Raw genomic sequence first — 55,977 nt, 5'->3', positions numbered from 1 at the left:
CACAGTATACACCATATGAGAGTAAAGTTTGCACCATCGCAGGAATATCGTTAGGAATGATGACAATCAAACGAATCGTGGGATAGTTCTTTTTAAAATAGCGTACAAACGGAATGCCGCTGAATCTACCGTCGGGCATAGATAAGTTTGCCATCACGATATCGGGTCGAGTTTCATCTATGTGTTTTAGCAGGTCAGGTGCATTCTCAGCCTGGCCGCATATTTCAAATGGAAGAGACTGGAAAGACATATTCCTTATGATGCTTTGCAATCCGATGAGAAAAACCGGATGTGTATCAGCGATGACGATTTTTTTGATAGTCATAATTAATTGCGTTGCTAACTAACTCATAAGGTCTTATGACCATATTTTTGGACAAAAACCCTGTTAATGAATTTTACAATTTGTTAACTAAAGTATAGCATGCTGGCTTGTATTGTCGATCTTCTTTACTGAAGATATTAACCTTATTTATTTAGTGGTTAATGTAAGGGAGATAGAATAAAAACCATCCAGCGAGTGACAGGAAAGGTCCAAAAGCCAGTTTCTTATTCAGATAGCCCTTACGGAAATAAACCATAATACTCACTGCGATACCTGCCATGCTGGCGATGAGAACCAAAAGAGGAAGTTGTTGCCAGCCAAGCCATGCGCCGAGAGCCGCCAGAAGCTTGAAGTCACCGTACCCCAGCGCTTCTTTCCCGATGATGAATCGAAACAGATGAAAAGTAATCCACAAAGATAAATAACCTGCTATCGCGCCACATACAGCATCGGAAAGTGAAACAGCCCCAGGAAGTAGATGCCAGCAAAGACCAACCCAGAGCAACGTTAAAGTTAACGAGTCGGGGAGTAGTTGATATTGAATGTCAATCTGTGAAAGCGCCAGCAGGCATGCACTGAACACCAGCGACGCGATCAGCGTGCTGATATCGGGACATATCCAGGCGCTAAGAAGGGTGATGAGCATAAACACAACCTCACCGCAAAGATAGCGAGCTGAAATGCTTTGATGGCAATGTCGGCATTTTCCTTTAAGTGCCAGCCAACTTAAAAGAGGAATATTTTCAAACCACCGCAAAGGCTGCAAACATGTTGTGCAATACGAGGAGGGGAAGCAGAGGTTGAACTGCCGTTGTGTATTATGAATGGTCATTAAAGGAAGTCTGTAGACAATGACATTGATAAAACTTCCTGCTGACAACCCAACTAAAACGTACAGTAACCAGGAAAATACAGGTATGTTATGGATATAATTCACCGGGCCGTATCTCGATTTAAAATGCTACTATTACACCAACATGATGACAAGGTATGATGCTCCTGAGATTAGAGCGCCATTTCGAATAGTTTTGTTTTAGACAGGTAAATAAAAAGTTTACTGTCCGTATCCACATCAAGTTTATTCATGGCGCGTATCTTATGCGCGCTAATTGTTTTGATGCTCAGGTTCATTTTATCGGCTATTTGCGTCAGGCTTAATCCCCTGCAAAGTAATCTTAAAATTTCTGACTCTCTCAATGAGAGCGTGCATGGATTATTTTGCTGGTGTAGAAAAAGTGAGCGCATAATTACATTTTCTACATAGATCTCATTATTTTTAACAGATATTAGAACCTCTTTTAGTGTTCTTTCGCTGATATCCATGCTGATGTAGCCACTGATACCCATTTCAAGCAGCGTGCGAATCATTGGAGCATGCTTATAAGATGACATAACAACGATTTTCAAATCTGGAAATCTTTTCTTGAGCCATTTGACAAGATTTAAACCATCCAGAGAAGATACGGGATTATGGCTGTCTTCATTCATTTTCAATGAATAGCCAAGCAGCAAAGTATCTACCGGGCTATTTGTCAATTTGTTTATCAATTCGCAGGGGGAAGAGACGTCACCCACAATATTGAATGTAGACTTTGCGTCTGAGCCAGAGAATTTTCCGTCAGACATGTTGTTTATTAATGAAGCAAGACCACGTCGGAAAAGCTTTTGTTCATTTGCAATAAGAATATTCATAGCATTGGCCATTTGTACAGGGAAATTTCGGTATGCGAAAATAATAGTGTCTATTGTGAGTGAAAGAAAATTCTTTTTGGGCTCCTTAAAAAAAATTTTGGTTGTTGATTTTTAATGTTGAATGTTTCTTTTGTGTTATGTGATTTAAGGTATTCCTTGGTATACCATTTTCTGACTAGTCAGATTTATCTTGCCGATTTCCAGTGCTAGACTGTTTTTCAACCAGGATAATTCTCTTTTACTGACGAGGTTTCAGATGCGCTCGACTTTTAAAAAAATCCTTACTTTCATCTCAGTTGCGGAAACTGGAAGCTTCGAAACAGCGGCTCATGAACTACACATCACATCTTCTGCGGTCTCGTTTCGTATTAAATCGCTGGAGGACGAATTAAAGCTAAAACTCCTTATTCGCTGCCGTCCCTGTACATTGACCCACCAGGGGAAAATATTTTACAAATATGCTACTCAGCTCTATGAGTGTCAGCAACAATTCGAGCAAGAATTACTTTCAGATTAGCTATTTATTCAGTTCGACAATGATCAGGGTGAGGCGCAGCGGGATCCTCTTCAACGATAAATTTCCAGTCGGCGTAGCTTTTCGCTTTTTCAAATTCCTCATAGTGAGCAGGGAAGCGCTTTCTTTTTAGCGGTATGCCTTCACCTTTACTGTATACACCAATCCAGCGGTTCTCTTTATCATACAGCTTTCCCCATTCTTTCCCAGTAAATGGGTCGAGGTAGTGGCGACGCAGCAGATAGCTTGTTCGTCCTCCGCGTTTATCTTCTGAAAGCTGCTGAAAACTTACTGGAAAACAGGTATCGGATTGAGGGTTATCCCGATAATTAAGGATTGCCTTTCGGATTTGATCGCCGGTAAATAATAATTGCGCTTCTTTCTGCCTACGCCAGTTTGCTGCAATATGTTCTTCGCTACATAGCAGCATGATGGCGACGATGGCGAGCCAAATTATCAAGAGAAGATATGTAAATCCTGATTCTTTTGATTTACCAGCTAGCATAGGACTCACCCGACTGTGATTTTTTAGTAGAACCGCTGTGTATATCGGTAATTTGCCCGTCATCATCTGTTTTAACTTCCCATGTTGTCCTTTTTTGCGTAAACGGGTCTACCGGGAGCTGACGCAAATAGCCATCTGTGACCAGTTCATCGAGTTTCTCCGGGCTAACAAACCGATCGCGCCGATACTGGTCCAGTGTGAGGCGCAGTGTCTTGAGGTTGTGTTTTAATACTACCTCTTTGGCGCGTTCAGTTTGCTGAAAATAGCGCGGAGCAACCAGTGTGGTAAGTGTGGCAATAATAGCCAGTACCACCAGAAGTTCAATTAGCGTAAATCCTTTTTCACCATTGTGCATAGGGAACTCCATTCAGACCGGTGGCGCGACTTGACGAGGAAATATCATAAACATCGCTACCGGGGCTGTAATCACCTGGCGGGTTTTCATAGCTGCGAATACGCCAGGTCTGCTCTGCCGTTTTTTCATCGCAATCACAGAAGGGATCGCGCGGGATGGACCGTAAAAAGTAGATTATTTTTTCATTTGGCGATTTTTTATCCTGCACTCCTTTGACCAGCGCGGTGAGAGCTGGTGGATAGTGCGTATCATCCGGGGATACGTCGATTCGACCTTCCTTGCTGGCGTCATACCATGAGTCAATGGCTTCCCTGATTTGCCGCAATGCAAGTTCGAGCTTCTCTTCTTTTTGCCTCTGCACTTGTTTTTCAAGCACCGGTAGCGCGGCTGTAGCGAGAATAGCCATCAGGGTTAGCGTTACCATCATCTCTACCAGAGTGAAACCACGTTGTTGATACATTACTGTGTCTGCTCCGTACCATCAGGGGGAAGCATGGCGTGTTCTTCAGGTTCATGCGGAGGCGGTGTTAAAGCGGGGACTGCCGTGTCATTATCATCGCCCACATTAATATGACCTGCTGAATGCAAAATGGTGTTCTGCTCGCCTGGCAGATTTTCGGTTCCAATGGGAATGGTGCTGACATGGCTACCGGGTAGATCAATACTGCGCTCAATATGAGGTGTAATCAGCAGGATGACTTCGGTTCGTTTTACATCCTGCCCCGAACTGCCAAACAGGCGGCCAATCAACGGGATGTCGCTCAGCCAGGGAATGCCGTTGCTGTTATCCTTGTTTTCCTCATTGATCAGGCCCGCCAGCATCTGGGTTTCACCGTCCTGGCTACTGAGCACCGTCTTGGCAGTACGGTTGTTGGTGCCATAATATTTGAGGCCGTTCGAGCCGGTTTGCGCCAGCCCCAGGCTGCTCAGGGTAAAATTGACATCCATACCGATATCACCTTCGAGACTGATATCCGGCGTCACTTCAAGCTTCAGCCCAACATCCTGGTACTCTACTTTTTCGCTCGAAAAGTTGTCATTAAAGGTATTTGTGATCACCGGGATTTTCTCACCGATTTCGATTTGCGCTTTTTTGTTATTTTTTACCCGTATGCGCGGGTTAGCCAGAATTCTGGCATGAGAGCGAATTTTGCTGATATCGACTGATACCCCCTTCTTATCACCCAGGTTTACGAACAGATTGTTTTTGCTAAAGTCAGTCAGAGGGATATTATTCCCGTTCTCCTCACTGGTTGCGAATCCAACACCCACAGAACCTGGATAGTTAATCCCCAGATTTTCAACATCGCTGGTGTTGACCTCCAAAACCTCCACGTCCAGCGTTACTTCGGCCTCCGGGCGATCAAGGGTCATTAACAGCCGTTCTGCCGTGTCCAGCATATCCTGTGGCGCTCGAATGGTGAGCGTATTCGTGCGCTCATCTACATGGATATCTTTAAATTTGAGTAGGCTGCGTAAGGCAACATTGATCTCTTTTGCCTTTGCATAGCTCAAGAAAAAGGTTTTAACCGCAATCTCTCGATAGGTTTTATCCTTCGCCTGATTTGCGGGATAGATCAGCAACGTATTGCTGTTTAGCACCTTTTTGCGCAATTCATGCGAAACGAGCAGTAAATTGATTGCATCCTCCGCCGTGGTATCTCTGGCGATGATACTGGCGTTCATATCACGCGGAACGTCATTATCAAAAATGAAATTTACACCCGTCATATGTGAAATAGTGGTGAATATCTGCATCAGGTTATGTGAAGGAAAATTGAGAGAAATTGGTTTTTGTAACTCTTTATCTAACGAAATATCCGGTGACTGGCTGGCCGCAAGTTGTCGTAATAAGCGATCACGTAGGATTGTGGCCTGCGGCCAGTCAGGGCTCTCTTCCAGGACTTCCTGGATTTTTTTTAGTGCCAGCTCCGGGTTTTCTTCGGCAAGTTTGACGGCATCCTGATATAGAGCATCAACGGAATATCGGGAATGACTGTGGCGTAATCCCTGTTGCGCACGCATATTCCCCGGCTGATAGCGTAAAACCGTACGCCAGGCCTGTTCAGCCTGCTGAAAATCGTGTTCAGCGATCGCTTTATCGGCCTGCTTTAAATAGAGATTAACAAGACGGGTCCTAGTTACCTGTTCCTGCTTTTTCAGGGTAATGTCAGTAGGGGCCAGACGACGCTGTTGCTCAAGTGTCGCCAGGCTCGTGACGAGTTCTTGCTGCTCGCCGGAGGTAGCAGTCAGTCGCACCTCAGGCGTGGATGCACAACCGCTCAGTAAAAGGGTGCCGATAAGCATCGCTATTTTGGTTTTGTTCATGTTCATAATGTGGGTTTTGTTTCCAGTTCTGCCAGCGCAAGATGCTGATCGAGTTGCTGAGGAAGCCAGCGAAAAATAAGTTGACCTGCAGTCACTTCCTGCAACTGCCAGTCATGGTTCAAACGATCGCCAATCCAGATGTGCTCGGGAGCTTTACAGTGGTGGCAGACAATCCAGTTTTGATGGCCGTTGGTAAGAATGATGGTCCTTTGATTGTTACTCCACCACGCGCCTGCGACTCTGAAAGGCAGGGCGGGAGTTTTGCTTTGTTGAGCTGTCACGCGCTGTCCGGAAGGGGTTTTGGAGATGGCTTTTTTTTCTCCTTGCCAGGGAAAAAGATCGACAAAGGCTGCGGTGGTTTTATGGGCATTTATCGGTTTCTGGGTGTGACGGACAGACTGTGCTGGCATGGCAACGATGTCATTCTGTTCAGGCTGTTGAAGATCCGCTATCTGCGCCCAGACAAGGAGAATGACCGTCAACGCTAATAAGATTTTCAGGTAGCGTGGTAGTTTCATGACTTAGCACTCTTCAGCGTAATGCGCAGTAGTATGTTCAATGCTGTGCTATCGGGACGCTCACGAGATAGCGTGATTGCCTCAATGGTCACAGGGAGTAAAGCTTTTATTTCCTGCAAGGACTGATAAAGATGTGGATAATCGCCTGAAAGAGGAATATCCAGTATCAGCGTTTCATTATTAAACTCGCCGCGATCGGACGATGTTTGATAGTGACTTTCATTAACCTGCAAACTGTTTTTTTTCAGTATGGCAAAAAGTGTCTTAAGTTGCTGATACTCCGTAGTGCTAATCGCCTGCTGCGAGTGATTTGCCGTAGCCTTAACCCCAGGCAGAGGAATGCTCAAGGAACGCTGAATTTTGGTCAGACTAGATTCAAGGTCATTGACTCCTGGTCGTAAAGAAATGGCCCAGTAAATTGACAGGAATAAAACTATGGCGCTAAGAATAAAGGGCAGTACGCCAGTCTGCTCATAGCAGGAGATTATAGTCCAGCGTATTTTGCTAATGTTGATAGCAGGGGGGGATTTAAGCGCCATGACCATATTCCATCGTTAATGTTGCTTTAATTTTCCAGGGGGCAGGGAGCTGCATTTCTTTGCTGTGTGTTTCCAGCGATACCTTTGCACCTTGCTTTTCTAGACGTATAATAAAATTCAACAGGCTATCCAGCGTTTTTGTCGCCAGCTCAAGGTGAATTTTCTTTTCCTGAGTGTTTGAACTGAGTGATAGCAACGCAATATCTTTTGACCAGGCGTTTCCCGTCATTACGAATCCACCCATTTCTAAGGGAGAATTCTGTCGGGTGCGTTTTTTATTAAATTCCTGCTGTTTTTTTTGTATTTCATGTACAGCATTCAGATGCGCTTGCCATTTTTCCTTCGCATCGGAGAGCTGAGAGGTCAGCATGACCTTTTGTTCATACTTTTTCCAGACTCGGGGCGTGAGTATGCAAATAATGATGATGGCAACTGCGCTGAACCAAACAGAAAAAGGTGAGCGGGTACGAAAGTTATGCCGGTTCATAGAAAACCCACTTGTTCCCAGGGAAGCTCGGGTACGCCCGCAAGCTGACTGATAATTTTGATCTGCTCTGCTGCTTCAGCTTCAGGCATATGGAGCGATAAAACACTGTGCCAGCATTGCTGATAGCGGATGGCATAACTGCTGATATCTTTACCAATGCAAGCCAGAATAATATTCTCAGGTAATTTTTTATTTGCATTATTAAGCACATGCGTAAATGGAGTGCTACACCCCTGAAAACGTAATCGAGCATTAGAAGCAATATTTTTTAGCGTGACAAACAGGTCAGATGCCATTGCAGCAGCGAATGCATTTTCGCCATAGCGATGATCAAAGAACGTAATTTTTGTAGCATCGGCAGGCATATTATGCTGAGTTTCAATCAGCATCGCCGCATACTGACAATGTTCTGTCGGTGTGAGTAACCCTGCCTGCCAGGGGATAAGGGCATACTGAACGTAAGGAATATCGAGAATAAATTCGATGCTATTCTGCCAGGGAAGATTCACGGGGATTTTCCCGACTAAGTCCATAATCTGCTCATTCAGTGGAATATCAGGATGAACGGTTATTTGATAATGGCAATGGCTTTCCCTGTACAGGGAAAACTGATTTGCCTGTAACAGAAATTGCCAACGCTTAAGAAACGGAAATAACACGCTGAGCCTCCTGAATTGTCGTCAGACCCCGACTTACGGTATTAAGCACGATTTGCTGCATAGGAATAAAACCCTCATTTAACGCGCATTCTCGAAGTTGTCTTATTGAGGTTCTGGCCAGGAGGGCTTCTTTAAATGCGTCGCTGAAATGTAATACTTCAGCCAGAGCGAGGCGGCCATGATAACCGCTGTTCCGGCAGGCTTTACAGCCAGCCCCTTTTTGCCATTTACCATCAGCCAGTTGTTGTGCAGAAATATTCCAGTGAGCAATCTCTTCAGAAGAGGGCGTGTATGGGGTACTGCAATTTGGGCAAATCTGGCGTACCAGTCGCTGTGCTACCACGCCGTTTAACGCGGTTATTAGGCTGACAGGCTCCACTTGCATATAAAGAAAGCGTTCAATAACACTGAACGCATTATTAGCATGAACAGATGACAGTACAACGTGTCCGGTTAACGCCGCCTGGACTGCAATACCTGCTGTTTCACTATCACGTATTTCCCCAACAAGAATAATATCGGGATCGTGACGAAGAATGGCACGCAACCCTTTCGCAAAGGTAAGCCCTTTTTTTTCATTTACCGGGATTTGTAATACACCCTCTAATTGATACTCTACGGGATCTTCAATTGTGATAATTTTCTGCTCACCGGTATTGAGTTCACTCAGAGCTGAATAAAGGGTGGTTGATTTACCGCTGCCCGTAGGGCCGGTTACAAGCACCATTCCATGCGGGCTTTGCATCAGTTTTTGCATAGCGTGGAGTGTCGGTTTATCAAAACCTAAGGTTTCCAGCTGCAATTTTTTATCGTGACTTTTATCGAGCACCCTCAGGACTGCATCTTCCCCATGAATACTGGGCATAATTGAAACGCGGAAATCTACCGCACGCTGTTGGATTATGGCCTTGAACCTCCCATCTTGTGGAACACGACGTTCTGAGATATCCATATTGCCTAATACCTTAAGACGGGAAATAACCTGTTCAGCGTTCTGGTCGCCTTTACTCTGCGTAATTGCGTGCAAAACCCCGTCGATACGATATTTTATTATCAACCCATCCGGAATGCTCTCAAGATGAATATCACTTGCCCGGCTTTGTAATGCGTCATATAATGTTGCGTTTACCAGTTTGATAATATGGCTTTTTTCCTGCGCAATATTTTGCGGCGTGATCTCAAGAACTGTTTCTTCCGCATTACCTTCCACGATTTGCGTTTCGACGTGATCCATAGCCCGCTGTTGCTGCTTAAGCTCCCGTAAACGTTCTTTTACCCACAGGGGGGAGCAGAGCGTCAAGCGCTGGATGTGGCGTTGTGCCCATTGCCTTACGGGTAATGAGAAAGGGTCGGTCAGTAAGACAAAATCGATATCCTGGTAACGAACGGGAAGCACCTGTTGCGCCAGTGAATCCTGCAATGAAATCCGGGAGAAATTTATTTCAACCTGTTCGAGTTGCTCCAGTGTTAAGGAATATAATCCCAGTTCAGCGGCAAGCGTTATTAATTTTTCTTGTGAAAAAGTACTGGCGAATCCTTCCTCCAGCCAGGGTAGACGTTTTTCAGCAGGTAAATTATGCCATGACGAAGGTAAATTTGACATCAGGATAAACCTCCAGCAATTTCAAAAATTGGCATGTAAAGAAGGAAAACGATAAGCCCAACCAGGCCTCCCACAATCAGCATTAATACAGGCTCGAAAACTTTGCTAAATGTCTCAATAGCGCGTTCTAGTATTTCGTCATAGAACGCAGCAATGCGTTCACACATTTCCGGTAATTCGCCGCTGTTTTCTCCTACAGATAACAAACGGCTGGCAACAGGTGTAGTGAGCTGGTAATGCGATAACGTCCAGGATAATGATTTACCGGCCTGTATTTCCTGCATCATTTTGTTCAGTCGAGGTTGATGTTCTGCAGGTAACAGACCGCTGGTCAGTGTTAATGCGTCAAGCACAGGCATTCCTCCCTGGAGCAATAGCCCTAGCGTTCTGTAAAATCTGACAAAAATACCCGTCCAGTATTGTTTTCTAAATTGTGGAATACAAAGAAGTTGACGTAATAACGCATTGCGTAACCTCTGACTACGGATGGCATAGATCAGCAGCATTGCTGTTGTAAACGTTACAATAAGCAGCGCCATGCCATGTTCTCTGGTCATATGTCCCCACCAGACAATGAATTGGGCGCTTCCGGTAAGATTTTTCATTCCGTCAAATACCATCGCGAAACGAGGAATAATAAACCCCAATAAGAAAAAGATAATTAGACATCCGGCACTGATAACAACACACGGATATAGCATGGTTGCTTTTATGCGTTTACGTAACGTTTCCATTCTTTTTTCGTACTGTAAAAAACGTTTCAGCGTGACTACCAAAAGACCTGTTTGCTCGGAAGATGCTACCGTATTAATTAACAGTGGTGGAAATATATCAGGTAAGGTTTTCAGGGCATCTGAAAACTGACATCCGCTATATAACGCATTGAGTAATTCTTTAAGTATTAATTTTTGATAATTATCATGATAGCTCTCATACAAGGCCTCAATCACTTCGACAATCACCAGTCCAGCATCGAGTAGTACCGCCAGTTCTTGAATGAATAACGATAAAGGAAATTTCTTATCAGATATCGAAATCCCAGGGGTAGACTTTACATTGATGACCAGAATACCGTTTTGGTTAGCAATGGCACGGGCATCAGCGACAGAGGAAGCCTTAATTTTTATTACCTTTCGCTTATTATTATGTAAGGTTGTAACATCAAAGAAAGTAGCCATAGAATTATGCATGCATCAGTTAATGTTGTTTTTCAGTTTCAGATAATTAGGGATTACACGTCGGATATATTTTTTCCGTAATTGTGCACGATTCTCCGACCCACCTGCGTTATAGGCACCAATGGCTTCCCAACTATAGCCATATTTCTGAATGAAACCTGAGAGAATCCAGGCGCCGGTCATTACACTTAGACAAGGAGAGCTTAATAATTTATCCTTGGTGATGTTGTATTTCTCTAGATGCTTCAAATGTTTGCTGTTAATTTGCATCAGGCCAATGTCGTAGCTTCCATCATTATTCTGATGTAAAGCTTTACTATCCAGGCTGGATTCGGTGATGGCAATTGCCTGCAGTAATTCAGGTTCTATTCTGTATCGTTGCCCGGCCTGTATCCAGCATGTTGCATGCGTTGAAAATGATATCAATACCGTTATGACAATAAGTAGTGATGTCTTCATGTTTAAAAACCATATACAACAGGATGGCCATTGTTTCCAGTGGCTGTAATTTCAACATCATTCATTGTCTCTTTAGAGCGTGCCGGATTGTGCCACTGATAAGGATTTCCCCATGGGTCATTGGGTATTGCTTTGCTCAGATAAGGTCCGCGCCAGTTTGAAGCTTGGGATGGCTTCTCCATTAATGCTTTCAGACCTTGCTGTTCGTCAGGATACTGGCCTACATCAAGGCGGTATTGACTGAGTGCATCTGAAAATCCTTTCATTTGACTTAAAGCTGTTTTTTCCTTTGCATTATCAACTTGTGAGAACAATTTTGGACCAACAAAACCCGCGAGTAGAGCAATAATCATCAATACCACAAGCAGCTCAAGCAGAGTAAATCCTTGTTGCTTTTTATTATGTGTGTTTTTCATATGTGTCCTAAAAATAAATTATTTAAATATAAATGCTTGAAATTGTATTGTCAGTGAAAAGTTAGCTCATGGTACCATTATTCCCACCCTGTTAAATAAGAATAATTGAGGGTTTAATAGAGAATGCTCTGGTTAAAGTTAGTGCCGTGATATTGCAGAAATGTTATTTAAGGTGAGCTTTTGAGACTTAGTGATTCTCAATTATAGAAAATTCTATCAATGATTCAGACTAAGATATTTAATGCGTTAGCAATTGTATCAATCTTTAATTGATGGTTTTATTGCTGGGAATTACATATCTGGCATAAAAATGGCCACTATGTATTTAGGCTTTAGATGAATGCATCTGAAGAAGACATCGAATCCACAGGGGGCGTAGAAAGGATGGCGTTAACACCTGAGGATATGAAATTACAATAAGGATTGGTAGTTAAATGAGAACTAATAAGGTTATTCTGTCATTACTGGCCTCAAGTATTTTGCTTTCGTTTAATGCTGCGGCTTATGATAAATATGATGCGACAAAAATTTATCAGGGTGGTTCACGCGTAACATATTCCGGCGCCGACTATGAAGCGCAATGGTATGTGAATCCGGGGGAAAAACCGAATCCAACTGCTGAACACACTTGGGATAACGTGTGGAAAAAAATTTCAGGGGATACGCCGGTTCCGGATCCAGACCCACAGCCTGACCCGGATCCACAGCCCGATCCCGATCCTACGCCGTCACAATATCCGCAGTATGTCGCGGGTACACAATACAAAGCAGGGGACGTCGTTTCTAATAAAGGGAAAGATTACGAGTGTAAAGTTGCTGGTTGGTGCGGTGGTCTTGCTGCGGCCTATGAACCCGGAGTTGGTTATGGGTGGGATGCCGCCTGGGCCATTTATGGCGCATCGCCTGAGCCGGGTCCGGAATTCAGTCGTAAAGATCTGGATGCCAAAGAAGACGCAATCATCAATGCAACCCAAATCCCACAAATCCGCCACGATCTGCGGACACTGGATAATACACTGGTTGAACAAATCAAGCCTGGTGCGAGCAGCAATCCTGCAAACGTTAAGCGTGTAGAAAAAATTATCGATGCGAAAAAATGGGATTTCTTCTTCCCACATCGCGATCCGGCTTATACCTATGAAAATTTCCTGAAAGCAGTGGGTAAATTCCCTGTTCTGTGTGGTGATTTTAGTGACGGGCGTGATGCCGACGCAGTTTGCCGTAAAACCCTGGCAACGATGTTTGCTCACTTTACGCAGGAAACAGGTGAACACGACCCGAATAGCGACGTTGCCCCGTGGCAGCAAGGTTTGCACTGGGTTCGTGAAATGGGCCTGTCTGAAAAAGACTACGATAAGTACACCGGAGCGACATGTGACGCAGGTACCTGGCAGGGTAAGGTATGGCCATGCGCAATGGATGCTGAAGGCCATAAGATGAGCTATTTTGGCCGTGGCGCGAAGCAGCTGAGTTACAACTTTAACTACGGTGCGTTTTCTCAGGCCATGTTTGGTGATGTGAATGTTCTGCTGAAGAAACCTGAGCTTGTCGCTGATACCTGGCTGAACCTGGCGAGCGCTATTTTCTTCTATGTCCAGCCGCAACCGCCAAAACCAAGTATGCAGTCCGTGATGGATGGTTCATGGCAACCAAACGCGCATGATAAAGCGGATGGCCTGCTACCTGGCTTTGGTGTGACCACACAAATTATCAACGGTGGTGTTGAATGTGGCGGCAGCGTAGAGGTGCAGCAGTCCGTAAACCGTATCTCTTATTATAAAGCGTTTGCCGAACAACTGGGGGTGCCGATTTCCAGCACGGAAGTCCTGGGTTGTAAAGGCATGAAGCAATTCTCCGATACTGGTAGTGCTGCGACGCCGCTGTTCTGGGTAAAAGATGACAGTTGGGTCGCTGAAAACCCGGGTGGTAAATCTTATGCCTGCAAATTAGCGAACTGGCAGAACAGCTCTAACACCGCCCTGAATAAAGGTGATTACGTAAAATGTGTGGAAGAAAACTTCCCGGATGTCGTAATTAAAGATTAATGTACTGAAAGGGGCAGTTATGCCCCTTTATTTTTGTATTTCATAATGGATACATGATGAATATACCACCGTCAAAACTTTCACTGATCGCTGTTACAGTACTCGGCTTATATACATTTAACCCGATCGTTGCCTGCGCAAGTCAGACAGGTATTTTTTCTGCAAAAAGTGCTCAATTATCAGATATAAATTCATTGACTGCCCCACGACAATTTACACTAGCACAACCAGGATCGCCTAATGGTGTTGTGAGTAAACAGCTTCGCTCATTTGAGCAGTCGCCATTACAGTCAACGGGGTATATGGTGAAAAAGGGGGAGGTACTGGTTATTGATCTTGAGTATCCTGCCGATGTAAAACCAACTGTTGAATTATTTGTGTCACAACCAGATGACCGTACTTATAAGTTCAGTCACGCATACCGAAAACCTCTAACTCGTGGTGAAAATATTATCACTTCTGAAAAAGGTGGTATTGTTTATTTTGCGTTATTTAGTAATCCTGTCAAAGGCGATATCAAGGTCAATCTAAAATCGGGAGGCGAGCCTTTCCCACGATACAGCTTGGGTGTTAACCGTGACCAGGACTGGACATCGATGCTAGATGCTTATCCGGATTCCCCTTATGTGGAGCTTCTGAGCAACAAAGTCATGTTGACGTTGCGTAAAGATAAGGCGATTCAGATTATTCCATCAACTGGGCCAGATACGATGCTTAAGGACTGGGATAATATTATTGGTTTAGCAGAAAAACAGTATGGGTTAACTGAAGAAAATACTACCAGCGTGAACCAGAAAATTGCCCATCGTTTTCATTGGGTGGATGGCATTTCCTTACCTGGCGTGGATAATCCAGATGGCTGTACAGGTTATATGAATGCCTGGACATGGAGATTGCAAACCTGCAGCGATGAGGCTATCGGGGATGTGGTTAACCATAAAACGCTGACAACCAACGCATGGGGAGCATGGCATGAGCTAGGGCATCAGTTCCAGATGAAGCCAATGACGTGGGATGGACTGACAGAGGTTACCGTTAACCTTACATCGCTTTATATGCAGCGCAGCTTTGGGCTTGCATCCCGACTGGAAACATCCGGTGAATGGGACAAAAAAATATTTCCCTATCTTAAACAGTCGAAAAAAGATTTTAATACACAAGGAGTATTTACCAAACTGGGTATGTTCTGGCAATTGGATTTGACATTTGGCAACGATTTTTACTCACGTCTTGGAAAACTTTATCGTGAACTACCCACAGCCCAACAGCCAACTACGTCAGTCCAGAAAATTCAGAAATTCATTCTGGAAACCAGTCGGGTGGCAGGATATGACTTAACGCCATTCTTTAAGCAGTGGGGACTGAACCCATCGACAGAAACGCTGAATACTATTAGCCAGTTGTCCCTATTCCCACTTTTAGATCCTATATGGGAAAACCGTGACAGTAATATATCTTATGATTATTCAAATCGTGAGGAAACGATGCCTGTAGCGGATGCAGGGAAAGATATTGAGGCGGTAGCCACAAATAACTGGGCATTTGCCTATAAGTTAGATGGCGGCCGCAGTAAGAATGCCGTGAACTACAGGTGGACCCTGGTTCAGGGAGGTGACAAATTCAAACTTCGAAAAGACAGCACCTCACGTAATGCGCAAGAAGTGAGCAGTGTTAGCGCAGAAGCTATCGTCCCTGTAAAAACTACGGGTGAGGCAATTTATCAACTTACCGTAACGAGCAATGGCATTGATACCGCAACGGATACGGTAAAAGTGACGGTAGTGCCCCCGAAAGTTGAGATCCTCGGAAATCATACAATTATGCAAGGAAATGAAAGCGCTTATCTGGCTCAAACCAATATCCCGAAAGCGGATGGTTTCCAATGGCAGGTTATGCATGCTGGAGAAAGAGTGACGCATGGCGTGAGTGTCGTTGGAAATAAATTTGTCCTGAACTCGGCTGAGATTACACCAGGGGAATATGATATTCATGTTACTGCGACGGGAAGTTCCGGAGACCGGCGTGCAGTAGCTGATTTTAGCGTTACAGTAAATGCCTCTGAGCCGGTCGAACCGCAATGGGAAGCGAATAAAATCTACTCATCTCCCTGCACTAAAGTTTCATGGCAGGGAAGTATTTGGATGAACGGTTGGTGGACGCAAGGCAATAAGCCAGGCGCTGACGGAGATTGGGGGGTATGGCGAAAAATGACAGCAAATAATAATCACTCACAGTGTAAATAAAGTTTTCCAGAAAACTCATCTTAATTTATCTTAACTAAAGAGAATGCTCTTTATCATTAATTTCAGCTTTCTTAGCGCCATGGATTGTATTTTTTAATATCATTCGAAGCGAATAAATGATTTGTATCGTCAAGGATTAAGTTAAATGAATTTTCGTTTAAGTAACAGTTTTATTACATTAGGGCTCTTGTTGAGCAGTGCTCTGAATTGTACATCTGCCTACAGCAGCGATATGGCAAGTTCTATGCCGGATATTAATAACAAAGATATCCTGGTAGGATTTTGGCACAACTGGCCCGGTGCCGCTCGTTCTGGTTATCAGCAAGGACAACCTGCTGATATGAATCTATCTGATATTCCATCAGGATATAATGTTATCGCCGTCGCATTTATGAAAGGTGAAGGTATTCCAACATTCAAACCTTATAACATGACCGATCAGGCTTTTCGGGCTCAGATCAGTATTCTAAACCAACAGGGTAGGCCTGTGTTACTTTCATTGGGGGGGGCCGAAGCTCATATTGAACTGCATAAAGGACAGGAGCAGGCCTTTGCTGATGAAATTATCAGATTGGTAGATACCTATGGGTTTGATGGTCTGGATCTTGATCTGGAGCAAGCTGCTATTGTTGCCGGAGATAACCAGACAGTTATTCCTGCCGCGCTAAAGATTGTTAAACAACACTTTCGTGATATAGGAATGAACTTTATTATCAGTATGGCACCTGAGTTTCCCTATCTGAGGACCGGTGGCAACTATATTAAATATATCACGGCACTAAAGGACGACTACGATTTTATCGCCCCACAATTTTATAACCAGGGTGGTGATGGTGTATGGGTCGATGGAGTAGGCTGGCTAACGCAGAATGATGATAATCGTAAAGCGGAGTTCTTGTATTATCTTACTGATTCTATCATCCATGGTACCCGTGGTTTTGAGCAAATTCCAGCCAATAAATTTGTTATTGGTCTACCCAGCAATATAGATGCTGCGGCAACCGGCTATGTGCAGAAGGTTGAAGATGTTCGAAGCACGTTTGAAAAATTAGCTGCGGACGGCACACCAATTAAGGGGCTTATGACATGGTCAGTCAACTGGGATGGTGGACGCAATTCCGCTGGTAATGCCTATAACTACGAGTTTGTTAATCGCTATGAGTCGTTGATCAATGGTGACATTCCAGTGGTTGACGATGTGACACCTCCTACGAAACCTGGAAAACCTTTTGCTCAGGCCGCTTCTGATAAAGTGAAACTGAACTGGAGCGCTTCTCGGGATGATGTTGGTGTGACGCAATATGAGATTTGGCGTAACGGTGACAAAATATCTACTTCATCTCAGGCTAGTTTCGTTGATACGAATGTTTTGCCTGAGACAACTTACACTTACTATGTCATTGCTCTTGATAAAGCGAATAACCGCTCTGATGTTAGTGAAGCGACTCAAATCACAACAGAAAAAGCAGAGCAAGCTGATAATGAGAAACCAACGGCTCCGCAAAACTTACAGGCCACTAAAGTCACAAGCTCCAGCGTGACGCTCAGTTGGTCTGCCTCAAAAGATAATGTTGGTGTAGAGCACTATAATATTATCCGTAATGGTATCAGTATTGGAACTATTACTACCACTGGTTTTACTGACAGTAAAGTCAATGGGGCATCAAATTACCATTATCAGATTACCGCAGTAGACGCTGCTGGAAATATTTCCGCATTGAGTCAGGATGTTTCAGTGGACACACCAGCCAGTTCATCGTCGGCAGATGAATGGGATAGCGCTAAAGTTTACAATGGCGGCGACCTGGTCAAATATAATGGTACTGAGTATCGGGCTAAGTGGTGGTCGCAGAACAATATACCTGGACAAAATGATGTCTGGGAACTGACCGATAAATCTAAAGTGATGGAGTGGAGTGCTAACACAGCATATAGTGGCGGCGAGAGTACTGTTTATCAAGGGAATACCTACCAGGCCAAGTGGTGGACTCGTGGGGATATCCCGGGTAAATCTGATGTCTGGGTTATGAAATAATAGTTAGGAACGGATAGCGTTAACAAAAAGCCTCTTGCGACAAGAGGCTTTTTAGATTTTATGAATCTCATGCATAAATGTTTTATGTATTTCTTGCAGTGATTAGTCTTAATTATAGATAAGATTTATCTGCTTTTCTGTAAATGATACGCAGTGTGAATGATTTGATGTATTATAGGGGGCATTGATTTGTGACGCTGTCTGGATAGTTATCCATTAAACGATAGCATTATATAATCACCTCTTTTGAGGTTGAGTTTACTGAGGGTAAAATATGCCTGGTAATGATGTTGAGAAGATGACACACCGAGACATGTTAGCAACAGTGGTTGATGATAACTATACCCCCGGTTCGGTCTATATCCCAGCAGTAGGTTGCATTAACAGGGTTTTGCAACATATGGGTGTTGGTCTTAGTCAGCGAGCTTTTAGAGGCATTTCTGACAATGTCAGACAAGTTCATGCCGGAACGAAGTCGGAGGCTACATCATCTTTACGTGAAAGTGCTTTGTTTGCATTGGATATCTTTGATGCGCTGAATGAGGGGCGTTTTAGCGATGCCATGGTGAGTATGTCGGGGAGTGCAATTAATGCTACGGGTAGTGTGCTTTATTTTGCCAATTATGACCGTGAGCGGCTCTCTGTACATGAGAAAATTCTTTTTGATTCGATGCATTTATAATCTGTAATAAGTGGTATTGAAAATGAAGTCTCATTTTGTGCAGTATCATGAATTGTAACGCTAATTGTTTTTTTAAGTTATTTTTTTTGCCCTCAGAAGCTCACCATATTTTCCCTACAAAAAATAAAATGGGGAGGATTACTGGTGTGACTGACTTATGCGTTCATGCGGCCTTATTGTCTGGGATGAAATTCGAATGGGATAGGTTCTCAATGGAAATGAGATTTATCTTGGCATAAATGATGGTTTTTATTTTTTTTAGTCTACCTCAGAGTCCCTGCAATTAAAATGCAATCAGGTTGTTTTTTTATTTCTATCTTATAACTCATTTGCAATATATTACACATAGGGACATTTCAATTTTGAAAAATGTTTTTCTGAAAACTACGCTTGCTGCGTTATTTGCAGGCGTTGCCAGCCATGCGATGGCGGCATGACTGAACGCTTTATTTCCTCCCTGACCATACAGAAAAAATAAAAAGACAGACCATGAGTGCAGACCGTGAGGTCTGCACTCATGGTCTTAAAACATGGCAGTGAGGCACCATCAGCTCCGGTTTATTCCGGCGCATTCATTTTTGCATATTCAAAGGGAGAAATGACGTTATTCTGACTGGCATCAAGGAAATCAGCCCACCACTGCAGCATTAGCCTTCGTTCTTCCAGATGCTCCGCTTTATGAATATAAGCCGCACGGACGCCATTACGTTCCTGATGACTCATCTGGCGTTCTACTGCATCCCTGGACCACAATCCTGACTCAATCAACGAACTGCAGGCCATTGCCCGGAAACCGTGACCACAGACATCGACCTTTGTATCGTAGCCCATCAGACGTAATGCGTTGTTCACCGTATTTTCACTCATGGGCTTCCATGGATTGTGGTCACCTGTAAATATCAGCTCATGGTCACCGCTGATGGTATGTACTTGTTTCAGAATATCCAGTGCCTGCCTGGAGAGAGGGACCAGATGTTCTGTACGCATTTTAGCGCCACGATGTGAGTACTTAACCCCTTCAATAGGTTTTCGCTCCGGAGGAATGGTCCACATGGCGTTTTCAAAGTCGATTTCATGCCATCTGGCAAAGCGGAGCTCACTGGAGCGGATGAAAATAAGCAGAGTAAGCCGGGTTGCCAGTCGGGTAAGAGGTTGTCCTTGATAGGTATTGAGACGTTCAAGTAGTTCCGGGATTCGGTTCAGTGCAAGTGCCGGGCGGTGCTGACGCTTCACTGTCGTTAATGCGCCAGCCATATCCACGGCAGGGTTATAGCTGATAATGCCTGACTGGGCAGCATAACGCATGATGGCGGTGATACGCTGCTGAAGGCGGGCGGCAATTTCATATATTTCTTTAGTTTCGGCGGCCTTAACGGGGACAAGTAAATCGGGAGTCCTGAGGGTGGTAATATCGCGTAAGCCGATAAAGGGGAAAACATGCGTCTCGAGGCTTTTCAGTATCTTCTCACTGTGTGATTCAGACCATTTTTTGTTGCTCATGTGCCACTGTCTTGCGATGGCTTCAAATGTCTGAGCTGTTTCAGGCACAGATTTTTTGATCCGTTTCTGTTCGCACGGGTCGGTTCCTTCTGCTATCAGCTTTCTCGCCGAATCACGCTTTTCCCTCGCTTCTGATAACGAGACTTCAGGATAGACACCCAGAGCGAGCGTTTTCTCTTTACCCAGAAACCGGTAGCGGAGCCGCCAGTAGCGGGAGCCGTTAGGATGAACGAGCAAAAACATGTTGCCGCTGTCGGCAAGTTTGTAAGATTTTTCATCCGGTTTAGCAGCACGGATTTTAGCGTCAGTGAGCGCCATTGTTGGGGTCTCCTGATAGTAAAAGGGGTATAAATTTTATCGAATCAGACTATACCCTCAGTTGTACCCTCGCAAGGGACTTGATGCGGGTTGAAGTTGATTGAGTTGGGTGGAGTTAAGGGATAGTAGAGGTGTTGATTTTTGTGGGTTCAGAATGCAAAAACGGACCTCCGTGGAGGTCCGTTGATATGAATTTGGTGCCCGGACTCGGAATCGAACCAAGGACACGGGGATTTTCAATCCCCTGCTCTACCGACTGAGCTATCCGGGCAACGGGGCGCATTAAACCCGATTCACTCTCCGTCGTCAACGAAAAATGTTGTTTTCGTTACAGACTGCACAATCTCTCACCAGTTCGTCGTAATCCTAAGCGAAAAAGTGGGTCCACAACGCGGAAAGCGGCATGGCGAGCAGCAGGGCGGGCAGCATATTCACGACCGCGAACATCTTGATTCCGCAGATGCGCAGTCCTGTTGCCAGCAGGAGCAGACCGCCAACGGCGGTAAAATCCGCCATCATCGCGGGCGTGGTCAGCGGAAGGATCAGGGTGGCGCAGGTGGCGAGCGCCAGCTGAATCAGCAGCATTGGCACACAAATCGCGGCCACCGCGATCCCGAGCGTGGTGGCAAAAATCGTAGCGGTGAAGAAATCGAGAAACGCCTTCGCGATTAAAATGCTGGGGTCACCGGTCATCCCTTCCTGCATCGAACCGAAAATCCCGGTCCCGCTGGCGCAAAAAAGAATAATGATGGCAACGTAGTTTTGAATAAACGTCTCGTGGGTACCGTGTTTGGTTTTGCCCGGACGGGCTATCAGGTTTTTCGCTTTGCTGACCGCGTTGTTAATCCCCTTTTCCAGATAACAAAACTCGCCAATCAGCGCCCCGAGCAGGGTGGCCAGTACCATAACCGGCAGGTTAGCGCATTTGATCACCAGCAGAATACCAATCCCGAGTGAGGCCAGGCCGAAAATGGAGGGCATAGAGACGCGAATACGCTCCGGTAATCGCTGACTTAACACTGCACCGAGTACGCCGCCCAGCAATACGGCACCCGCGTTGATAAATGGCCCGATAACCACGGAAAACTCCTGTTACTTAATCATTGGTATTGCATGATTATGACACGCCAGCGCTCATTTAGGCTTAGCTTTGGGTGGTGAAGTGCATACTGATTCCTTCTTGCACCTCAAAATAAAAGGTGACATTATTGCGCGAATTTTCTCCTCCCTGTCTCACCGTTCGGTGAGGGTAATAGCGCCTATGAAAACCATGAAAATCGCCGTCAGCCGTGAGCTGGTTTCCACTGTGTCCACGCATCGCGAAAAGGTGACGCTGGATAACACTGATTTCACCGATGTGGCGGCAGTCGTCATTACGCTCGCGGAGAGTCGCAGCGGCATTCTTGCGTTGCTGAAACGCACGGGCTTTCATTTACCGGTCTATCTATTCTCGCAAGAGCCGACGGACGTGCCCGAGGGCGCCACGGCTGTCATCTCGGGTAAAGCGCAGGAGTTCCTGGAACTGGAATCTGCCGCCAGTCGTTACGAAGAGAACCTGTTACCGCCGTTTTTCGACACCCTGAGCCAGTATGTTGCAATGGGCAACAGCACCTTTGCCTGTCCGGGCCACCAGCACGGGGCGTTTTTCAAAAAACACCCGGCGGGACGACAGTTCTATGACTTCTTTGGTGAGAACGTTTTTCGCGCCGATATGTGCAATGCCGACGTGAAGCTCGGCGATCTGCTGATCCACGAAGGTTCCGCCAAGCATGCGCAAAAGTTCGCTGCGAAAGTGTTCAATGCGGATAAAACCTACTTCGTGCTGAACGGTACGTCGGCGGCCAACAAGGTGGTGACCAACGCGCTGCTGACCCGTGGCGATCTGGTACTGTTTGATCGCAATAACCACAAGTCCAACCATCACGGGGCGCTGATTCAGGCGGGTGCGACGCCGGTGTATCTGGAAGCGGCGCGTAACCCGTTTGGATTTATCGGTGGCATTGACGAACACTGCTTTGACGACGCGTACCTGCGCAATCTGATCCGCGACGTGGCGCCGGAGAAGGCAGAAGAGACCCGCCCGTTCCGCCTGGCGGTGATCCAGCTGGGTACTTACGATGGCACGATCTACAACGCCCGTCAGGTGATCGACAAGATCGGCCATCTGTGCGACTACATTCTGTTTGACTCCGCCTGGGTGGGCTACGAGCAGTTCATTCCGATGATGGCGGAAACCTCCCCGCTGTTACTGGAGCTGAACGCGAACGATCCGGGCATTTTCGTGACCCAGTCGGTGCATAAACAGCAGGCCGGGTTCTCGCAAACCTCGCAGATCCATAAAAAGGATAACCACATCCGGGGCCAGGCGCGTTTCTGTCCACACAAGCGCCTGAACAACGCGTTTATGCTGCATGCCTCCACCAGCCCGTTTTATCCCCTGTTTGCGGCACTGGATGTGAACGCAAAAATTCACGAAGGGGAGAGCGGACGCAGGCTGTGGGCGGAGTGCGTCGAGCTGGGGATTGAAGCGCGTAAGGCGATCATTGCAAATTGCCATATGATCAAACCGTTTATTCCGCCAGTGGTGGCAGGCCGTCCGTGGCAGGATCATCCCACTCAGGCCATCGCCAGCGAACGTCGTTTCTTCAGCTTTGAGCCGGGCGCGAAATGGCACGGATTTGAGGGTTATGCCCGCGATCAGTATTTTGTCGATCCGTGCAAGCTGCTGCTGACCACGCCGGGTATCGATGCTGAAACCGGGGAATATACTGATTTCGGTATTCCGGCGACCATCCTTGCGCACTATCTGCGGGAAAATGGCATCGTGCCGGAGAAGTGCGATCTCAACTCGATCCTCTTCCTGCTGACGCCTGCCGAAAGCAGCGAGAAGCTGGCGCAGCTGGTGGCGATGCTTGGCCAGTTTGAACAGCATATTGAAGACGATACGCCGCTGGCGGACGTGTTGCCGACCATCTACCAGAAATACCCGGTGCGCTATAGGGATTACACACTCCGCCAGCTGTGTCAGGAGATGCACGATCTTTACGTCAGTTTTGATGTGAAAGATCTGCAGAAAGCGATGTTCCGCAAGGAGAGCCTGCCCGCGGTGGTAATGAATCCGCAGGATGCCAATCAGGCGTATATTCGCGGGAACGTGGAGCTGGTGCGCATCCGTGATGCAGAAGGCCGTATTGCCGCCGAAGGCGCGCTGCCATATCCGCCAGGCGTGCTCTGCGTGGTGCCGGGCGAAGTCTGGGGCGGGGCGGTGCAGCGCTACTTCCTGGCGCTGGAAGAGGGGATTAACCTGCTGCCGGGCTTCTCGCCGGAGCTGCAGGGCGTATACAGCGAAAAGGATGCCGACGGGATTAAGCGGCTTTATGGGTATGTATTGAGATAGTGCGGGCTGTTGCCCTCACCCTAACCCTCTCCCACAGGGAGAGGGAACTTTTCTTCAAACCGCACTACGTTTATACATCCTCCGCGGATGCCCAATCTTGCCGTACAGCATCTCCACCGTCAGAAAACCTGCCTCCACGCAGTGCTCCAGATAGCGCCGGGTGGTGGTTTTACTCAACCCCGTTTCGCTTACCACCTCATCCACCGTAAAACAGTGTGTCGCCTTGTCGTTAAACAGCGTCTGCACTCGCGCCAGCGTATTTTCCTCAATGCCTTTGCTGCCGTTGTCCTGACGGTAGTTTTTCGCCTGTAGCTGATAGAGGGAATCGACGTTCTGCTGGTCGACAATCTTCCAGACCCGCTGTTGCTCAGCAAACTGCACAAAACGCTCCAGCGACTGGCTGAGCCGCTTCCAGGAAACCGGCTTCAGGATGTAATCAAACGCCCCGTTACGAATGGCCTGGCTGCAGGTGTCCATATCGCTGGCGGCGGTGATGAAAATTACCGAACAGTTGGCGCGGGCGAGCATGGGGTTACTGATAAGGGTGATACCTTTCCCGTCCGGCAGGTAGTTATCCAGCAACATCAGCTGCGGCTGTTTGCTTTCAAGCTCAATCTGCGCTTGCGCCAGCGACGAGGCAATCCCCACCAGTCTCAGACGCGGATGTTTGCCGATCAGCTCTGCGTGCAGTTGCGCCAGTTCGTTCTCGTCTTCAACAATCAGTACGTCGATAAGTTCATGTTGCATAATCGGTATTTTCCTGTTCCTGTGCGGGATGCCGGGCGGTTCCCGTGGCGGGGATGAACAGTGAGAAAATCGCCCCCCGCGGCGTGTTATCGGCAACCTCGATTGCACCGCCTGCCTGTGTGACATAGCTTTCGATCAGATACAAACCAATGCCGTGATCGCCGCGCGTTTTGGTGGTGATGCCGCGCTCAAATATCCTGTCACGGATCTCCGGTTTAATGCCCACGCCCTGATCGGCCACTTCGATGATGAGTTCTTGTTCGCTCAGTTTTATCAGCACTTCCACGGGAGCGTGCGGAAGCGGTGAGCGCTGCGTCGCTTCAATGGCGTTATCCAGCAGGTTACCAATGATTGAAATCAGCGCCTCTTCAGGCAGCGCCTGGAACGGTCTGTCCAGCCGACAGGCCGGGTCGAAATTCAGCTCCACGCCTTTCTCTCGCGCCCGCGCGGCTTTCCCCAGCAGCAGGCCGCACAGGGTCGGGGAGCTGAAGCGCGAAGAGATAAAGTCCAGCAGCTCCTGGGCGTGTTCCGACTGCGCCTGAATGTAGCCAATCGCCTCCTCATAACGGCCCATATGCAGCAGACCGGAGAGGGTGGTCATCCGGTTTAGCTGCTCGTGACGCATGATGCGCAGGTTATCGACATAGCGTTTGACCTGGCTGAGCTGGGCGCTGAGCGAGTCGATCTCGTTGCGATCGCGGAAGGTGATCACCCAGCCCTGCAGCGAGTTCTCAAGCATGATGCGCACCCGGCTGGCGATCACCGTGAGATCGTTAAAGCGGCAAATCTCGTCATGGGTGTCTTTGGCGAGCATGGTTTGTGTTTCGAAGAACGGCACCGGATCGATCACCTCGTTTATCAACTGCCCGCGCAGTTCCCGGGCAGGCTGGCTCAGGCCCAGCAGTTTGCGCGCCGCCTGGTTGATCACTTCAATTCGCCGTTCATCGTCAATGGCGATCACCCCTTCATAAATGGACTCCATCATCGCCTTCTGCTGGCGCACCAGCAGACCGATCTCTCTCGGCTCCAGGGAGAAAATCTGCTTCTTGATACTGCGGGTAAAGAACCAGGAGAAGATAAAGAGGGCAAGCAGTAGCAGTACGGCGGCAATCAGGATGTTGACCACTTTACTGACGGTGATGGTATCAAGGTAGCTGGTGAGATAGCCCACCGAGACAATCCCCACCACCTGACCGGCATCGTTAAAAATGGGCGCTTTGCTGCGCAGCGAAATGCCCAGTCCTCCCTTGCGGATGGTGGTGGTGCTTTTGCCGTGCAGCACCTCTTCGTTGTCGCCTCCGACCAGCGTATGACCCACTCTGTCTGCAAAAACGGAATGAAACAGATGCAGCCCCTTGTTATCGCCAATCACAATAAAACTGGCGTCACTGTGGGTGGCTATTTTCTGCATAAAATCGTGAATGGCGTTGATATCTTTTTGTTCGACTTCTTTTCGCAATGACGGAATAAGCGCGATCTCTTCAGCCTGTATTTTTGCGCGTGCACTCATTTCCTGATAAAGCTGTCGGCCAACGTCGACATAATAATATCCTCCCAGTAGCGCAAAAAGCACTGAGAAAAAGACAACCAGCGAAACAAACAGCTTAATCTGAAACGATACTTTCATAACTATCACGCGTGGTATCAACGAAGATCGCCAATATATCATCTTTTTTCATGCGGATGCCCGCTTTGCAGAAAACTTGTGATCCCTTGCACAGCAAGGGCTGTAAAAGATTTATCTGAAAGGCTTTCGCGCTTAACTGCGCACAGTTAAATGTTATTTGTTTGTTCAATTTAGAAAAGAAACCATAAAAACCACGGCAATAAATAAGGGGCAAATCACATTAAATAAAAGAAACCATTAAAACCATAGCTGCCATTAAAACTTCGCTTTTAATATGCCATTCCTCACATAAAGTAAGCCTTTGTGACTCTAAGCTGAACGCACAAAATAACCAAGGGGCTTATTATGAGCACAACTGACGATTCTTTCTCTGTTACCCACGACCCGATTGATATTCAGCGGCCATCGCTCAAAGAGCGCTGGTGGCATATTATGGATACCTGGAAAATCGGGATTATTCCTCTGCCGCTGTTTGTCCTGGCGGGCGCGCTGATTGCCATTGATTGTCTGGGCGGAAAACTGCCAAGCGATATCGTGGTGATGGTGGCGACGCTGGCGTTCTTCGGCTTTGCCTGCGGTGAGTTTGGCAAACGCCTGCCGATTGTCGGTAAGCTCGGCGCGGCGGCAATTTGCGCCACCTTTATCCCTTCCGCGCTGGTCTATTACGGCCTGTTGCCGGATGTGGTAGTGGAATCCACCACTAAGTTTTACAAATCCACCAACATTCTTTATCTCTACATCTGCTGCATCATTGTCGGCAGCATCATGAGCATGAACCGCACGGTGCTGATTCAGGGCTTCCTGCGCATCTTCTTCCCGATGCTGTGCGGCGAGATCGTCGGCATGCTGGTGGGGATGGGCGTGGGTCTGGCACTGGGTCTTGAGCCGTTCCAGATCTTCTTCTTTATCATTCTGCCGATTATGGCGGGCGGCGTGGGCGAAGGGGCAATCCCGCTCTCCATCGGCTATGCCACCCTGCTGCACATGGATCAGGGCGTGGCGCTCGGTCGCGTGCTGCCGATGGTGATGCTCGGCGGTCTGACCGCCATCATCATCTCCGGCTGTCTGAACCAGCTGGGCAAGCGTTATCCGCACCTGACCGGTGAAGGTCAACTGATGCCGAACCGCGCGAATGCCGATGCCACCGTTTCTCAACCTGCGTTCTCCGGCAAAGCGGACGTCACCACCATCGCCTCCGGTGCGCTGCTGGCGGTGCTGCTCTACATGCTGGGCATGCTCGGCCATAAGCTGATTGGTCTGCCTGCGCCGGTTGGCATGCTGTTTATGGCGGTGCTGGTGAAGCTCTGCAACGGTGCCTCTCCGCGTCTGCTGGAAGGCTCTCAGGTGGTGTACAAATTCTTCCAGACCTCGGTGACCTATCCCATTCTCTTCGCGGTGGGTGTGGCGATCACCCCATGGCATGAACTGGTCGCGGCCTTCACGCTGACTAACCTGCTGGTGATTATCAGTACCGTCTCTTCGCTGGTGGCGACCGGCTTCTTCGTCGGCAAAAAGATTGGTATGCACCCGATTGATGTCGCCATCGTCTCCTGCTGCCAGAGCGGCCAGGGCGGCACCGGTGACGTGGCGATCCTGACCGCAGGCAACCGTATGAGCCTGATGCCCTTCGCCCAGATTGCTACCCGTATCGGCGGCGCGATTAACGTCTCTATCTCACTGCTGATTCTGGGCAACTTCCTCGTTTAAGTTTTCAGGAAAGAACAATGAAACTCGCAAGCTTTTTATACCAGGGAAAACGCAGCTACGGCATCGTCCAGGCCGAAGGTGTGATCGATTTAGGTCGCCGTCTCGGCGACCGCTACAGCGACCTCAAAGCGCTGCTGCAGGGTAACGGACTGGCGCAGGCCACCCGTTACCTGAACGATGCTGTGGACGTGCCGATGAGCGCCATCACCTTCTTACCGGTGATTGAGCAGCCGGAAAAAATCCTCTGTGTGGGCATGAACTACGCCGACAAGCGCAAGGAGTTTGACCAGCACAACCCGGCACCGACGCTGTTCGTGCGCTTCCCGGATTCTCAGACCGGCCACAACGAACCGGTGCTGAAGCCGCGCCACTCCAGCGAATTCGACTACGAAGGCGAGCTGGCGGTGATCATCGGCAAAGGCGGGGAAAACATCAGCCGCGACGAGGCGCTGCACCACGTGGCGGGCTACAGCTGCTACATGGACGGCTCCGCCCGCGACTGGCAGCACACCTGGTTCACTGCCGGTAAAAACTGGCGTCAGACCGGCGCGTTTGGCCCGTGGATGGCCACGGCCGATGAGATCCCGGACCCGCATCAGCTTGCGATCCGCACCTGGCTAAACGGCCGCATGGTGCAGGAAGACAACACCAGCAGCATGATCCACAAGGTTGCGGAGCTGATCGAGTACATCAGCACCTTTACCCGCTTAAGTCCGGGCGACGTGATCATCACCGGCTCCCCGGGCGGGGTGGGGAAAAAGCGTAATCCACCGCTGTTTATGAAAGAGGGCGATCGCATTGAAGTGGAGATCGAGCATATCGGTCATCTGAGCAACGTGATTGTGGAAGCGCCAGCTACCGGGCTTGCGGCGGCACACTGAGAAAGGCGGCATGAACAGTCAACCCATCGATTTTCGCCACACGCTGGTGGCGAAACACCCGGAACGCTTAAGCCAGATCCGTTACCTGCTGGCAGACAGCGGCCTGGGCCTGGACAACGACATCACGCTGTTTGTCGAAGCCTGGTCCGGCGCGCAGCTGGTGGGTTGCGCCGGGCTGGCCGCCAACGTTATCAAGTGTGTGGCCGTGAATGAGCAGCTTCGCGGCGAGAACCTTAGCGCGCGCTTGCTGGCGGAGGTGCAGAATGCGGCGCTGGAGCGCGGACATTTTCACCTCTTCCTCTGCACGCGCCCGTGCAATAAGGCGCGTTTTGCCCGCAGCGGCTTCTGGCCAATTGCCCAGAGCGGCAACAACGCCGTGCTGATGGAGAACACTCCGCAGGGGATCGAGCGTTACTGCCGTTCCCTGGGCAGGATGCGCAAGGGCGGGGAGAAGACTGGCGCGATAGTGATGAACGCCAACCCGTTCACCCTCGGCCACCGTCATCTGGTGGAGCAGGCGGCGATGCAGTGTGACGCCCTGCACCTGTTTGTGGTGCGTGAAGATGCTTCGTTCTTTCCGTTCAGCGCGCGCCTCGCAATGGTGCGTGCGGGCGTCGCGCATCTGCCAAATGTGACCGTGCACGAAGGCTCGCAGTACATCATCTCCCGCGCCACCTTCCCGGCCTACTTCCTGAAAGAGACCGGCAAAGTACAGCAGGCGTGGAGCGAAATCGACGTGCTGATCTTCCGCGACTTTATCGCGCCGGCGCTGGGCATTACCCATCGTTTTATCGGCTCCGAGCCGTTTTGCGATATCACCCGTCAGTACAACCAGACGCTGCACGCCTTGCTGAGCCCGCAGATTGAGGTGGTGGAAATGCCGCGCATCAAGGCCACCGGCAACGCCATTTCGGCGTCGGAAGTGCGCCGCTTGCTCAAGACTCAGCAGTTTTCCCGGATCCGGGAGATTGTCCCGGACTCCACCTTCGCGCATCTCGAAGCACACTACCGTGCGAGTGCCGAAGTCGCTTAACTACCAGGAATTTATCATGAAAATTGTAAGGGAGGCGCTGGCCGGAACGCAGGAGTCCAGCGACCTGATGGTGAAAATTGCTCCCGCTCACGGCGAGCTGGAGATAGTCATCCACAGTGAAGTGATTAAGCAGTTTGGCGAGCAAATTCGCCAGGTGGTCAACGAGACATTGCGCGCCATGAACGTGCACCAGGGACTGATCATTATTGAAGACAAAGGGGCGCTGGACTGTGTGATCCGCGCCCGCCTGCAAAGTGCGCTTCTGCGTGCCGCCGATGAACAGGCCATTAACTGGGGGGCGCTGAAATGAGCAAACTCCGCCGCAGTATGTTGTTCCTGCCCGGCGCTAACGCCGCCATGCTTTCAACCGCGTTTATCTACCGTCCAGACTCCATCATGTTTGACCTTGAAGATGCCGTTGCTCTGCGCGAGAAAGACACCGCGCGAATGCTGGTGTTCCACGCCCTGCAGCACCCGATGTATCAGGACATCGAAACCGTGGTGCGCATTAACCCGCTGAGCACGCCGTTTGGCTTGCTGGATCTGGAAGCCGCCGTGCGCGCCGGCGTGGACGTGATCCGCCTGCCGAAAACCGACACCCCGGACGACATCTACGAACTGGAAGGCCACCTTGAGCGTATCGAGCAGGAGTGCGGGCGCGAGGTTGGTTCTACCCGCGTGATGGCGGCGATTGAATCGGCCATTGGCGTCATCAACGCCGTGGCGATTGCCCGCAGCTCGCCGCGCCTGATTGGTATTGCACTGGCGGCCTTTGACTACGTGATGGACATGCAGACCGAGCGCGGCGACGGCACCGAGCTGTTCTACGCCCGCTGCGCCGTGCTGCACGCCGCCCGCGCGGCAGGCATCGACGCCTTCGACGTGGTGTGGTCAGACGTTAACGACGAGGCCGGATTCCTGCGCGAGGTCGATCTGATCCGCAAGATGGGCTTTAACGGCAAATCGCTGATCAACCCGCGCCAGATAGACCTGCTGCATAACGCCTATGCGCCAACCCAGGAAGAGGTGGATCACGCCCTGCGGGTGATTGAAGCGGCAGAAGAGGGCGAACGTAACGGCCTTGGCGTGGTGTCGCTCAACGGCAAGATGGTGGATGCACCGATTATTAACCACGCGCAGGTGGTGCTCGAACGCGCGGCGGCCTCCGGCGTGCGTCGGTAAGGATGACACAATGAACCAGACAGAACTTCTCCATGTGAATTTTCCCCATCTGCGGGCGTTAAAACCGTTTGATACCGCCCACAGCGCCACGCCGTGGCTGGCGGACAGCGACACGAAACACAACCGCAAACTCTGCGCTTCCATTGAAGAGGCGGTTAAGCGTTGCGGCCTGCAGGACGGCATGACCATCTCCTTCCACCATGCGTTTCGCGAAGGCGACCGGGTGATCAACACCGTCGTGGCGCTGCTGGCGCGGATGGGCTTCAAAAACCTGACCCTCGCCTCCAGCTCGCTGATGACCTGCAACGACGCGCTGATCGAACATATTGAGAGCGGCGTCATCACCCGGATTTACACCTCCGGCATGCGCGGCAGGCTGGCGGAGGCCATCTCCCACGGGCTGATGGACGAGCCGGTGCAAATTCACTCCCACGGCGGGCGCGTGAAGCTGCTGCAGGACGGTGAGCTGAACATTGACGTGGCGTTCCTCGGCGTGCCGTGCAGCGATGAGTTTGGTAACGCCAACGGCACGCACGGCAAATCGTGCTGCGGCTCGCTGGGCTATGCGATGGTGGACGCCCATTTTGCCCGCAAGGTGGTGCTGCTGACGGAAGAACTGGTGCCGTTCCCCAATATGCCCGCCAGCCTGGTGCAGGATCTGGTGGACTACATCGTGCAGGTGGAGAGCGTGGGCGATCCGGCGAAAATCAGCGTCGGCGCGGCGCGCGTCACCAGCAATCCGCGCGAGCTGATGATTGCCCGCTATGCGGCGGATGTGATTGAGCACTCCGGCTACTTCAAACCGGGCTTCTCGATGCAGACCGGATCCGGCGCGGCGGCCACGGCCTGCACCCGCTTTATGGAAGAGAAGATGGAGCGCAGCGGCGTGAAGGCACGCTTTGCGCTGGGTGGCATCACCGGCAGCCTGGTGGATCTGCACGAGAAGGGGCTGATCGAAAAGCTGCTCGATACCCAGTGCTTTGACGGCCAGGCGGCGGCCTCGCTGGCGCGCAACCCGAACCACGTGGAGATCTCCACTAACGTCTACGCCAACCCCGGCAGTAAGGCGGCAAGCTGCGATCAGCTCGACGTGGTGATCCTCAGCGCGCTGGAGATTGACGTCGATTTTAACGTTAACGTCATTACCGGCTCCGACGGCGTGATGCGTGGCGCGTCCGGCGGGCACTGCGACGTGGCCGCCGCGGCAAACCTGACCATCGTCGTTGCGCCGCTGCTGCGTAGCCGCATTCCGACGGTGGTGAAGCGCGTTACCACTCGCCTCACGCCGGGCGAAAGCATCGACGTGCTGGTCACCGATCACGGCATTGCGGTTAACCCGGCGCGCCCGGAGATCCGCGAACGCCTCATGGAAGCAGGGCTGAAGGTTGTTGATATCAACGCCCTCTATGAGCGGGCAATTTCGCTGACAGGCGTACCGAAACCGATTGAGTTCACCGACAAAATTGTCGGGGTGATCCGCTACCGCGACGGCAGCGTGATCGACACCGTTCGACAGGTAAAGGAGTGAATATGACCATTGCGACACCCGTGCGGGCGGGTGTCAGCCTGGACGCGCTGCTGGCGGCGAAAGAGCGCCGCGCAGCCCGTCAGACTGACTGGCTCACGCACTATCAACAACCGGTGATCTCCCTCACGCTGGTAACACCCGGGGAGATCAAAGACAGCCTGCGCTATCGCAATACTATGGGCGTGGCGTTACAGATGTGCGACCAGCTGCTGTGGGAAAACCGCTGGCAGGTGCTGGACCGTCAGGTGCTGTGGCTCCCGACCGGGCCCGAAGCGCTGTGGTGCGTGGCCCATCCCGCGGCAGAAATCAAAGCCCACTGTGCGGAGCTGGAGCAGACGCACCCGCTTGGCAGGCTGTGGGATCTGGATGTGATTTGCCCTGAAAACGGCCACGTTGGACGTCAGTCGCTGGGCTCACATCTCAGACGCTGCCTGATTTGCGATGAACCTGCCCACGCCTGTTCCCGTTCGCGCAATCACCCTCTGGAGCAGGTGGTGGCGCGCGTGGAGAAGATGATCGATGACTGGTTTGCTCGCGACTAAACCGCGCCCGCTTGACGTCCCCGCCCTTGCCGCAGAAGCGCTGTGGCAGGAGCTGGAACTGACACCCAAACCGGGGCTGGTGGACAGGCTCAACAACGGCTCCCATCGCGATATGGATCACGCGCTGTTTGTCCGCAGCATTATGGCGATTACGCCGTGGTTTTCGCGCTTTGCTGAGCTGGGTAACGCGCATGCCGAGAAACCCGCTGGCGAACAGTTACGGATCCTCCGCCCGATGGGGATGGCCTGTGAGCAGGCGATGTATGCCGCGACGAACGGGGTGAACACGCACAAAGGGGGCATTTTTGCCCTGGGGTTACTGTGCTTTGCCGCCGGGCGTGTGAAAAATATCTCCGCAGAAAGCCTCTGTTGTGAGGTGAGTAACATCTGCAACGGGCTGGTTTCGCGTGAGCTGGCCACACGCAGCGGGCAGGCGACGGCGGGGGAGCGGCAGTTCCGGCAGTACGGCTTAACCGGCGCGCGCGGCGAGGCGGAGAGCGGTTTTGCGACGGTGCGTAAGGCGCTGGCGCAGTGGAACGGACATTCGCTTCATGGCCTGCTGTTGCGTCTGATGGCAATCAATCAGGATAGCAATCTGGTGTCGCGCGGCGGCATTGAGGGGCTAGGCTATGTTCAGGGCTATGCGCGGGAACTGCTGGCTGACGGCTGGGATAATGAAGCGTTGCGTAGAATGGATAACGCATTGATTGAACGCAACCTGAGCCCGGGCGGCAGCGCGGATTTGCTGTCGGTGGGGTGGGTGCTGTCTGCATTAAAATAGCCCGGTAAGCGAAGCCGCCACCGGGCACAACAACTAATGCGCGATTGGCTGTGTACCGTGCGCTGCGCGAACATGCTTGTACTTGAACAGCACGATAAACGCGAAGAACAGCACCAGCGAGTATGCGGCGAAGATAAGCCACACTGGCTGCCAGTCGGTAATGCCGTTGGTGGTATACATCTCAACCACTTTACCGCTCACCACACCGCCCAGGATACAGCCGAAGCCGTTGGTCATCATCAGGAACATACCCTGTGCGCTGGCGCGGATTTCAGGTTTCACCTCTTTTTCCACAAACACCGAACCAGAGATGTTGAAGAAGTCGAAGGCGCAGCCGTAAACAATCATCGACAGAACCAGCAGCACGGTGCCGAACGGGCTTGGGTCGCCGTAGGCGAACAGACCGAAGCGCAACATCCACGCCGCAATACTGATCAGCATGACGTTCTTGATGCCGTAGCGGCTCAGGAAGAACGGGATGGTCAGGATGAACAGCGTCTCAGAGATCTGCGAGATGGACATCATTACCGAGGCATGTTCAACGATAAAGCTGCCTGAGAACAGCGGGTTATTATCGAAGCTGTGCAGGAAGGTATTGCCGAACATGTTGGTGATTTGCAGTTCCGCGCCCAGCAGCATGGAGAAGATAAAGAAGATCGCCATGCGTTTGTTTTTAAACAGCGCGAAAGCGTCCAGGCCGAGCATGGTGCTCCAGCTCTGGTTTTTTTGCTGGTTAGATACCGGAATATGCGGCAGCGTCATCGTGAACAGCGCCAGCACCACGGAGAGCGCCGCACCGATGTAGAGCTGCATATGGCTCAGTTCGAAGCCCGCGAAGCTCACGCCCCACATCGCCATAATAAAACCGATGGTGCCCCAGATACGGATTGGCGGGAAATCGGTCACGATATCCATATCCGCAGATTTCAGGCGGTAGTAGGAGATGGTGTTGATCAGGCCAAGCGTTGGCATATAGGCCAGCGAGTTAAGCAGGATCACCATAAACATCGCCCCCGGCGTGGTGACCTGGGCTGCCATAAACAGCGTCCCCGCGCCCACCAGGTGGCAAAGCATGTACAACCATTTCGCACTCAGCCATTTATCCGCCACGATCCCCAGCAGCGTTGGCATAAAGACCGCCGCGATACCCAGCGAGCTGTAGACGGCACCGATTGACGCACCATCGAACTTGAGCGTCACAAACATATAGGAGCCGAGTGTAGTCAGCCAGCTACCCCACAGGCAGAACTGCAGAAACGACAATATTTTAAGCTGCAGCTTAAGGTTCATGTTACTTTCCTCACAAGTGAGCGGGAGATATGTTGTTATAGGAACATTCAGTGTTGTTATTTGATGCAATTCTATCAGTTGGCAACGATATGTTTTGTTACCTCCCGCAAAAAAATGCAATCCACATTAATTTGCAGTTTGGATTGTGATGCAAATAACATTTTCGTATGGATGGGGTGAGATGGGGGCGGCCTGATGCCCTCACCCTGGCCCTCTCCCTGTGGGAGAGGGTGAGGGATGATTTTCTAGCGGCGACGATAGTTCTTCTGCGCCGTGTTCACTTTATACAGATAGCGACGGGATTCCGCAGACGGGTGGCGGGTGGTGAGCGTGGAATAAACATCTCCCGGTGCCATGCTGTTGATGATATTTGCGGCCTGCACTTTGTCATTGGAGAAGACGCGCAGCACGCTGCCGGCACCGCCGTTGTAGGCGGTAATGACCGCATAGCGACGCGACGTTGGGTTATCAATCCCGCCCAGATAGACATTGTTCAGCATCGCCAGATAGGCCGTGCCGGTATCAATGTTGCTCTGCGGATCGAACAGATAGCTGCGGCTCGGCGTGCCGGATTTCCCCTGTGCGCGGAACACGTCTTTACCGGCGCTGTGCTGGACAACCTGCATCAGCCCCAGCGCGTCTGAGCGGCTCACGGCGTACGGGTTAAAGGACGATTCGGTCTGCATGATCGCCAGGATCAGCGACTCATCCACGCCATATTTACGTGACGCCTGACGCACCATGCCCAGATACTTATGCGCACGCTTGTCGAGGTGGTTCGGCACCAGGTTAATTGTGACGCTATAAATCACTTTCAGGCCGTTGGTGCGGCTTTTCAGACGCGTTTGCAGCAGATAGTCGGCAAATTTCGTGGCGCGGCCTTCCCAGCGGATAGGCTGACCGGTCTGGTCCACGACCTGACCGTACAGGAACGGCTCTTTAGAAATGGTAATGTCGTCGGCGTCGGAGTAGAGATCGATAGAACCCGGATCGTCGCCCATCAGCAGGGTTTTGATAATGGCCTGCCGTAAATGCGCCGCAGGATCAGTCCCCGCGATGGTTTCAACCGTGATCGTACCGTCATCGAAGTTGATGTGGCTACGGGTCTGGTAGGCGTCGGTGTACTTAACGTAGTCCTTAGGTCCGGCGATAAGAACTTCGTTAAATCCCCATATGTTCTCGATGTTGTGGGCAAACTGCCCCATCAAAATATCAAAACCGTTGGTGTCCTTAATCCAGGCTTCGTTGTATTCATCGCCTTTTTTGGATGAACACGAGACAAGCAACGGCGCAACAAGGGCTAGCGCTAAAATTTTTTTCATCATTCCGGGAGTGCGTGTTGTGTTTGCTTTAACGGCGGGGTTTCCCCCGCGCGCTGTTATTTTTCCGGCGGCGTATAGCCTTCGATGTGCACGTCTTTACCTTCGAACAGGAAGTTCACCATCTCCTGCTCCAGCAGCTTGCGGTGTTCCGGGTTCATCATGCTGAGTTTTTTCTCGTTAATCAGCATGGTCTGCTTTTTCTGCCACTGTCCCCAGGCTTCTTTGGAGATCTCGTTATAAATGCGCTTACCCAGTTCGCCCGGGTAAAGCTGGAAGTCCTGGCCTTCAGCGTCGCGCTGCAGGAAAGTACAAAAAATGGTTCTGGCCATACTTATTCCTCTTTTTTAACCGATGCTAAACCATTGCACCGGCACGTAATTGTTGTAACAGGCGCTCCACGGGAGCCGCCAGTCCGACTGATGGCGGTTGCGCTAAGTTATACCAGAGAGCGGTGCCTTCATCCATGCACGAGGCGAGGGAGGACACGGGAAGCCACATCGGCACTATATCCAGATGGAAATGGCTGAAAGTGTGGCGAAACGCGGTCTGCTGCGTCAGGTTATCGGCAGCAATGCCGCGCTGTTTAAGCCAGGCCCGCAGCGTGGCTTCATCTTCAAACTGTGGGAAGCAGTATAGACCACCCCACAGGCCGCTCGGTGGGCGCTGCGCCAGGAAAACCTCGTCACCGTGCTGCATCAGCAGCATGTAACCCGTGCGCTCCGGCAGCGTCTGCTTCGGCTTTTTACCGGGATACTGCGCCCAGGAATGGTTTGCGTAGGCCACACACAGGTTATTAAGCGGGCAGAGCTCGCATTTTGGTTTCGAGCGCGTGCAGACCATCGCACCGAGATCCATCATCGCCTGGTTAAACCGCTCCACGCCCTTTGCCGGGGTTACCGCTTCGCTGATCTCCCACAGCCGCTTTTCGACCTCTTTTTTCCCCGGCCAGCCGTCAACCGCATAGCAACGTGCCAGCACGCGCTTCACGTTACCGTCAAGGATCGGGAAATGCTTGCCGAGGGACAGTGAGAGGATGGCACCCGCGGTGGATCGTCCGACACCGGGTAAATCCGCCACCTCGTCGAAGGTTTCCGGGAATTGGCCGTTGTGGCGGGTCGCAACCTGCTGTGCGGCTTTGTGCAGATTGCGCGCGCGGGCGTAGTAACCAAGCCCCGTCCACAGGTGCAGCACCTCGTCTAACGGCGCGTTGGCCAGATCGGTCACCGTGGGAAAGCGCGCCATAAAACGCTCAAAGTAAGGGATCACCGTGGCAACCTGCGTTTGTTGCAACATCACTTCGGAGAGCCATACTTTGTAAGGCGTTTTTTCAATTTGCCAGGGCAGGGTTTTACGCCCGTATTTGTCGTACCAGTCCAGCACCTGGGCTGAAAATTGAGAGGCTTGCATGGTCATCGATTCGTATAATCAGGGACGCCGATTGCAGCACAGCGTCAATCTGCTGTAAACCGGATCTTTCCCATGCTTGCATAGAAGCCTTAACTTTGGATAATGCCCGTTTCCCGAACATTCTCACAAGCAGACAACTCTTTTATGAAAAACGACGTCATTTCACCGGAATTTGATGAAAACGGTCGCCCGCTGCGCCGTATTCGCAGCTTTGTCCGCCGTCAGGGTCGCCTGACAAAAGGGCAGCAACACGCGCTGGACAACTACTGGCCGGTGATGGGCGTTGAGTTCAGCGAGCAGCCGCTCGACTTTGCCGACCTGTTCGGTCGCGATGCGCCAGTGACCCTGGAGATCGGCTTTGGTATGGGTACCTCACTGGTGACCATGGCGAAAGCCCGCCCGGAGCAGAACTTCCTCGGCATTGAAGTGCATTCCCCGGGCGTTGGCGCGTGTCTGGCCACGGCCCATGAAGAGGGGGTAGAGAACCTGCGCGTGATGTGTCATGACGCGGTCGAAGTGCTGCACAAAATGATTCCTGACAATTCTTTGAACATGGTTCAGCTCTTTTTCCCTGACCCGTGGCACAAAGCACGTCATAATAAGCGCCGTATCGTTCAGGCGCCGTTTGCTGAGCTGGTAAAAAGTAAGCTGAAACTGGGCGGTGTCTTCCATATGGCGACCGACTGGGAACCTTATGCGGAACATATGCTGGAAGTGATGTCGTCTCTGGACGGGTATAAAAACCAGTCAGAGAGCAACGACTATGTACCGCGTCCGGATTCGCGTCCGGTAACAAAATTTGAACAGCGTGGCCATCGTCTTGGTCACGGCGTATGGGACTTAATGTTCGAGAGGGTGAAATAATGGCAAAGAATCGTAGCCGTCGTCTGCGTAAAAAGATGCACATCGAAGAATTCCAGGAAGTGGGCTTCTCCGTTGCCTGGCGTTTCCCGGAAGGCACCAGCGTTGAGCAGATCGATCAGGACGTTGATGCGTTCATCAACGAGGTGATCGAGCCAAACAAGCTGGCCTTCGACGGTAGCGGCTATCTGGCGTGGGAAGGTCTTATCTGCACCCAGGAAGTGGGTAAATGCACCGAAGAACATCAGGCACTGGTACGCAAATGGCTTGAAGACCACAAACTGGAAGATGTCCGCGTCAGCGAACTTTTCGACGTTTGGTGGGACTAATAAAGAAGTCAGGGGCCAGCTAATGCTGGCCCATTTTGTCTGAGGGAGTGTTAAAGATGCGCAAAACGTTGCTGGCTGTTGCCTTAATGGCAACCGGATTCACCGCCCATGCGGAATATAAATGTAGCGTCACCCCGCGTGATGACGTGGTGTTAAGCCCGCAAACCGTGCAGGTTAAAGGCGAGAACGGCAATCTGGTCATCACGCCGCAGGGTGATGTCACGTTCAATGGCAAACAGTACAACCTGACTGCCGCGCAGCGTGAGCAGGCGAGAGACTATCAGGCCGATTTGCGTACCGCGCTGCCGTGGATTGACGAAGGCGCTCTGACGCGCGTTGAGAAAGGCCGCGTCGCACTGGACAAGATCATTACCAAAGAGGTGGGTGAGAGCAGCAACATGCGCACCCGCCTGACGAAGCTCGACAAGCAGCTGAAAGAGCAGATGAACCGGATTATCGAGCATCGTACCGACGGCCTGACGTTCCACTACAAAGCGATCGATCAGGTGCGTGCTGACGGCCAGCAGCTGGTGAATCAGGCCATGGGCGGTATCCTGCAGGACAGCATTAACGAGATGGGCGCCAAAGCGGTACTGAAAGGCGGCGGTAACCCGCTGCAGGGCGTGCTGGGTAGCCTGGGTGGCTTGCAGACCTCGATTCAGAACGAGTGGAAGAATCAGGAAGCCGATTTCCAGCAGTTCGGTAAAGACGTGTGTAAACGTGTGGTGTCGCTGGAAGATAGCCGTAAGGCGCTGGTGGGGACGCTGAAGTAATTAATTTCCCCCCTCACCCTAACCCTCTCCCCAAAGGGGCGAGGGGATGGTTTGCGCCCTCTCCCTTTCAGGGAGAGGGCCGGGATGAGGGTAGCATTTGCAGGGTTTCCCGTATTTTTTCTAATACCGCCTCTTCGTTGTTCCAGAGTTCGTTATTCCAGAATCGAATGACATGCCAGCCTTTCCCTCAGCCGGCAGAACAGGATGCAAAATTCTGAATCAGCCTTCAGATTCTTCGGCGAGGAACAACTCGAGAAGGGAGTTTAAGAACAGTTTGCCGTGCTCGGTGATCTGCCAGTATTCCTCACATTCCGTGAGATACCCCTGCGCCAGCGCCTCATCTATTTGTGGGCGAATCACGGCTTCCGGCAACCCGGTATAAAGGGCAAACTCTTTACGCGGTGCGGCTTCCAGCAGGCGGAAGCGGTTCATAAAGAACTCAAACGGCTTATCCACCGCCTCGACATCGTGCTGACGTTCAAGATAACGACCTTCCATATACCCGCGCGGATGGCGCGTCTTGGCCGTACGCAGAATTCGCCCGTCAGGGAAGGTGACTTTACCGTGCGCGCCGCAGCCAATGCCCAGATAATCACCAAAGCGCCAGTAGTTCAGGTTGTGCTGGCACTGGTAGCCCGGCTTCGCATAGGCCGACGTTTCGTACTGCTGATAGCCTGCGGCGGTCAACAACTGATGGCCCTGCTCAAAGATATCCCACAGCGCATCGTCATCCGGCAGCACCGGCGGACGAGAGCCAAACAGCGTATTGGGCTCGATGGTCAGCTGATACCACGAAAGATGCGGCGGGTTCAGGGCAATCGCCTGACGCAAATCGTCCAGCGCCTCTTCCAGCGACTGATCCGGCAGGCCGTGCATCAGATCGAGGTTAAAACTGCGCAGACCCAGCCCAGTAGCCAGCTTTGCCGCCCGCTTCGCCTCTTCCGGGCCGTGAATACGCCCCAGACGTTTTAACTTCGGCTCGCTAAAGCTCTGCACGCCGATGGAAATCCGGTTCACGCCCGCCTGCTGATACTCGACAAAACGGTCGGCCTCAACGGTACCGGGGTTGGCTTCCATCGTAATTTCAGCATCCGCTGCCAGATTCAGACGTGCACGCACGCCGTCCAGCAGCGTCTGCATCGCCGGGCCTGACAGCAGGCTCGGCGTACCGCCACCAATAAAAATGGTCTTCACTTCACGTCCCTGTGCGTAAGGTACATCGGCATCCAGGTCAGCCAGCAGATGCGCAACGTAATCATCGTGCGGCACTTCACCTTTCAGCGCGTGCGAGTTGAAATCGCAGTACGGGCATTTCTGCACACACCACGGGATGTGAATATAAAGACTCAGGGGTGGCAAATTAGCCATTACGCAGCGCTTCCAGTAACAGTTTCAGGGCGCGTCCACGGTGGGAAATCGCGCTTTTCTCTTCGCGGGTCAGTTCCGCGGCGGTTTTGCCCTCAGTCGGGACAAAGAAGATGGGGTCGTAGCCAAAGCCGCCGTTACCGGCTGCTTCACGGGTAATCACCCCCGGCCAGCTGCCGTGGCAGACGACAGGCGTAGGGTCTTCCGCGTGACGCATATAGACCAGCACGCAGTGGAACTGCGCGGTACGCTGTTCGTCTGGCACATCCTTCAGGGCGACAAGCAGCTTTTCCAGATTCTGCTGGTCGGTGGCGTCCACGCCTGAATAGCGGGCAGAGTAAATGCCCGGAGCACCGCCCAGAAAATCAACCGCCAGGCCGGAATCATCGGCAATCGCGGGCAGGCCGGTCACCTGCGCGGCATGGCGTGCTTTCAGGATCGCGTTTTCGATAAACGTCAGGCCGGTCTCTTCGGCGGACTCCACGCCAAGCTCGGTCTGCGCCACTACATCCAGCCCAAAATCATTTAATAGCGAGGCCAGCTCGCGCACTTTACCGGCGTTGCCGGTAGCGAGAACAACTTTCTGCATCGTTTTATCCTGTTAAATCAGAGCCGCGACGTCCGTCGGGATGGATTGCGGATTAAGGATTTTTACCTGTTTATGTCGCCCAAGTTCACCTTTTTCTATGATGACCTGGCTTTTGGCAACGCGAAACTGTTTTGCCAGATATTTGGTCAGATGCGCATTCGCCTGGCCATCTACCGGTGGGGCGGTGATGGCGACTTTTAACTCGTCGCCATGCAGTCCAACAATACTGTCACGGCTGGCTTTCGGCTGAATATACAGCCGTAAAACCAGCCCATCAGCGCAGGTGCTTACGGCACTCATAGCGCCATCCACAGCCCCGGCAGCAGCATATCGCCCGTGGACTGTAACAGCTCGGCAATGCCCATATTAACGACATACAGCAGCAGAACCAGGATCATCGGGGAAAAGTCGATGCCGCCCATTGACGGGAGCAGGTTACGAATGGGACGCAGCAGCGGTTCGGCCAGCTGAATCAAGGCATACTCCACCGGGCTACGGCCCTGGCTGACCCAACTCATGATGGCCATGACCAGCAGCACCCAGAAGATCAGCAGGCCGATGGTTTTAATCAGGATCAGGACGGCAGCAATCCAGATGATCGGCTGGAAGGTGATGACCATAAACAGCACAATCGCTTTGATAACGCTCAGAATAAACGCCACCAGCAGAGACGCGCTGTCAATGGGGCCCATCGCCGGAATAATACGGCGCAGCGGTCCCACAACAGGTTGGGTGATTTTCACGACAAACTGCGAGAACGGGTTGTAAAAATCACAGCGGGCCCACTGCATCCAGACGCGCAGCAAAAGCGCCATTGTATACAGCTCAATGACCGTTGAGAGCAGGAAAGTCAACGTCTTCATGGCGTTCCTCAGGTTTCCTTATTATTGGGTGTAGTCGCGCGCACCGAAAATTGCCGTGCCGATGCGCACCATAGTGCTGCCTGCCGCGATGGCGGCTTCCATATCATCCGACATGCCCAGAGAAAGCGTGTCTACCGTTTCATAGCGCGCTTTAAGCGCCTCAAATGCTACAGCCATTTGCTGTGCCACGGCAAACTGCCTTTCATAACTTGACTCAGGCGCCGGGATGGCCATCAAACCGCGCAGGGTTAAGCGCGGCAGGGCCGCCACTTCGGCTGCCAGAGCCTCCAGCTCATTCAGCGCAATACCGGATTTACTGTTTTCATCGCTGATATTGATCTGAATGAGTACGTTGAGCGCTGGCATCTCTGCCGGGCGCTGATCGTTCAGACGGGTGGCAATCCGCAGACGGTCGATGGTATGGCACCAGTCAAAGTGCTCTGCCACCAGACGGCTTTTATTCGACTGCAGTGGGCCAATAAAGTGCCATTGCAGGCCGGTATTCCCCTGCTCCTGGAAATAGCGAATTTTATCCACGCCTTCCTGCACGTAGTTCTCACCAAATGCACGCTGGCCTGCATCAATCGCTTCTGCGATGGCGCTCGCAGGCTTGGTTTTGCTCACTGCAAGTAACGTAATTTCTTCTGAAGCACGGCCGCAACGTGTTGCTGCGACTGAGATTTTGTCCCGGACCTGTGCCAGGTTATGCGCAATGTCGTTCATTTTCCGAGGAGTAATATATGGATGTGGAAGAAATTGTGGCCCTTAGTGTAAAGCATAATGTCTCCGATCTACACCTGTGCAGTGATTCGCCACCGCGCTGGCGCAGAGCAGGCCGCCTTGAACCGGCTCCCTTTCCCTCTCCCGATGTGGATGCGTTACTGAAAACGTGGCTCAACGATGAGCAGCAGGGGACATGGTGGGCAAGCGGGCAGGTAGATTTTGCTGTGACCCTTGCGGGAAACCAGCGCCTGCGCGCAAGCGCCTTTAAACAGATGAAGGGCAACTCCATCACGCTGCGCCTGTTACCCCGGGTCTGCCCGCAGCTCTCCGCCCTGGGCGCTCCCCAGGCTATCCCGGAACTCCTGTCCCACGACAGCGGGCTGATACTGGTGACAGGCGCAACCGGCAGCGGCAAATCCACAACCCTTGCGGCAATGGTGGATTTTCTTAATCACCAGACGGATGGGCATATTCTGACGCTCGAAGATCCGGTGGAGTTTGTCTATCAGAGCGAACGTTGTCTGATTCAGCAGCGGGAGATCGGCCTGCACAGTCCCTCATTTGCCGAGGCGCTGCGCAGTGCGTTGCGTGAAGATCCCGATGTCATCCTGCTGGGAGAACTGCGCGACAGCGAAACGATCCGCCTGGCGCTGACCGCCGCGGAAACCGGGCATCTGGTGCTGGCGACGCTGCACACCCGCGGCGCCTCGCAGGCGATTGAACGGCTGGTCGATACGTTCCCGGCGCAGGAGAAAGACCCGGTACGTAATCAGCTGGCCGGGAGCCTGCGGGCGGTGCTGGCGCAGAGGCTACTCCCCGATCTGCAGGGTGGGCGCGTCGCGCTGTATGAGCTGCTGGTGAATACGCCAGCGGCAGCGAACCTTATCCGCGAAGGTAAAACGTGGCAGTTGCCCGGGATTATTCAAACCGGTCAGCAGGCGGGGATGCAGAATTTTGATCGGAGCCTGGCAGAGCGACGGGCGCAGGGGCGGTTGTAGGCCCCGGCGCTCAGTAACCCTGTTCGAAATAGCTTTCGAGGATGATGACGGCGGAAGCCGAATCGACGCTGCCTTTGTTGAGTGCGCGGAAGCCCCCGTGCTCAAAAAGGCCGGCACGCGCTTCGACGGTACTCAATCGTTCGTCGTGGAGCTTCACGGAGACGCCAAAGCGACCGTGGATTTTATTAGCAAATTTACGCGCTCTGGCGGTAAGTGGCTGTTCAGTGCCGTCCATGTTGAGCGGTAAACCGACAATCACGTCGTCCGGCTGCCACTCTTTGAGCAGACGCTCAATAAGGTTCCAGTCCGGGGTGCCGTCGTTCGCCTTAAGGGCCGTGAGCGGACGGGCGGTGCCGGTAATACGCTGGCCGACGGCGACGCCAATGCTTTTCGTGCCAAAATCGAAGGCCAGAAGTGTTCCGCTCATCAGGCGTGCCCCGCAACGCCAGGCATGGTCAGAATATCAATGCCAATCAGTTTCGCCGCATCACGCCAGCGGTCGGCGATAGGGGTTTTGAACAGGATATTCATGTCAGCAGGGGCGGTGAGCCAGGCGTTATCCAGGATCTCCTGCTCAAGCTGGCCCTTCTCCCAGGAGGCGTAACCCAGTGCCACCAGCACTTCGGAAGGCTGTTCTGCGGTGCCCAGCGTTTCCAGCACATCGCGGGAGGTGGTGATCACCGTGTTGTCAGAGATACGAATACTGGAAGAGAAAATGGGCGGCGTATGCAGGATAAAACCGCGATCCTCTGCAAGAGGGCCACCCAGCATCACCGGTTTATCAAGACGGATTTCCGGCAGGCGCGCTTCAGCTGTAATTTTCAGCTTTTCCAGAATCCCTTCAACCTGCAGGTTCTCCAGCGGCTTGTTGATGATAATACCCATCGCGCCGTCTTCATTGTATTCACAAATATAAACCACGGAGCGGCGGAAAATCGGATCCTGGAGAGCAGGCATGGCAATAAGAAAGTGATGCTGTAAATTCATTGTCAGAGGTACTGTTTCCTGGTTTAAAAAGCGACAGCCCCAGTATGCGGACAAACCGGGGTGCTGTCACTAATAGTATTGGTAAGTTATTTCTGGATACGTTTTTCGATGGCGTCCATCAGCATTCCGGTGATCGAGACCGGGAATTCCGCTTCAATTTCACGAATGCAGGTCGGGCTGGTGACGTTCACTTCGGTCAGACGATCGCCAATGATATCCAGGCCAACAAAGATCAGACCTTTGGCTTTCAGCGTTGGGCCGACGCGGCGGGCAATTTCCCAGTCACTTTCGGTTAACGGACGCGGTTCGCCACGGCCACCGGCCGCCAGATTACCACGGGTTTCGCCCCCCTGCGGGATACGTGCCAGGCAGTAAGGCACGGGTTCGCCATCCACGATCAGGACGCGTTTATCGCCGTCTTTAATCGCGGGCAGATAGTTCTGTGCCATGCAGTAACGCGTACCCAGTTCGGTCAGCGTTTCGGCAATCACGCCAATATTCGGGTCGCCTTCTTTTACGCGGAAAATCGACGCGCCGCCCATGCCGTCCAGCGGTTTCATGATGATATCGCCGTGTTTCTGCCAGAATTCCTTCAACTGGGCTTTGCTGCGGGTCACCAGCGTTTCCGGCGTCAGATCGGAGAACCAGGCGGTGTAGAGCTTCTCGTTGCAGTCGCGCAGGCTCTGCGGTTTATTGACGATAAGCGTCCCTTTTTCTTCTGCGCGCTCGAGGATATAGGTGCAGTAGATGTATTCGGTGTCGAACGGAGGATCTTTACGCATCAGGATGACGTTGAGATCGGCGAGCGCAATATCCTGCTCGCTGCCGAATTCGTACCATTTGTCGTAATTTTGCTCGACGTTAACGATGCGGGTGCGTGCACGGGCTTCACCGTTGATCAGATAAAGATCGTTCATCTCCATATAGTGAAGCTCATAGCCGCGACGCTGCGCTTCCAGCAGCATGGCGAAGCTGGAATCTTTCTTGATGTTAATGTTTGCGATGGGGTCCATCACAATGCCGAGCTTGATCATGTTCTTCTCCGTTAATGGGTCAACCCAGATCGCCAAACCGCACCTGTAGCGCGGTGATGGCTGTGAGTGCCGTTGTCTCAGTGCGCAGAACGCGAGGTCCCAACAGAATATCAGTAAACTGGTAACGCGCCGTCATGGCAATTTCATCTGCTGACAGGCCGCCTTCCGGGCCAATCAGCAGGCGTACACGTTCAACGGGCAGCGGCAGCGTATTGATACTGGCGCTGGCGCGCGGATGGAGATTGAGCTTCAGCCCGCTCTCCTCTTCTGCACACCAGTCTTCGAGATCCATCGCCGGGCGGATCTCCGGAATACGGTTGCGGCCACTCTGTTCACAGGCAGCAATGGCAATTTTCTGCCACTGCTGGATCTTCTTGTTCAGACGTTCCGCATCCAGTTTAACGCCGCAGCGCTCAGAAAAAAGTGGCGTAATGAGGCTTACACCCAGTTCAATGGATTTCTGAATGGTGAACTCCATCTTTTCCCCGCGCGACATCACCTGACCCAGATGAATGTGCAGCGGCGATTCACGGTCATCGACTTCGCCGCGCAGCACATTGACGTGCACGCTTTTTTTATCCGCCCGCGTAATTTCCGCGTCGAAAACCTGGTTGGAGCCGTCGAACAGCTGAATCGCCTGGCCTGCCCCCATGCGCAGCACGCGGCCAACGTGGTTGGCGGCATCGTCAGACAGGGCGATTTCGCGGCCAGCGGTAATCAGTTCAGGGTGAAAGATGCGAGGAATACGCATAGTCAAAAATTCCATGTGTCATGCTGTTTAAGCGAATTGCCGCTAGTGTAGGTTAGCTCTTTTGCGCCTGGCAAGCCCGCTGGACGTAAGGGTTATGATTCCCCTGGACCCTGGCGATGCGTTCGTCGCGCTGACATTCCCACTCGGTGACCGGGTATTGTTTATTCCAGGCGTTAAACAGTTGGGTTTGCTGGCGGGAAAGGTTGAGGTTGTAACGATCGCGCATATAGAAGTACGTGCGGGCAATGCTGCCGCGTGCCCGGGCAGGGGGCTCGGCGACTTTCTCTTTAAAATCCACCTTCATTCCGCACTGGCCGTACTGGCCTTCGCCACCGTTCCACTGGCTGTACATAAAATTGCCGCGGTCGCCATTCACTTCACCCACGGCGGGCTGCAGGTTGTGCATATCGCTTTCCATTTGACGATAGACCGGATCTTTGGCGCAGTTTTTACGTCCGCCATCCTGCCAGCACTGGCGCTGATGGCCAAACTGCCATGCCGGAACCACATGTTCCCACTCGATGCGGCTGGCGCGGTTTTCGTTTTTACGCACCTTATAGCCGCAGGATTCAAGGTCAACGACCCCTTTTTTACCCTGCCAGTTAATTTTGCAGCCACAGTAGAAATCGCCCGGCACGTCAGCGTTGACCTTCACGCCTGCCGCTTTGGCCTGAGAGAAACTGTTGATACCGTCGGCCAGAGCCTGGCCGGAGAGGGCCGTTGTCAGAAAGGCAACCGCGAGAGAGAAATTACGGGACATCTTACACTCCGTGTCAAAACGAGCCCGCAACGTAGCGAAAGTTGTTCCTGTATGCAATCAGCCAGATCAGGAAAGTTCCTGAAAGTTCAGTTGGTTATTCTGCGACCAGTGGCTCGCCGCACTTCACGCAGCGGTAGGTTGCCTCGCCGCGTACCACACGATTATGGCGGCGAACGGTGAGCTGATGCTGCTGGCACTGGCAGCGGTAGGGGAAGGTATTACGGCGTACCGACTCCAGTTCGAACTGATGAGTACGGCGTGCCGGAACGCCGAGCACCGCCTCCATCATCCATTTCCACTCTTTGCCGTGCGGAGCCACGCGGCCGAAGTGTTTCCATACCAGAAGGTGTGCCAGTTCGTGCGGCACCACTTCCTCAATAAACGCCTGCTGGTTTTCCATCATCAGTACCGGGTTCAGGCGGATCTCATAGGACTCCAGCCACGCGGTACCCGCCGCGGTTCCTCGCTGCTGGTAGACGAGTTTCGGTTCCGGATAATTACGGCCAAGCTTCAGGTTGGCCTGGGCGAGTTTTTCCCGCAGGCTGCGCATAACGGCTTGCTGAATGGCGATGGGGAGACGGGGTGCTTTCATGGGGCAGAGCATAAAGCGCGAAGCGGGGAGGCGCAAGAGGCGCCTCCCGCAAGAGGCGCCTCCCGCAAGAGGATTAGTCGTGTGCGCCGATTTCGCGCAGCGGACGACCTTTCATCAGGTTACGTTCAATGTGTTCCAGTGAAACGTGTTTGGTTTCAGGAACCAGCCAGACGGTGAGAACAATAAAGAACAGGTTCAGACCGGCGTAGACCCAGAAGGTGTTCGCATTGCCCAGCGTGTTGAGCATGGTCAGGAACGTGGCACCGACGATCATATTGGCAATCCAGTTGGTCGCGGTAGAGCAGGTGATACCGAAATCACGTCCTTTCAGCGGCTGGATTTCAGAGCACAGCACCCAAATCAGCGGACCGGCACTCATTGCAAACCCGACGATAAACATCAGCAGCATACCTACTGCCAGGTACTGCGCGGTTGGGGAGTGAATGCCCATGTGCATCATCGTACCGAGGATCCCCATACCGGCGGCCATCACCAGGAAGCCAAGGGTCAGCGTTGGCTTACGTCCCCAGCGGTCGACCAGACCGATGGCGATGAAGGTCGCCAGCACGTTGGTCAGCCCCACGATCACGGTGCCCCACATCTGCTCGGTGGTATTGGTATACCCCGCCAGCTCAAAGATTTTTGGCGCGTAATACATGATGACGTTCATCCCGGTGAACTGTTGCATCACCTGCAGCAGCACGCCGAGGAAGACCGCCCGACGGAAGTTGCTGTTCTCTTTGAACAGCGCCCAGCCAGACTGTTTCACCTTCAGGCTTTCGCGGATCTCTTCCAGCTCGTTTTTAGCTTCCGCACTGGTATCACGCAGACGCAGCAGCACGCGTTCGGCATCGACGAAACGGCGCTTGGCGGCAAACCAGCGCGGGCTGTCCGGCAGGAAGAAGACGCCAATCAGCAGCAGAATGGCCGGAATGATGATCACGCCCAGCATCCAGCGCCATGCGCCGCTGTAGCTAAAGGCGGTATCGGACAGGTAAGCGCCCAAAATCCCGATGGTGATCATCAGCTGGTACATCGAAATCATACTGCCGCGGATTTTCTCCGGCGCGATTTCTGACAGGTAAAGCGGCGCGGTATAAGACGCGACGCCTACGGCCAGCCCCAACAGCACACGGGACAGGATAAGCACTTCAACGTTAGGGGCGGCGGCAGAGAAGAGGGAACCGGCGACGAAGAGGATCGCGCCAATCATCAGGCTCTTTTTACGTCCCAGTTTGAAAGAGAGCCAGCCGCTGCCGACGGCCCCGACGGCCGCACCGAACATCATGGAGCTGACCACCCATTCCTGGGTATGTGCGTTAATCTGGAATTCGTCTGCGATAAAGGGAAGGGCGCCGGCAATCACGCCGATATCCAGGCCAAAGAGTAATCCTGCCAGGGCGGCAAGGAAGCAGACGAAGAATGTCATCGCCTTGTTGGACGTACGCCCCTGTTTATTATTGTCAGGCATTATGCCCTCCAGTTGGGTTATCAGTTTTATTGATGTTAAGGGTAGGTGAGCGACCCGTAAAAATATGTGAGATAAATCACATAGGTGTAATCGGTTACACCAGTGTGTAACTGTAAATATTAATAAAGCTTTGAAAATATAGAGGTAAATGAGGTGATGCGCATCGCGTTTGCATGAATTTCAGACTTAACTGAAAGGAAATGTAACAGCAGAAGAAAGCCGATCATGCAAAGAGATTTTTCTGAAAGCGGGGTATAGAGAGTGAGGTGTAAACGGTTCCAGGCATTGCCGCCACCCGACATAAAAAAGGCCAGCACAAAGGCTGGCCTGTTTAAGCTGCGGGTGGTCGATTACTTCAGACCGGCAGCTTCACGCAGCAGAGCGGCTTTGTCGGTTTTTTCCCATGGGAAATGTTCGCGACCAAAGTGACCGTATGCAGCGGTTTCTTTGTAGATTGGGTGCAGCAGATCCAGCATCTGAATCAGGCCGTATGGACGCAGGTCGAAGAACTCGCGCACCAGCAGGGTCAGCTGTTCTGAAGGCACTTTTTCAGTACCGAAGGTTTCAACCATGATGGAGGTGGGTTCCGCCACGCCGATTGCGTAGGAAACCTGGATCTCACAGCGGTCAGCCAGGCCTGCAGCAACAATGTTTTTCGCCACATAGCGTGCAGCGTAGGCAGCAGAACGGTCCACTTTTGATGGATCTTTACCGGAGAATGCACCGCCACCGTGACGTGCCATGCCGCCGTAGGTATCAACGATGATTTTACGACCGGTCAGACCGCAGTCACCCATTGGGCCGCCAATTACAAAGCGTCCGGTTGGGTTGATGAAGTATTTGGTTGCGCTGCTCAGCCATTCGGTTGGCAGAACAGGCTTGATGATCTCTTCCATCACTGCTTCCTGCAGGGATTTCTGATCGATATCTTCGGCATGCTGGGTAGACAGAACTACCGCGTCAATGCCGACGATTTTGCCGTCGTCGTACTGGAAGGTCACCTGGCTTTTCGCATCCGGGCGCAGCCATGGCAGCGTGCCGTTTTTACGCACTTCAGCCTGGCGCTGCACCAGACGGTGCGCGTAGGTCACCGGTGCTGGCATCAGCACGTCGGTTTCGTTGGTCGCATAACCGAACATCAGGCCCTGGTCGCCCGCGCCCTGTTCCAGCGGATCGGCACGGTCAACGCCCTGGTTGATGTCCGGAGACTGTTTGCCAATCGCGCTCAGGACCGCGCAGGAATTGGCATCAAAGCCCATATCAGAATGGACATAACCGATTTCACGTACCGTGTTACGGGTGATCTCTTCGATATCAACCCATGCGCTGGTGGTGATCTCACCGCCAACCAGAACCATGCCGGTTTTGACATAGGTTTCACACGCTACGCGCGCTTTCGGATCCTGAGTCAGGATCGCATCCAGCACCGCATCGGAGATTTGGTCAGCAATTTTATCAGGATGTCCTTCTGATACGGACTCGGACGTAAACAGGTGTTTTGCCATGTTTTATTTCACCTAAGAGGAATTTGGTTAGCTCAAGCTGCTGTGTGGAATAGCCAAAGGAGATAATTCTATCAAGGCCGCAGGTTTTTGACACTGGCAGTATGAGTGTTAATCAGTATAGATGGATTAACATCTGGATGGCTATTTTAGGTCACTTCTTCGCCCGATTTCCAGTTTTTTTTGACTAACCTCTCACTGCGTTGAAATGGCTGCTGGAAATTTTTCCTGACGGTACTGGCAACCCGCGCATTTTTGTTTTGCTTTTTAGCCCCCTTCTCGGTATAAAACGCGGCGCGCGGCTCATACACAAAAAGCGCTCGATGAACTCATCGTGTCGCCACTTCCAGCCGGGTTAAGCAGTGAACTTTTAGCTTTGGCTTGTGGTCCGTTTCAGCAGAGGCGGCCGTGGAGGTGATACGAGATAATGAACCATCGTTTTCCGCTAATTCAGCGCAGCCGTTCTGGCGCGCATTTGATTCCCGCAACCCGCATTTCTAGTCTGCAAACCTGCCGATGTTATACCCATCTCGGCGCTTCTCAGGATTCCAGGGCCGGTCACGCTTTGTGAAAACTGAACAAGGGCGCTCTTGTTAATACAAGAGTTTTCTCGTGGTTTCGCCGAACCTTGTCATACAGAGTTCGGATACGTGTTTTACAATGATATGAATAAGAAACCGGTCGCACGGTCTGGATTTCAGCATACTCTGCTGGGAAACAGAGCCGTTTATGGGTTGTTATCGCCGTACAACGCTGCGATAGTAGTCAACTGTTTTACACTTAATACAAAGAGTTGAGGTTCGCTATGTCTGACGACATGTCTTCTTTTTCGCCTTCGTCAGCGGGCGAACAGGGTGTACTACGTTCCATGCAGGAGGTTGCGATGAGCTCCCAGGAAGCCAGCAAGATGCTGCGCACATACAATATTGCCTGGTGGGGCAATAACTACTACGACGTCAACGAACTGGGCCACATCAGCGTCTGCCCGGATCCTGACGTCCCTGAAGCGCGCGTGGATCTCGCCAAACTGGTGAAAGCCCGTGAAGCGCAGGGCCAGCGTTTGCCTGCACTGTTCTGCTTCCCGCAGATCCTGCAACACCGTCTGCGTTCTATTAACGCCGCGTTCAAACGCGCGCGTGAATCTTACGGTTACAAAGGCGACTACTTCCTGGTTTACCCCATCAAGGTGAACCAGCACCGCCGCGTGATTGAATCCCTGATCCACTCCGGCGAACCGCTGGGCCTGGAAGCGGGTTCAAAAGCAGAACTGATGGCCGTGCTGGCGCATGCGGGCATGACCCGTTCAGTGATCGTCTGTAACGGCTATAAAGACCGTGAATACATTCGTCTGGCGCTGATTGGCGAAAAGATGGGCCATAAGGTCTATCTGGTTATCGAGAAGATGACGGAAATCGCCATCGTGCTGGAAGAAGCCGAGCGCCTGAACGTGGTGCCACGTCTTGGCGTGCGTGCGCGCCTGGCCTCGCAGGGGTCCGGTAAATGGCAGTCCTCCGGCGGCGAAAAATCCAAATTCGGCCTGGCGGCAAACCAGGTACTGCAGCTGGTGGAAATTCTGCGCGAGCGTGGTCGTCTGGACAGCATTCAGCTGCTGCACTTCCACCTCGGTTCGCAGATGGCTAACATTCGCGATATCGCCACCGGCGTGCGTGAGTCGGCACGTTTCTACGTTGAGCTGCACAAGCTCGGCGTCAATATTCAGTGCTTCGACGTGGGCGGTGGCCTGGGCGTGGATTACGAAGGTACCCGCTCGCAGTCCGACTGCTCCGTGAACTACGGCCTGAACGAATACGCGAACAACATTATCTGGGCGATTGGCGATGCCTGTGAAGAGCACGGCCTGCCGCACCCGACGGTGATCACCGAGTCTGGCCGCGCGGTGACCGCGCACCATACGGTGCTGGTCTCGAACATCATCGGCGTTGAGCGCAGCGAAATCACCGAAGCGACGCCACCGCAAGACGATGCCCCGCGTTCGCTGCAAAGCATGTGGGAAACCTGGCAGGAGATGCACGAGCCGGGCACGCGTCGTTCGCTGCGCGAATGGCTGCACGACAGCCAGATGGATCTGCATGATATCCACGTCGGCTACTCTTCAGGCACCTTTAGCCTGCAGGAGCGCGCGTGGGCGGAGCAGCTTTATCTGAACATGTGCCATGAAGTGCAGAAACAGCTGGACCCGAGCAACCGTGCGCACCGTCCGATTATCGACGAATTGCAGGAACGTATGGCGGATAAGATTTACGTCAACTTCTCGCTGTTCCAGTCGATGCCGGATGCCTGGGGTATCGATCAGCTGTTCCCGGTTCTGCCGCTGGAAGGGCTGAATCACGCCCCGGAGCGTCGTGCGGTGCTGCTGGACATCACCTGTGACTCCGACGGTGCTATCGACCATTATGTGGACGGCGACGGTATCGCCACCACCATGCCCATGCCGGAGTACGACCCTGAGAACCCGCCAATGCTGGGCTTCTTTATGGTCGGCGCGTATCAGGAGATCCTTGGCAACATGCACAACCTGTTCGGTGATACCGAAGCGGTTGACGTGTTTGTCTTCCCTGACGGCAGTGTAGAAGTGGAGCTGTCCGATGAAGGTGACACCGTGGCGGACATGCTGGAATACGTGCAGCTGGATCCGAAAACCCTGCTGACGCAATTCCGCGATCAGGTGAAAAACACCGGTCTGGATGATGCGCTGCAGCAGCAGTTCCTGGAAGAGTTTGAAGCGGGTCTGTACGGATACACCTACCTGGAAGACGAGTAGGTTGACCTCCCTCTCCCACAGGGAGAGGGTTAGGGTGAGGGGCAAAGGCCGCACAATGCCCTATACTCACTTGAACCCGTATGAATTACCGGCGATAATTCGCCCCAATAAGCGATTTACGAATCAATCCCTTCCTCGTCGGGTTTAACGACGCGGAGGGGATTTTTTTTCATCTGTTTTTAATGTATCGACTTTAAAAGAGGTCAGGACATGAGCACTTTAGGTCATCAGTACGACAACTCTCTGGTTTCTAACGCGTTTGGTTTTTTACGCCTTCCGATGAACTTCCAGCCGTACGACAGCGACGCAGACTGGGTGATCACCGGCGTGCCGTTTGATATGGCCACATCAGGCCGTGCGGGCGGTCGTCACGGCCCGGCGGCGATCCGTCAGGTTTCCACCAACCTGGCCTGGGAGCATAACCGCTTCCCGTGGAACTTCGACATGCGCGAACGCCTGAACGTGGTGGACTGCGGCGACCTGGTGTACGCCTTCGGTGACGCGCGTGAAATGAGCGAAAAGCTGCAGGCGCATGCCGAGAAACTGCTGGCTGCCGGTAAGCGCATGCTCTCTTTCGGTGGTGACCACTTCGTGACCCTGCCGCTGCTGCGCGCCCACGCGAAGCACTTCGGTAAAATGGCGCTGGTGCACTTCGATGCGCACACCGACACCTACGCGAACGGCTGCGAGTTCGACCACGGCACCATGTTCTACACCGCACCGAACGAAGGTCTGATCGATCCTAACCACTCCGTGCAGATCGGTATCCGTACTGAGTTTGACAAAGACAACGGCTTCACCGTGCTGGACGCGTGCCAGGTCAACGATCGCGGCGTGGATGACATCATCGCGCAGGTTAAGCAGATCGTCGGTGATATGCCGGTGTACCTGACCTTCGACATTGACTGTCTGGATCCGGCGTTTGCCCCGGGTACCGGTACGCCGGTGATCGGCGGGCTGACCTCAGACCGTGCCATCAAACTGGTGCGCGGCCTGAAGGATCTGAACATTGTCGGGATGGACGTGGTGGAAGTGGCGCCTGCCTATGACCAGTCCGAGATCACCGCGCTGGCCGCGGCGACCCTGGCACTGGAGATGCTCTATATCCAGGCCGCGAAAAAAGGCGAATAAGCCTTACGCGCTGAGTGCTGCTGCGCGACGCATGCGCAGCAGCAACATTCCCCCCGCCAGCAGGGTAATAATCTGCGACACCACCAGCACGGAAAAGCCAGAGCTGACCGACCCCACCGATCTCATCACCATTCCCATCAGCAGCGGAATAAAGGCGGCACAAATATTGCCGATCCCATTAATGATGCCGTACGCGCTCCCCACCGCCTCCCGCGCGGCGTGATGTTGGATCACCGCCGGAATGGCCGCGCCCTGAAGTCCCCAGAAGACGTTAGCCGACAGCATAAACAGCGCCAGCCAGGCAGGCTGATGGCTGAGCATCAGCGCGATCACGGATAACGCCGTCAGCGCCCCGCCCGCCACAAACAGCACCGGTGCCTGTTCCGGCCGCATTTTATCGAGCAGTACCCCGCCAAGGAATTTTGAGCCCAGGCTCAACAGGAAGGGGATGGCAGCGAGCATGCCCGTGGCGTGCAGCGAGAAGTGATGTTCGTCGCGTAGCCACGCCGGGAGCCAGGCGCTGCTCCCCCAGAGATAGCTCAGCGTGGCGATTTCAACCAGCAGGATCCAGCCCAACAGCGGGGTTTGCCACGCAAGCATCACTGTCTCTGCGAGCCCCCG

General features: G+C 52.0%; 59 protein-coding genes, 1 tRNA gene and 1 pseudogene (2 of these 61 cut by a window edge). 22 read left to right on the top strand and 39 right to left on the bottom strand.

Going from position 1 to position 55,977, the window contains the following annotated elements; genetic code table 11:
- The 3 genes from ACTJJI_RS22930 to ACTJJI_RS22920 form a co-directional block, all read right to left on the bottom strand.
- On the bottom strand, positions 1-325 hold the 5' portion of the coding sequence (locus ACTJJI_RS22930; protein WP_440655658.1) for a response regulator. The gene continues 284 nt to the left of window position 1, outside the view; 325 of the gene's 609 nt are visible here — the first part of the coding sequence; the start codon lies at positions 323-325; the stop codon falls past the left edge of the window.
- A gap of 151 nt (positions 326-476) precedes the next feature.
- A complete protein-coding gene (locus ACTJJI_RS22925) occupies positions 477-1,262 on the bottom strand; it encodes a prepilin peptidase (RefSeq protein ID WP_440655657.1) in 786 nt (261 codons plus the stop codon).
- 68 nt (positions 1,263-1,330) lie between these two features.
- Positions 1,331-2,017: a LuxR C-terminal-related transcriptional regulator gene (locus ACTJJI_RS22920; RefSeq protein WP_440655656.1), complete on the bottom strand. Its 687-nt coding sequence runs from the start codon at positions 2,015-2,017 to the stop codon at positions 1,331-1,333.
- Positions 2,018-2,273: 256 nt separating this feature from the next.
- Between ACTJJI_RS22920 and ACTJJI_RS22915 the strand changes: the two genes are divergently transcribed.
- Positions 2,274-2,534: a LysR family transcriptional regulator gene (locus tag ACTJJI_RS22915; RefSeq protein WP_368278894.1), complete on the top strand. Its 261-nt coding sequence runs from the start codon at positions 2,274-2,276 to the stop codon at positions 2,532-2,534.
- 4 nt (positions 2,535-2,538) lie between these two features.
- On the opposite strand, the gene ACTJJI_RS22910 is transcribed toward ACTJJI_RS22915, so the two are convergent.
- The 12 genes from ACTJJI_RS22910 to gspG are packed head-to-tail and all read right to left on the bottom strand — an operon-like array spanning position 2,539 to position 11,578.
- The gene (locus tag ACTJJI_RS22910; RefSeq protein WP_440655655.1) at positions 2,539-3,036 is read right to left on the bottom strand and encodes a type II secretion system protein; all 498 of its coding nucleotides are present in this window, start codon (positions 3,034-3,036) and stop codon (positions 2,539-2,541) included.
- Complete coding sequence (locus tag ACTJJI_RS22905) at positions 3,023-3,391, bottom strand: type II secretion system protein (protein WP_368278896.1); 369 nt, start codon at positions 3,389-3,391, stop codon at positions 3,023-3,025. Before ACTJJI_RS22905 ends, ACTJJI_RS22910 begins: the two co-directional genes overlap by 14 nt.
- The gene (locus tag ACTJJI_RS22900; RefSeq protein WP_440655654.1) at positions 3,378-3,851 is read right to left on the bottom strand and encodes a type II secretion system protein; all 474 of its coding nucleotides are present in this window, start codon (positions 3,849-3,851) and stop codon (positions 3,378-3,380) included. The genes ACTJJI_RS22905 and ACTJJI_RS22900 overlap by 14 nt, the downstream gene beginning before the upstream one ends.
- Positions 3,851-5,725: a secretin N-terminal domain-containing protein gene (locus ACTJJI_RS22895; RefSeq protein WP_440655653.1), complete on the bottom strand. Its 1,875-nt coding sequence runs from the start codon at positions 5,723-5,725 to the stop codon at positions 3,851-3,853. The genes ACTJJI_RS22900 and ACTJJI_RS22895 overlap by 1 nt, the downstream gene beginning before the upstream one ends.
- Positions 5,722-6,237 carry a hypothetical protein gene (locus ACTJJI_RS22890; RefSeq protein WP_440655652.1) on the bottom strand — a complete coding sequence of 172 codons (516 nt, stop codon included), beginning with the start codon at positions 6,235-6,237 and terminating at the stop codon, positions 5,722-5,724. The genes ACTJJI_RS22895 and ACTJJI_RS22890 overlap by 4 nt, the downstream gene beginning before the upstream one ends.
- Entirely contained in the window at positions 6,234-6,776 is a 543-nt protein-coding gene (locus tag ACTJJI_RS22885) for a hypothetical protein (RefSeq protein WP_440655651.1), read from the bottom strand. The genes ACTJJI_RS22890 and ACTJJI_RS22885 overlap by 4 nt, the downstream gene beginning before the upstream one ends.
- Complete coding sequence (locus ACTJJI_RS22880) at positions 6,766-7,263, bottom strand: hypothetical protein (protein WP_440655650.1); 498 nt, start codon at positions 7,261-7,263, stop codon at positions 6,766-6,768. The genes ACTJJI_RS22885 and ACTJJI_RS22880 overlap by 11 nt, the downstream gene beginning before the upstream one ends.
- On the bottom strand, positions 7,260-7,922 hold the full coding sequence (locus ACTJJI_RS22875) for a hypothetical protein (protein ID WP_440655648.1): 663 nt from the start codon (positions 7,920-7,922) through the stop codon (positions 7,260-7,262). The genes ACTJJI_RS22880 and ACTJJI_RS22875 overlap by 4 nt, the downstream gene beginning before the upstream one ends.
- A complete protein-coding gene (locus ACTJJI_RS22870) occupies positions 7,903-9,525 on the bottom strand; it encodes a GspE/PulE family protein (RefSeq protein WP_440655646.1) in 1,623 nt (540 codons plus the stop codon). The genes ACTJJI_RS22875 and ACTJJI_RS22870 overlap by 20 nt, the downstream gene beginning before the upstream one ends.
- Positions 9,525-10,703: a type II secretion system F family protein gene (locus tag ACTJJI_RS22865; protein ID WP_440655644.1), complete on the bottom strand. Its 1,179-nt coding sequence runs from the start codon at positions 10,701-10,703 to the stop codon at positions 9,525-9,527. The genes ACTJJI_RS22870 and ACTJJI_RS22865 overlap by 1 nt, the downstream gene beginning before the upstream one ends.
- Positions 10,704-10,718: 15 nt before the next feature.
- Positions 10,719-11,162 carry a transglycosylase SLT domain-containing protein gene (locus tag ACTJJI_RS22860; RefSeq protein ID WP_219279627.1) on the bottom strand — a complete coding sequence of 148 codons (444 nt, stop codon included), beginning with the start codon at positions 11,160-11,162 and terminating at the stop codon, positions 10,719-10,721.
- 2 nt (positions 11,163-11,164) lie between these two features.
- Entirely contained in the window at positions 11,165-11,578 is a 414-nt protein-coding gene (gspG, locus tag ACTJJI_RS22855; RefSeq protein WP_368278905.1) for a type II secretion system major pseudopilin GspG, read from the bottom strand.
- Positions 11,579-12,012: 434 nt separating this feature from the next.
- On the opposite strand from gspG, the gene ACTJJI_RS22850 reads away from it, so the two are divergent.
- The 4 genes from ACTJJI_RS22850 (at position 12,013) to ACTJJI_RS22835 (ending at position 18,583) form a co-directional block, all read left to right on the top strand.
- Complete coding sequence (locus tag ACTJJI_RS22850; protein WP_440655641.1) at positions 12,013-13,623, top strand: glycoside hydrolase family 19 protein; 1,611 nt, start codon at positions 12,013-12,015, stop codon at positions 13,621-13,623.
- A 53-nt stretch (positions 13,624-13,676) separates the two neighbouring features.
- Positions 13,677-15,866 (top strand): M60 family metallopeptidase, encoded by a 2,190-nt coding sequence (locus tag ACTJJI_RS22845; protein WP_440655638.1) that lies wholly within the window; start codon positions 13,677-13,679, stop codon positions 15,864-15,866.
- A gap of 145 nt (positions 15,867-16,011) precedes the next feature.
- On the top strand, positions 16,012-17,901 hold the full coding sequence (locus ACTJJI_RS22840) for a carbohydrate-binding protein (protein ID WP_440655636.1): 1,890 nt from the start codon (positions 16,012-16,014) through the stop codon (positions 17,899-17,901).
- A 274-nt stretch (positions 17,902-18,175) separates the two neighbouring features.
- Positions 18,176-18,583, top strand: coding sequence for a hypothetical protein (locus ACTJJI_RS22835; protein ID WP_440655634.1), 408 nt, complete (start codon positions 18,176-18,178; stop codon positions 18,581-18,583).
- 558 nt (positions 18,584-19,141) lie between these two features.
- On the opposite strand, the gene ACTJJI_RS22830 is transcribed toward ACTJJI_RS22835, so the two are convergent.
- The 3 genes from ACTJJI_RS22830 to ACTJJI_RS22820 form a co-directional block, all read right to left on the bottom strand.
- Positions 19,142-20,401: a tyrosine-type recombinase/integrase gene (locus tag ACTJJI_RS22830; RefSeq protein WP_440655632.1), complete on the bottom strand. Its 1,260-nt coding sequence runs from the start codon at positions 20,399-20,401 to the stop codon at positions 19,142-19,144.
- A 195-nt stretch (positions 20,402-20,596) separates the two neighbouring features.
- Positions 20,597-20,672, bottom strand: a tRNA-Phe gene (locus tag ACTJJI_RS22825).
- 95 nt (positions 20,673-20,767) lie between these two features.
- Complete coding sequence (locus tag ACTJJI_RS22820) at positions 20,768-21,481, bottom strand: DUF554 domain-containing protein (RefSeq protein WP_014833242.1); 714 nt, start codon at positions 21,479-21,481, stop codon at positions 20,768-20,770.
- A gap of 181 nt (positions 21,482-21,662) precedes the next feature.
- On the opposite strand from ACTJJI_RS22820, the gene ACTJJI_RS22815 reads away from it, so the two are divergent.
- The gene (locus ACTJJI_RS22815; protein WP_046888622.1) at positions 21,663-23,798 is read left to right on the top strand and encodes an ornithine decarboxylase; all 2,136 of its coding nucleotides are present in this window, start codon (positions 21,663-21,665) and stop codon (positions 23,796-23,798) included.
- 54 nt (positions 23,799-23,852) lie between these two features.
- Here ACTJJI_RS22815 and ACTJJI_RS22810 read toward each other — a convergent pair whose 3' ends face one another.
- Entirely contained in the window at positions 23,853-24,545 is a 693-nt protein-coding gene (locus ACTJJI_RS22810; protein ID WP_440655629.1) for a response regulator, read from the bottom strand.
- A complete protein-coding gene (locus ACTJJI_RS22805) occupies positions 24,535-26,172 on the bottom strand; it encodes an ATP-binding protein (RefSeq protein WP_047361324.1) in 1,638 nt (545 codons plus the stop codon). The genes ACTJJI_RS22810 and ACTJJI_RS22805 overlap by 11 nt, the downstream gene beginning before the upstream one ends.
- A gap of 345 nt (positions 26,173-26,517) precedes the next feature.
- Between ACTJJI_RS22805 and ACTJJI_RS22800 the strand changes: the two genes are divergently transcribed.
- From ACTJJI_RS22800 to citG, 8 genes are read left to right on the top strand one after another with little or no spacing between them, the layout of a single operon-like run.
- A complete protein-coding gene (locus ACTJJI_RS22800) occupies positions 26,518-27,879 on the top strand; it encodes a 2-hydroxycarboxylate transporter family protein (RefSeq protein ID WP_013098685.1) in 1,362 nt (453 codons plus the stop codon).
- A 17-nt stretch (positions 27,880-27,896) separates the two neighbouring features.
- The gene (locus ACTJJI_RS22795) at positions 27,897-28,760 is read left to right on the top strand and encodes a fumarylacetoacetate hydrolase family protein (RefSeq protein ID WP_014833237.1); all 864 of its coding nucleotides are present in this window, start codon (positions 27,897-27,899) and stop codon (positions 28,758-28,760) included.
- 10 nt (positions 28,761-28,770) lie between these two features.
- A complete protein-coding gene (gene citC, locus ACTJJI_RS22790) occupies positions 28,771-29,793 on the top strand; it encodes a [citrate (pro-3S)-lyase] ligase (protein WP_046888619.1) in 1,023 nt (340 codons plus the stop codon).
- A 16-nt stretch (positions 29,794-29,809) separates the two neighbouring features.
- Positions 29,810-30,103 (top strand): citrate lyase acyl carrier protein, encoded by a 294-nt coding sequence (gene citD / locus ACTJJI_RS22785; RefSeq protein ID WP_013098682.1) that lies wholly within the window; start codon positions 29,810-29,812, stop codon positions 30,101-30,103.
- Positions 30,100-30,975: a citrate (pro-3S)-lyase subunit beta gene (gene citE / locus ACTJJI_RS22780; protein WP_013098681.1), complete on the top strand. Its 876-nt coding sequence runs from the start codon at positions 30,100-30,102 to the stop codon at positions 30,973-30,975. Before citD ends, citE begins: the two co-directional genes overlap by 4 nt.
- A gap of 10 nt (positions 30,976-30,985) precedes the next feature.
- Entirely contained in the window at positions 30,986-32,503 is a 1,518-nt protein-coding gene (gene citF, locus ACTJJI_RS22775; protein WP_262787901.1) for a citrate lyase subunit alpha, read from the top strand.
- A 2-nt stretch (positions 32,504-32,505) separates the two neighbouring features.
- Positions 32,506-33,045: a citrate lyase holo-[acyl-carrier protein] synthase gene (gene citX, locus ACTJJI_RS22770; RefSeq protein WP_046888616.1), complete on the top strand. Its 540-nt coding sequence runs from the start codon at positions 32,506-32,508 to the stop codon at positions 33,043-33,045.
- The gene (citG, locus tag ACTJJI_RS22765) at positions 33,023-33,826 is read left to right on the top strand and encodes a triphosphoribosyl-dephospho-CoA synthase CitG (protein WP_063427375.1); all 804 of its coding nucleotides are present in this window, start codon (positions 33,023-33,025) and stop codon (positions 33,824-33,826) included. The genes citX and citG overlap by 23 nt, the downstream gene beginning before the upstream one ends.
- 33 nt (positions 33,827-33,859) lie before the next feature.
- Here citG and ACTJJI_RS22760 read toward each other — a convergent pair whose 3' ends face one another.
- From ACTJJI_RS22760 to mutY, 4 genes are all read right to left on the bottom strand, one after another.
- Positions 33,860-35,116 carry a nucleoside permease gene (locus ACTJJI_RS22760; RefSeq protein WP_050860610.1) on the bottom strand — a complete coding sequence of 419 codons (1,257 nt, stop codon included), beginning with the start codon at positions 35,114-35,116 and terminating at the stop codon, positions 33,860-33,862.
- Positions 35,117-35,361: 245 nt separating this feature from the next.
- Positions 35,362-36,438 (bottom strand): membrane-bound lytic murein transglycosylase MltC, encoded by a 1,077-nt coding sequence (gene mltC / locus ACTJJI_RS22755; protein WP_046888614.1) that lies wholly within the window; start codon positions 36,436-36,438, stop codon positions 35,362-35,364.
- Between the two features lie 56 nt (positions 36,439-36,494).
- Positions 36,495-36,767 (bottom strand): oxidative damage protection protein, encoded by a 273-nt coding sequence (locus ACTJJI_RS22750; protein ID WP_013098674.1) that lies wholly within the window; start codon positions 36,765-36,767, stop codon positions 36,495-36,497.
- Between the two features lie 25 nt (positions 36,768-36,792).
- Positions 36,793-37,851 carry an A/G-specific adenine glycosylase gene (gene mutY / locus ACTJJI_RS22745; RefSeq protein WP_063427377.1) on the bottom strand — a complete coding sequence of 353 codons (1,059 nt, stop codon included), beginning with the start codon at positions 37,849-37,851 and terminating at the stop codon, positions 36,793-36,795.
- 138 nt (positions 37,852-37,989) lie between these two features.
- On the opposite strand from mutY, the gene trmB reads away from it, so the two are divergent.
- The 3 genes from trmB to ACTJJI_RS22730 are packed head-to-tail and all read left to right on the top strand — an operon-like array spanning position 37,990 to position 39,808.
- Complete coding sequence (gene trmB, locus ACTJJI_RS22740) at positions 37,990-38,709, top strand: tRNA (guanosine(46)-N7)-methyltransferase TrmB (RefSeq protein ID WP_014833229.1); 720 nt, start codon at positions 37,990-37,992, stop codon at positions 38,707-38,709.
- Positions 38,709-39,035: a YggL family protein gene (locus tag ACTJJI_RS22735; protein ID WP_003862421.1), complete on the top strand. Its 327-nt coding sequence runs from the start codon at positions 38,709-38,711 to the stop codon at positions 39,033-39,035. Before trmB ends, ACTJJI_RS22735 begins: the two co-directional genes overlap by 1 nt.
- Positions 39,036-39,091: 56 nt before the next feature.
- Positions 39,092-39,808: a DUF2884 domain-containing protein gene (locus tag ACTJJI_RS22730; RefSeq protein WP_014833228.1), complete on the top strand. Its 717-nt coding sequence runs from the start codon at positions 39,092-39,094 to the stop codon at positions 39,806-39,808.
- A 67-nt stretch (positions 39,809-39,875) separates the two neighbouring features.
- On the opposite strand, the pseudogene ACTJJI_RS22725 reads toward ACTJJI_RS22730, so the two are convergent.
- The 6 genes and pseudogenes from ACTJJI_RS22725 to ACTJJI_RS22700 all read right to left on the bottom strand — a co-directional run.
- Positions 39,876-39,992 (bottom strand): annotated as a pseudogene (locus ACTJJI_RS22725) (DUF559 domain-containing protein); the annotation flags it as partial.
- A gap of 35 nt (positions 39,993-40,027) precedes the next feature.
- Positions 40,028-41,176 carry a radical SAM family heme chaperone HemW gene (hemW, locus tag ACTJJI_RS22720; RefSeq protein WP_440655621.1) on the bottom strand — a complete coding sequence of 383 codons (1,149 nt, stop codon included), beginning with the start codon at positions 41,174-41,176 and terminating at the stop codon, positions 40,028-40,030.
- Positions 41,169-41,762, bottom strand: a complete 594-nt coding sequence (locus tag ACTJJI_RS22715; RefSeq protein WP_013098669.1) for an XTP/dITP diphosphatase — start codon at positions 41,760-41,762, stop codon at positions 41,169-41,171. Before ACTJJI_RS22715 ends, hemW begins: the two co-directional genes overlap by 8 nt.
- Before the next feature lie 12 nt (positions 41,763-41,774).
- A complete protein-coding gene (gene yggU, locus ACTJJI_RS22710) occupies positions 41,775-42,062 on the bottom strand; it encodes a DUF167 family protein YggU (RefSeq protein WP_014833226.1) in 288 nt (95 codons plus the stop codon).
- Positions 42,059-42,625, bottom strand: coding sequence for a YggT family protein (locus ACTJJI_RS22705; protein WP_013098667.1), 567 nt, complete (start codon positions 42,623-42,625; stop codon positions 42,059-42,061). Before ACTJJI_RS22705 ends, yggU begins: the two co-directional genes overlap by 4 nt.
- A gap of 21 nt (positions 42,626-42,646) precedes the next feature.
- Entirely contained in the window at positions 42,647-43,348 is a 702-nt protein-coding gene (locus tag ACTJJI_RS22700) for a YggS family pyridoxal phosphate-dependent enzyme (protein WP_063426902.1), read from the bottom strand.
- A 17-nt stretch (positions 43,349-43,365) separates the two neighbouring features.
- On the opposite strand from ACTJJI_RS22700, the gene ACTJJI_RS22695 reads away from it, so the two are divergent.
- Complete coding sequence (locus ACTJJI_RS22695) at positions 43,366-44,346, top strand: type IV pilus twitching motility protein PilT (protein WP_014833224.1); 981 nt, start codon at positions 43,366-43,368, stop codon at positions 44,344-44,346.
- A gap of 10 nt (positions 44,347-44,356) precedes the next feature.
- On the opposite strand, the gene ruvX is transcribed toward ACTJJI_RS22695, so the two are convergent.
- From ruvX to metK, 8 genes are all read right to left on the bottom strand, one after another.
- Positions 44,357-44,773 (bottom strand): Holliday junction resolvase RuvX, encoded by a 417-nt coding sequence (gene ruvX, locus ACTJJI_RS22690; protein WP_006811925.1) that lies wholly within the window; start codon positions 44,771-44,773, stop codon positions 44,357-44,359.
- Entirely contained in the window at positions 44,773-45,333 is a 561-nt protein-coding gene (locus ACTJJI_RS22685) for a YqgE/AlgH family protein (RefSeq protein ID WP_013098664.1), read from the bottom strand. Before ACTJJI_RS22685 ends, ruvX begins: the two co-directional genes overlap by 1 nt.
- Before the next feature lie 86 nt (positions 45,334-45,419).
- Entirely contained in the window at positions 45,420-46,367 is a 948-nt protein-coding gene (gene gshB, locus ACTJJI_RS22680) for a glutathione synthase (protein WP_050860612.1), read from the bottom strand.
- Between the two features lie 19 nt (positions 46,368-46,386).
- On the bottom strand, positions 46,387-47,118 hold the full coding sequence (gene rsmE, locus ACTJJI_RS22675; RefSeq protein WP_203461558.1) for a 16S rRNA (uracil(1498)-N(3))-methyltransferase: 732 nt from the start codon (positions 47,116-47,118) through the stop codon (positions 46,387-46,389).
- 52 nt (positions 47,119-47,170) lie between these two features.
- Positions 47,171-47,878 (bottom strand): deoxyribonuclease I, encoded by a 708-nt coding sequence (gene endA / locus ACTJJI_RS22670; RefSeq protein WP_014833221.1) that lies wholly within the window; start codon positions 47,876-47,878, stop codon positions 47,171-47,173.
- Positions 47,879-47,972: 94 nt separating this feature from the next.
- Complete coding sequence (locus ACTJJI_RS22665) at positions 47,973-48,470, bottom strand: SprT family zinc-dependent metalloprotease (protein WP_003860035.1); 498 nt, start codon at positions 48,468-48,470, stop codon at positions 47,973-47,975.
- Positions 48,471-48,543: 73 nt separating this feature from the next.
- Entirely contained in the window at positions 48,544-49,941 is a 1,398-nt protein-coding gene (gene galP / locus ACTJJI_RS22660; protein ID WP_014833219.1) for a galactose/proton symporter, read from the bottom strand.
- A 350-nt stretch (positions 49,942-50,291) separates the two neighbouring features.
- Positions 50,292-51,446, bottom strand: a complete 1,155-nt coding sequence (gene metK, locus ACTJJI_RS22655) for a methionine adenosyltransferase (RefSeq protein WP_013098658.1) — start codon at positions 51,444-51,446, stop codon at positions 50,292-50,294.
- A gap of 424 nt (positions 51,447-51,870) precedes the next feature.
- Here metK and ACTJJI_RS22650 point away from each other — a divergent pair, with 424 nt between their 5' ends.
- The 4 genes from ACTJJI_RS22650 (at position 51,871) to speB (ending at position 55,356) form a co-directional block, all read left to right on the top strand.
- On the top strand, positions 51,871-52,014 hold the full coding sequence (locus tag ACTJJI_RS22650) for a hypothetical protein (RefSeq protein WP_418250466.1): 144 nt from the start codon (positions 51,871-51,873) through the stop codon (positions 52,012-52,014).
- 94 nt (positions 52,015-52,108) lie between these two features.
- The gene (gene yqgB / locus ACTJJI_RS22645) at positions 52,109-52,240 is read left to right on the top strand and encodes an acid stress response protein YqgB (RefSeq protein ID WP_139795425.1); all 132 of its coding nucleotides are present in this window, start codon (positions 52,109-52,111) and stop codon (positions 52,238-52,240) included.
- 8 nt (positions 52,241-52,248) lie between these two features.
- Complete coding sequence (gene speA, locus ACTJJI_RS22640; RefSeq protein WP_014833212.1) at positions 52,249-54,225, top strand: biosynthetic arginine decarboxylase; 1,977 nt, start codon at positions 52,249-52,251, stop codon at positions 54,223-54,225.
- Between the two features lie 210 nt (positions 54,226-54,435).
- Positions 54,436-55,356 carry an agmatinase gene (gene speB / locus ACTJJI_RS22635; RefSeq protein WP_002434404.1) on the top strand — a complete coding sequence of 307 codons (921 nt, stop codon included), beginning with the start codon at positions 54,436-54,438 and terminating at the stop codon, positions 55,354-55,356.
- A 3-nt stretch (positions 55,357-55,359) separates the two neighbouring features.
- Here speB and ACTJJI_RS22630 read toward each other — a convergent pair whose 3' ends face one another.
- Positions 55,360-55,977, bottom strand: the 3' portion of a protein-coding gene (locus ACTJJI_RS22630; protein ID WP_440655613.1) for an MFS transporter. The gene runs 594 nt beyond the window's last position; 618 of the gene's 1,212 nt are visible here — the last part of the coding sequence; its start codon lies beyond the right edge, outside the window; it ends in the stop codon at positions 55,360-55,362.

The organism is Enterobacter sp. 22466 (genome assembly GCF_052044775.1).
GTDB classification, from domain to species: domain Bacteria; phylum Pseudomonadota; class Gammaproteobacteria; order Enterobacterales; family Enterobacteriaceae; genus Enterobacter; species Enterobacter dissolvens.
Note: the sequence above shows the minus strand (reverse complement) of the source record. Positions and strands in the feature narration are given on the sequence as shown.

Bases quoted from the DNA above. Each gene is read 5' to 3' on its own strand.
- trmB (WP_014833229.1), top strand. From the start codon at position 37,990: ATGAAAAACGACGTCATTTCACCGGAATTTGATGAAAACGGTCGCCCG.
- ACTJJI_RS22815 (WP_046888622.1), top strand. From the start codon at position 21,663: ATGAAAACCATGAAAATCGCCGTCAGCCGTGAGCTGGTTTCCACTGTG.
- mutY (WP_063427377.1), bottom strand. From the start codon at position 37,851: ATGACCATGCAAGCCTCTCAATTTTCAGCCCAGGTGCTGGACTGGTAC.
- hemW (WP_440655621.1), bottom strand. From the start codon at position 41,176: ATGGCTAATTTGCCACCCCTGAGTCTTTATATTCACATCCCGTGGTGT.
- rsmE (WP_203461558.1), bottom strand. From the start codon at position 47,118: ATGCGTATTCCTCGCATCTTTCACCCTGAACTGATTACCGCTGGCCGC.
- ACTJJI_RS22900 (WP_440655654.1), bottom strand. From the start codon at position 3,851: ATGTATCAACAACGTGGTTTCACTCTGGTAGAGATGATGGTAACGCTA.
- yggU (WP_014833226.1), bottom strand. From the start codon at position 42,062: ATGAGTGCCGTAAGCACCTGCGCTGATGGGCTGGTTTTACGGCTGTAT.
- gshB (WP_050860612.1), bottom strand. From the start codon at position 46,367: ATGATCAAGCTCGGCATTGTGATGGACCCCATCGCAAACATTAACATC.
- ACTJJI_RS22715 (WP_013098669.1), bottom strand. From the start codon at position 41,762: ATGCAGAAAGTTGTTCTCGCTACCGGCAACGCCGGTAAAGTGCGCGAG.
- ACTJJI_RS22845 (WP_440655638.1), top strand. From the start codon at position 13,677: ATGATGAATATACCACCGTCAAAACTTTCACTGATCGCTGTTACAGTA.
- ACTJJI_RS22920 (WP_440655656.1), bottom strand. From the start codon at position 2,017: ATGAATATTCTTATTGCAAATGAACAAAAGCTTTTCCGACGTGGTCTT.
- yqgB (WP_139795425.1), top strand. From the start codon at position 52,109: ATGAATAAGAAACCGGTCGCACGGTCTGGATTTCAGCATACTCTGCTG.
- citE (WP_013098681.1), top strand. From the start codon at position 30,100: ATGAGCAAACTCCGCCGCAGTATGTTGTTCCTGCCCGGCGCTAACGCC.
- ACTJJI_RS22810 (WP_440655629.1), bottom strand. From the start codon at position 24,545: ATGCAACATGAACTTATCGACGTACTGATTGTTGAAGACGAGAACGAA.
- ACTJJI_RS22870 (WP_440655646.1), bottom strand. From the start codon at position 9,525: ATGTCAAATTTACCTTCGTCATGGCATAATTTACCTGCTGAAAAACGT.
- ACTJJI_RS22650 (WP_418250466.1), top strand. From the start codon at position 51,871: ATGAACCATCGTTTTCCGCTAATTCAGCGCAGCCGTTCTGGCGCGCAT.
- ACTJJI_RS22700 (WP_063426902.1), bottom strand. From the start codon at position 43,348: ATGAACGACATTGCGCATAACCTGGCACAGGTCCGGGACAAAATCTCA.
- ACTJJI_RS22840 (WP_440655636.1), top strand. From the start codon at position 16,012: ATGAATTTTCGTTTAAGTAACAGTTTTATTACATTAGGGCTCTTGTTG.
- ACTJJI_RS22830 (WP_440655632.1), bottom strand. From the start codon at position 20,401: ATGGCGCTCACTGACGCTAAAATCCGTGCTGCTAAACCGGATGAAAAA.
- ACTJJI_RS22750 (WP_013098674.1), bottom strand. From the start codon at position 36,767: ATGGCCAGAACCATTTTTTGTACTTTCCTGCAGCGCGACGCTGAAGGC.
- ACTJJI_RS22860 (WP_219279627.1), bottom strand. From the start codon at position 11,162: ATGAAGACATCACTACTTATTGTCATAACGGTATTGATATCATTTTCA.
- ACTJJI_RS22705 (WP_013098667.1), bottom strand. From the start codon at position 42,625: ATGAAGACGTTGACTTTCCTGCTCTCAACGGTCATTGAGCTGTATACA.
- citF (WP_262787901.1), top strand. From the start codon at position 30,986: ATGAACCAGACAGAACTTCTCCATGTGAATTTTCCCCATCTGCGGGCG.
- speB (WP_002434404.1), top strand. From the start codon at position 54,436: ATGAGCACTTTAGGTCATCAGTACGACAACTCTCTGGTTTCTAACGCG.
- ACTJJI_RS22805 (WP_047361324.1), bottom strand. From the start codon at position 26,172: ATGAAAGTATCGTTTCAGATTAAGCTGTTTGTTTCGCTGGTTGTCTTT.
- ACTJJI_RS22835 (WP_440655634.1), top strand. From the start codon at position 18,176: ATGCCTGGTAATGATGTTGAGAAGATGACACACCGAGACATGTTAGCA.
- ACTJJI_RS22890 (WP_440655652.1), bottom strand. From the start codon at position 6,237: ATGAAACTACCACGCTACCTGAAAATCTTATTAGCGTTGACGGTCATT.
- citD (WP_013098682.1), top strand. From the start codon at position 29,810: ATGAAAATTGTAAGGGAGGCGCTGGCCGGAACGCAGGAGTCCAGCGAC.
- ruvX (WP_006811925.1), bottom strand. From the start codon at position 44,773: ATGAGCGGAACACTTCTGGCCTTCGATTTTGGCACGAAAAGCATTGGC.
- ACTJJI_RS22665 (WP_003860035.1), bottom strand. From the start codon at position 48,470: ATGAAAGCACCCCGTCTCCCCATCGCCATTCAGCAAGCCGTTATGCGC.
- ACTJJI_RS22850 (WP_440655641.1), top strand. From the start codon at position 12,013: ATGAGAACTAATAAGGTTATTCTGTCATTACTGGCCTCAAGTATTTTG.
- endA (WP_014833221.1), bottom strand. From the start codon at position 47,878: ATGTCCCGTAATTTCTCTCTCGCGGTTGCCTTTCTGACAACGGCCCTC.
- ACTJJI_RS22905 (WP_368278896.1), bottom strand. From the start codon at position 3,391: ATGCACAATGGTGAAAAAGGATTTACGCTAATTGAACTTCTGGTGGTA.
- ACTJJI_RS22800 (WP_013098685.1), top strand. From the start codon at position 26,518: ATGAGCACAACTGACGATTCTTTCTCTGTTACCCACGACCCGATTGAT.
- citX (WP_046888616.1), top strand. From the start codon at position 32,506: ATGACCATTGCGACACCCGTGCGGGCGGGTGTCAGCCTGGACGCGCTG.
- metK (WP_013098658.1), bottom strand. From the start codon at position 51,446: ATGGCAAAACACCTGTTTACGTCCGAGTCCGTATCAGAAGGACATCCT.
- ACTJJI_RS22760 (WP_050860610.1), bottom strand. From the start codon at position 35,116: ATGAACCTTAAGCTGCAGCTTAAAATATTGTCGTTTCTGCAGTTCTGC.
- gspG (WP_368278905.1), bottom strand. From the start codon at position 11,578: ATGAAAAACACACATAATAAAAAGCAACAAGGATTTACTCTGCTTGAG.
- galP (WP_014833219.1), bottom strand. From the start codon at position 49,941: ATGCCTGACAATAATAAACAGGGGCGTACGTCCAACAAGGCGATGACA.
- ACTJJI_RS22880 (WP_440655650.1), bottom strand. From the start codon at position 7,263: ATGAACCGGCATAACTTTCGTACCCGCTCACCTTTTTCTGTTTGGTTC.
- ACTJJI_RS22795 (WP_014833237.1), top strand. From the start codon at position 27,897: ATGAAACTCGCAAGCTTTTTATACCAGGGAAAACGCAGCTACGGCATC.
- ACTJJI_RS22865 (WP_440655644.1), bottom strand. From the start codon at position 10,703: ATGGCTACTTTCTTTGATGTTACAACCTTACATAATAATAAGCGAAAG.
- ACTJJI_RS22735 (WP_003862421.1), top strand. From the start codon at position 38,709: ATGGCAAAGAATCGTAGCCGTCGTCTGCGTAAAAAGATGCACATCGAA.
- ACTJJI_RS22685 (WP_013098664.1), bottom strand. From the start codon at position 45,333: ATGAATTTACAGCATCACTTTCTTATTGCCATGCCTGCTCTCCAGGAT.
- ACTJJI_RS22885 (WP_440655651.1), bottom strand. From the start codon at position 6,776: ATGGCGCTTAAATCCCCCCCTGCTATCAACATTAGCAAAATACGCTGG.
- ACTJJI_RS22895 (WP_440655653.1), bottom strand. From the start codon at position 5,725: ATGAACATGAACAAAACCAAAATAGCGATGCTTATCGGCACCCTTTTA.
- speA (WP_014833212.1), top strand. From the start codon at position 52,249: ATGTCTGACGACATGTCTTCTTTTTCGCCTTCGTCAGCGGGCGAACAG.
- citG (WP_063427375.1), top strand. From the start codon at position 33,023: ATGACTGGTTTGCTCGCGACTAAACCGCGCCCGCTTGACGTCCCCGCC.
- ACTJJI_RS22915 (WP_368278894.1), top strand. From the start codon at position 2,274: ATGCGCTCGACTTTTAAAAAAATCCTTACTTTCATCTCAGTTGCGGAA.
- mltC (WP_046888614.1), bottom strand. From the start codon at position 36,438: ATGAAAAAAATTTTAGCGCTAGCCCTTGTTGCGCCGTTGCTTGTCTCG.
- ACTJJI_RS22910 (WP_440655655.1), bottom strand. From the start codon at position 3,036: ATGCTAGCTGGTAAATCAAAAGAATCAGGATTTACATATCTTCTCTTG.
- ACTJJI_RS22730 (WP_014833228.1), top strand. From the start codon at position 39,092: ATGCGCAAAACGTTGCTGGCTGTTGCCTTAATGGCAACCGGATTCACC.
- ACTJJI_RS22695 (WP_014833224.1), top strand. From the start codon at position 43,366: ATGGATGTGGAAGAAATTGTGGCCCTTAGTGTAAAGCATAATGTCTCC.
- citC (WP_046888619.1), top strand. From the start codon at position 28,771: ATGAACAGTCAACCCATCGATTTTCGCCACACGCTGGTGGCGAAACAC.